The 56,088-nt window shown below is 65.5% G+C and carries 53 protein-coding genes and 1 tRNA gene (1 of these 54 only partly in view); 36 read left to right on the top strand and 18 right to left on the bottom strand.

The features are described 5' to 3' along the window. Nucleotides 1–190, top strand: partial view of a DUF1684 domain-containing protein gene (locus NG696_RS06305; protein ID WP_252566995.1) — the 3' end only. Its footprint begins 647 nt before the window's first position; only the last 190 of its 837 coding nucleotides appear in the window; its start codon lies beyond the left edge, outside the window; it ends in the stop codon at nucleotides 188–190. A 66-nt stretch (nucleotides 191–256) separates the two neighbouring features. Here NG696_RS06305 and NG696_RS06300 read toward each other — a convergent pair whose 3' ends face one another. Together NG696_RS06300 and NG696_RS06295 are read right to left on the bottom strand one after the other, a co-directional pair. After that, entirely contained in the window at nucleotides 257–1,507 is a 1,251-nt protein-coding gene (locus tag NG696_RS06300) for an acyl-CoA dehydrogenase family protein (RefSeq protein ID WP_252566994.1), read from the bottom strand. Beyond that, the gene (locus NG696_RS06295) at nucleotides 1,504–2,313 is read right to left on the bottom strand and encodes an SDR family NAD(P)-dependent oxidoreductase (protein WP_252566992.1); all 810 of its coding nucleotides are present in this window, start codon (nucleotides 2,311–2,313) and stop codon (nucleotides 1,504–1,506) included. The genes NG696_RS06300 and NG696_RS06295 overlap by 4 nt, the downstream gene beginning before the upstream one ends. Nucleotides 2,314–2,415: 102 nt before the next feature. Between NG696_RS06295 and NG696_RS06290 the strand changes: the two genes are divergently transcribed. The 4 genes from NG696_RS06290 (at nucleotide 2,416) to NG696_RS06275 (ending at nucleotide 7,552) form a co-directional block, all read left to right on the top strand. Continuing rightward, nucleotides 2,416–3,579 carry a glycoside hydrolase family 76 protein gene (locus NG696_RS06290; protein ID WP_252566990.1) on the top strand — a complete coding sequence of 388 codons (1,164 nt, stop codon included), beginning with the start codon at nucleotides 2,416–2,418 and terminating at the stop codon, nucleotides 3,577–3,579. Nucleotides 3,580–3,748: 169 nt separating this feature from the next. After that, the gene (locus tag NG696_RS06285; protein WP_252574807.1) at nucleotides 3,749–4,804 is read left to right on the top strand and encodes an iron ABC transporter substrate-binding protein; all 1,056 of its coding nucleotides are present in this window, start codon (nucleotides 3,749–3,751) and stop codon (nucleotides 4,802–4,804) included. Between the two features lie 4 nt (nucleotides 4,805–4,808). After that, entirely contained in the window at nucleotides 4,809–6,401 is a 1,593-nt protein-coding gene (locus NG696_RS06280) for an ABC transporter permease (RefSeq protein ID WP_252566986.1), read from the top strand. After that, nucleotides 6,398–7,552 carry an ABC transporter ATP-binding protein gene (locus tag NG696_RS06275; protein WP_252566984.1) on the top strand — a complete coding sequence of 385 codons (1,155 nt, stop codon included), beginning with the start codon at nucleotides 6,398–6,400 and terminating at the stop codon, nucleotides 7,550–7,552. Before NG696_RS06280 ends, NG696_RS06275 begins: the two co-directional genes overlap by 4 nt. A 54-nt stretch (nucleotides 7,553–7,606) precedes the next feature. On the opposite strand, the gene NG696_RS06270 is transcribed toward NG696_RS06275, so the two are convergent. Then, nucleotides 7,607–8,224: a YdeI/OmpD-associated family protein gene (locus NG696_RS06270; protein ID WP_252566982.1), complete on the bottom strand. Its 618-nt coding sequence runs from the start codon at nucleotides 8,222–8,224 to the stop codon at nucleotides 7,607–7,609. 77 nt (nucleotides 8,225–8,301) lie between these two features. Between NG696_RS06270 and NG696_RS06265 the strand changes: the two genes are divergently transcribed. The 5 genes from NG696_RS06265 (at nucleotide 8,302) to tgt (ending at nucleotide 13,063) form a co-directional block, all read left to right on the top strand. Then, a complete protein-coding gene (locus NG696_RS06265; protein ID WP_252566981.1) occupies nucleotides 8,302–9,078 on the top strand; it encodes a VOC family protein in 777 nt (258 codons plus the stop codon). A gap of 139 nt (nucleotides 9,079–9,217) precedes the next feature. Beyond that, nucleotides 9,218–9,757 (top strand): NUDIX hydrolase family protein, encoded by a 540-nt coding sequence (locus NG696_RS06260; RefSeq protein ID WP_252566979.1) that lies wholly within the window; start codon nucleotides 9,218–9,220, stop codon nucleotides 9,755–9,757. Nucleotides 9,758–9,843: 86 nt separating this feature from the next. After that, nucleotides 9,844–10,896 (top strand): DUF6707 family protein, encoded by a 1,053-nt coding sequence (locus NG696_RS06255; protein WP_252574805.1) that lies wholly within the window; start codon nucleotides 9,844–9,846, stop codon nucleotides 10,894–10,896. Between the two features lie 61 nt (nucleotides 10,897–10,957). Beyond that, nucleotides 10,958–11,683 (top strand): SRPBCC family protein, encoded by a 726-nt coding sequence (locus NG696_RS06250; protein WP_252566975.1) that lies wholly within the window; start codon nucleotides 10,958–10,960, stop codon nucleotides 11,681–11,683. 33 nt (nucleotides 11,684–11,716) lie between these two features. Then, nucleotides 11,717–13,063 carry a tRNA guanosine(34) transglycosylase Tgt gene (gene tgt, locus NG696_RS06245; protein WP_252574802.1) on the top strand — a complete coding sequence of 449 codons (1,347 nt, stop codon included), beginning with the start codon at nucleotides 11,717–11,719 and terminating at the stop codon, nucleotides 13,061–13,063. A 139-nt stretch (nucleotides 13,064–13,202) separates the two neighbouring features. Here tgt and NG696_RS06240 read toward each other — a convergent pair whose 3' ends face one another. Then, nucleotides 13,203–13,919, bottom strand: coding sequence for a queuosine precursor transporter (locus NG696_RS06240; protein WP_252574800.1), 717 nt, complete (start codon nucleotides 13,917–13,919; stop codon nucleotides 13,203–13,205). Nucleotides 13,920–14,057: 138 nt separating this feature from the next. Between NG696_RS06240 and NG696_RS06235 the strand changes: the two genes are divergently transcribed. Then, a complete protein-coding gene (locus tag NG696_RS06235) occupies nucleotides 14,058–14,957 on the top strand; it encodes a hydroxymethylpyrimidine/phosphomethylpyrimidine kinase (protein WP_252574798.1) in 900 nt (299 codons plus the stop codon). Here NG696_RS06235 and NG696_RS06230 read toward each other — a convergent pair. Then, nucleotides 14,954–15,607, bottom strand: a complete 654-nt coding sequence (locus tag NG696_RS06230; protein WP_252574796.1) for a TetR/AcrR family transcriptional regulator — start codon at nucleotides 15,605–15,607, stop codon at nucleotides 14,954–14,956. The genes NG696_RS06235 and NG696_RS06230 overlap by 4 nt on opposite strands. 98 nt (nucleotides 15,608–15,705) lie before the next feature. Between NG696_RS06230 and NG696_RS06225 the strand changes: the two genes are divergently transcribed. Then, nucleotides 15,706–16,020 carry a putative antibiotic biosynthesis monooxygenase gene (locus tag NG696_RS06225; RefSeq protein ID WP_252574794.1) on the top strand — a complete coding sequence of 105 codons (315 nt, stop codon included), beginning with the start codon at nucleotides 15,706–15,708 and terminating at the stop codon, nucleotides 16,018–16,020. 23 nt (nucleotides 16,021–16,043) lie between these two features. Here NG696_RS06225 and NG696_RS06220 read toward each other — a convergent pair whose 3' ends face one another. Both NG696_RS06220 and NG696_RS06215 read right to left on the bottom strand, forming a co-directional pair. Further along, a complete protein-coding gene (locus tag NG696_RS06220) occupies nucleotides 16,044–17,345 on the bottom strand; it encodes a serpin family protein (protein ID WP_374211185.1) in 1,302 nt (433 codons plus the stop codon). A gap of 306 nt (nucleotides 17,346–17,651) precedes the next feature. Next, on the bottom strand, nucleotides 17,652–19,046 hold the full coding sequence (locus tag NG696_RS06215) for an MFS transporter (protein WP_252566962.1): 1,395 nt from the start codon (nucleotides 19,044–19,046) through the stop codon (nucleotides 17,652–17,654). A gap of 254 nt (nucleotides 19,047–19,300) precedes the next feature. On the opposite strand from NG696_RS06215, the gene NG696_RS06210 reads away from it, so the two are divergent. From NG696_RS06210 to NG696_RS06190, 5 genes are all read left to right on the top strand, one after another. Then, entirely contained in the window at nucleotides 19,301–19,969 is a 669-nt protein-coding gene (locus NG696_RS06210; RefSeq protein WP_252566960.1) for a response regulator transcription factor, read from the top strand. Continuing rightward, nucleotides 19,966–21,420: a sensor histidine kinase gene (locus tag NG696_RS06205; RefSeq protein ID WP_252574790.1), complete on the top strand. Its 1,455-nt coding sequence runs from the start codon at nucleotides 19,966–19,968 to the stop codon at nucleotides 21,418–21,420. Before NG696_RS06210 ends, NG696_RS06205 begins: the two co-directional genes overlap by 4 nt. A 97-nt stretch (nucleotides 21,421–21,517) precedes the next feature. Then, complete coding sequence (locus tag NG696_RS06200) at nucleotides 21,518–22,447, top strand: TAXI family TRAP transporter solute-binding subunit (protein WP_252574851.1); 930 nt, start codon at nucleotides 21,518–21,520, stop codon at nucleotides 22,445–22,447. Nucleotides 22,448–22,503: 56 nt separating this feature from the next. After that, nucleotides 22,504–23,049, top strand: coding sequence for a hypothetical protein (locus NG696_RS06195; protein WP_252574788.1), 546 nt, complete (start codon nucleotides 22,504–22,506; stop codon nucleotides 23,047–23,049). After that, entirely contained in the window at nucleotides 23,039–23,596 is a 558-nt protein-coding gene (locus tag NG696_RS06190) for a DUF6036 family nucleotidyltransferase (RefSeq protein WP_252574778.1), read from the top strand. The genes NG696_RS06195 and NG696_RS06190 overlap by 11 nt, the downstream gene beginning before the upstream one ends. A gap of 125 nt (nucleotides 23,597–23,721) precedes the next feature. Here the strand turns inward: NG696_RS06190 and NG696_RS06185 are convergent, their stop codons facing one another. Further along, the gene (locus NG696_RS06185) at nucleotides 23,722–25,236 is read right to left on the bottom strand and encodes an XRE family transcriptional regulator (RefSeq protein WP_252574776.1); all 1,515 of its coding nucleotides are present in this window, start codon (nucleotides 25,234–25,236) and stop codon (nucleotides 23,722–23,724) included. A gap of 154 nt (nucleotides 25,237–25,390) precedes the next feature. On the opposite strand from NG696_RS06185, the gene aceA reads away from it, so the two are divergent. Both aceA and aceB read left to right on the top strand, forming a co-directional pair. Next, on the top strand, nucleotides 25,391–26,707 hold the full coding sequence (gene aceA, locus NG696_RS06180) for an isocitrate lyase (protein ID WP_252574775.1): 1,317 nt from the start codon (nucleotides 25,391–25,393) through the stop codon (nucleotides 26,705–26,707). A gap of 92 nt (nucleotides 26,708–26,799) precedes the next feature. Next, complete coding sequence (gene aceB, locus NG696_RS06175) at nucleotides 26,800–28,452, top strand: malate synthase A (RefSeq protein ID WP_252566952.1); 1,653 nt, start codon at nucleotides 26,800–26,802, stop codon at nucleotides 28,450–28,452. A 233-nt stretch (nucleotides 28,453–28,685) separates the two neighbouring features. Here aceB and NG696_RS06170 read toward each other — a convergent pair whose 3' ends face one another. After that, on the bottom strand, nucleotides 28,686–29,882 hold the full coding sequence (locus NG696_RS06170; protein ID WP_252574774.1) for an MFS transporter: 1,197 nt from the start codon (nucleotides 29,880–29,882) through the stop codon (nucleotides 28,686–28,688). Nucleotides 29,883–30,051: 169 nt separating this feature from the next. Between NG696_RS06170 and NG696_RS06165 the strand changes: the two genes are divergently transcribed. After that, on the top strand, nucleotides 30,052–31,014 hold the full coding sequence (locus NG696_RS06165; RefSeq protein ID WP_252574773.1) for a D-2-hydroxyacid dehydrogenase family protein: 963 nt from the start codon (nucleotides 30,052–30,054) through the stop codon (nucleotides 31,012–31,014). 18 nt (nucleotides 31,015–31,032) lie between these two features. On the opposite strand, the gene NG696_RS06160 is transcribed toward NG696_RS06165, so the two are convergent. After that, nucleotides 31,033–32,244 (bottom strand): ROK family transcriptional regulator, encoded by a 1,212-nt coding sequence (locus tag NG696_RS06160; RefSeq protein ID WP_252566946.1) that lies wholly within the window; start codon nucleotides 32,242–32,244, stop codon nucleotides 31,033–31,035. Between the two features lie 181 nt (nucleotides 32,245–32,425). On the opposite strand from NG696_RS06160, the gene NG696_RS06155 reads away from it, so the two are divergent. From NG696_RS06155 to NG696_RS06110, 10 genes are all read left to right on the top strand, one after another. Continuing rightward, complete coding sequence (locus NG696_RS06155; protein WP_252574772.1) at nucleotides 32,426–33,508, top strand: Gfo/Idh/MocA family protein; 1,083 nt, start codon at nucleotides 32,426–32,428, stop codon at nucleotides 33,506–33,508. Next, entirely contained in the window at nucleotides 33,505–34,314 is an 810-nt protein-coding gene (locus NG696_RS06150; protein ID WP_252574771.1) for a hypothetical protein, read from the top strand. The genes NG696_RS06155 and NG696_RS06150 overlap by 4 nt, the downstream gene beginning before the upstream one ends. A 99-nt stretch (nucleotides 34,315–34,413) precedes the next feature. Then, nucleotides 34,414–35,739: an ABC transporter substrate-binding protein gene (locus tag NG696_RS06145; protein WP_252574770.1), complete on the top strand. Its 1,326-nt coding sequence runs from the start codon at nucleotides 34,414–34,416 to the stop codon at nucleotides 35,737–35,739. A 12-nt stretch (nucleotides 35,740–35,751) separates the two neighbouring features. Beyond that, nucleotides 35,752–36,711 (top strand): carbohydrate ABC transporter permease, encoded by a 960-nt coding sequence (locus NG696_RS06140; RefSeq protein ID WP_252574769.1) that lies wholly within the window; start codon nucleotides 35,752–35,754, stop codon nucleotides 36,709–36,711. Further along, a complete protein-coding gene (locus tag NG696_RS06135) occupies nucleotides 36,711–37,604 on the top strand; it encodes a carbohydrate ABC transporter permease (protein ID WP_252566937.1) in 894 nt (297 codons plus the stop codon). The genes NG696_RS06140 and NG696_RS06135 overlap by 1 nt, the downstream gene beginning before the upstream one ends. Nucleotides 37,605–37,656: 52 nt before the next feature. Next, entirely contained in the window at nucleotides 37,657–38,415 is a 759-nt protein-coding gene (locus tag NG696_RS06130) for a sugar phosphate isomerase/epimerase family protein (RefSeq protein ID WP_252566935.1), read from the top strand. Next, on the top strand, nucleotides 38,412–39,533 hold the full coding sequence (locus NG696_RS06125) for a Gfo/Idh/MocA family protein (RefSeq protein ID WP_252566933.1): 1,122 nt from the start codon (nucleotides 38,412–38,414) through the stop codon (nucleotides 39,531–39,533). Before NG696_RS06130 ends, NG696_RS06125 begins: the two co-directional genes overlap by 4 nt. 10 nt (nucleotides 39,534–39,543) lie before the next feature. Further along, entirely contained in the window at nucleotides 39,544–40,761 is a 1,218-nt protein-coding gene (locus NG696_RS06120) for a Gfo/Idh/MocA family protein (RefSeq protein ID WP_252574768.1), read from the top strand. Between the two features lies 1 nt (nucleotide 40,762). Continuing rightward, nucleotides 40,763–41,710 (top strand): sugar phosphate isomerase/epimerase family protein, encoded by a 948-nt coding sequence (locus NG696_RS06115; RefSeq protein WP_252574765.1) that lies wholly within the window; start codon nucleotides 40,763–40,765, stop codon nucleotides 41,708–41,710. A gap of 22 nt (nucleotides 41,711–41,732) precedes the next feature. Beyond that, entirely contained in the window at nucleotides 41,733–42,266 is a 534-nt protein-coding gene (locus NG696_RS06110) for a GNAT family N-acetyltransferase (protein WP_252566927.1), read from the top strand. A gap of 22 nt (nucleotides 42,267–42,288) precedes the next feature. Here NG696_RS06110 and NG696_RS06105 read toward each other — a convergent pair whose 3' ends face one another. Both NG696_RS06105 and NG696_RS06100 read right to left on the bottom strand, forming a co-directional pair. Then, nucleotides 42,289–44,436 (bottom strand): amylo-alpha-1,6-glucosidase, encoded by a 2,148-nt coding sequence (locus NG696_RS06105; RefSeq protein ID WP_252574763.1) that lies wholly within the window; start codon nucleotides 44,434–44,436, stop codon nucleotides 42,289–42,291. 15 nt (nucleotides 44,437–44,451) lie between these two features. Then, nucleotides 44,452–45,570 carry a glycosyltransferase family 4 protein gene (locus NG696_RS06100; protein ID WP_252574761.1) on the bottom strand — a complete coding sequence of 373 codons (1,119 nt, stop codon included), beginning with the start codon at nucleotides 45,568–45,570 and terminating at the stop codon, nucleotides 44,452–44,454. A 180-nt stretch (nucleotides 45,571–45,750) separates the two neighbouring features. Between NG696_RS06100 and NG696_RS06095 the strand changes: the two genes are divergently transcribed. Beyond that, nucleotides 45,751–46,458 (top strand): DsbA family oxidoreductase, encoded by a 708-nt coding sequence (locus NG696_RS06095; protein ID WP_252574759.1) that lies wholly within the window; start codon nucleotides 45,751–45,753, stop codon nucleotides 46,456–46,458. Nucleotides 46,459–46,522: 64 nt separating this feature from the next. Beyond that, a complete protein-coding gene (locus NG696_RS06090) occupies nucleotides 46,523–47,164 on the top strand; it encodes a TetR/AcrR family transcriptional regulator (protein ID WP_252574757.1) in 642 nt (213 codons plus the stop codon). Nucleotides 47,165–47,242: 78 nt separating this feature from the next. Here NG696_RS06090 and NG696_RS06085 read toward each other — a convergent pair whose 3' ends face one another. Further along, nucleotides 47,243–47,908 carry a LytR C-terminal domain-containing protein gene (locus tag NG696_RS06085; RefSeq protein WP_252566918.1) on the bottom strand — a complete coding sequence of 222 codons (666 nt, stop codon included), beginning with the start codon at nucleotides 47,906–47,908 and terminating at the stop codon, nucleotides 47,243–47,245. Then, a complete protein-coding gene (locus NG696_RS06080) occupies nucleotides 47,901–48,200 on the bottom strand; it encodes a type II toxin-antitoxin system VapB family antitoxin (protein WP_058930154.1) in 300 nt (99 codons plus the stop codon). Before NG696_RS06080 ends, NG696_RS06085 begins: the two co-directional genes overlap by 8 nt. A 150-nt stretch (nucleotides 48,201–48,350) precedes the next feature. Here NG696_RS06080 and NG696_RS06075 point away from each other — a divergent pair, with 150 nt between their 5' ends. Then, nucleotides 48,351–49,280: a Cof-type HAD-IIB family hydrolase gene (locus tag NG696_RS06075; RefSeq protein WP_252566916.1), complete on the top strand. Its 930-nt coding sequence runs from the start codon at nucleotides 48,351–48,353 to the stop codon at nucleotides 49,278–49,280. A 282-nt stretch (nucleotides 49,281–49,562) separates the two neighbouring features. After that, the gene (locus tag NG696_RS06070) at nucleotides 49,563–50,978 is read left to right on the top strand and encodes a stealth family protein (protein WP_256471992.1); all 1,416 of its coding nucleotides are present in this window, start codon (nucleotides 49,563–49,565) and stop codon (nucleotides 50,976–50,978) included. Between the two features lie 64 nt (nucleotides 50,979–51,042). On the opposite strand, the gene NG696_RS06065 is transcribed toward NG696_RS06070, so the two are convergent. From NG696_RS06065 to NG696_RS06055, 3 genes are all read right to left on the bottom strand, one after another. Further along, complete coding sequence (locus NG696_RS06065) at nucleotides 51,043–51,975, bottom strand: phosphodiesterase (protein WP_252566914.1); 933 nt, start codon at nucleotides 51,973–51,975, stop codon at nucleotides 51,043–51,045. A gap of 121 nt (nucleotides 51,976–52,096) precedes the next feature. Then, nucleotides 52,097–52,651, bottom strand: a complete 555-nt coding sequence (locus NG696_RS06060) for a glutathione peroxidase (RefSeq protein ID WP_252566912.1) — start codon at nucleotides 52,649–52,651, stop codon at nucleotides 52,097–52,099. Between the two features lie 55 nt (nucleotides 52,652–52,706). Next, complete coding sequence (locus tag NG696_RS06055) at nucleotides 52,707–54,083, bottom strand: M23 family metallopeptidase (protein WP_252574755.1); 1,377 nt, start codon at nucleotides 54,081–54,083, stop codon at nucleotides 52,707–52,709. 167 nt (nucleotides 54,084–54,250) lie between these two features. Between NG696_RS06055 and NG696_RS06050 the strand changes: the two genes are divergently transcribed. Then, complete coding sequence (locus NG696_RS06050; RefSeq protein ID WP_252574754.1) at nucleotides 54,251–55,168, top strand: oxygenase MpaB family protein; 918 nt, start codon at nucleotides 54,251–54,253, stop codon at nucleotides 55,166–55,168. A gap of 102 nt (nucleotides 55,169–55,270) precedes the next feature. Here NG696_RS06050 and NG696_RS06045 read toward each other — a convergent pair. Then, nucleotides 55,271–55,358: transfer RNA gene (locus NG696_RS06045), tRNA-Ser, on the bottom strand. 311 nt (nucleotides 55,359–55,669) lie between these two features. On the opposite strand from NG696_RS06045, the gene NG696_RS06040 reads away from it, so the two are divergent. Further along, nucleotides 55,670–55,996, top strand: coding sequence for a YqfO family protein (locus tag NG696_RS06040; RefSeq protein ID WP_252566907.1), 327 nt, complete (start codon nucleotides 55,670–55,672; stop codon nucleotides 55,994–55,996). Nucleotides 55,997–56,088 lie beyond the last annotated feature (92 nt).

Here is a 56,088-nt window from a genome sequence, read left to right as displayed (position 1 = left end):
GCGGAAGGTCTCCACGACTCGGCCACGCATTGACGCGGCCGGGAAGGCCACGGTGGTCCTGGACTTCAACCGCGCCATCAATTACCCCAGCGCCTTCACCCCGTTCGGTACCTGCCCCATGCCCGTGAAGAACAACAGCCTCGACGCGAAGATCGAAGCCGGCGAAAAGCAACCTCTCCTCGCTGATTGAGCGCGAAAGGACACTTAAGCCCCAGCGGAACGGGGCCTCAAGTGTCCTTTCGCGCCAGATGGTGGGTCAGACGATCGCTGAGACGCCGGTGACCGCCCGGCCCACAATGAGCGTGTTGATTTCGAACGAGCCCTCGTAGGTGTAGATGGCCTCGGCGTCGGCGAAGATTTTGGCCATCCGGTAGTCGGTCACGATGCCGTTGCCGCCCAGGATGGACCGGCCCAGCGCCACTGTCTCGCGCATCCGGGCGCTGGTGTAGGACTTGGCGAGGGCCACCTGCGGCATATCCGCCACGCCGTCATCCTGCAGCTGGGCAATACGCACCATCATCGCCATGCTCGCTACGGCGTTGCCCAGCATGGTGACCAGCTGCTGCTGGATGAGCTGGAATTTCGCCAGCGGCCGGCCGAACTGGTGGCGTTCGACGGCGTACTGCCGGGCGACGTCGAACGCCGCCAGCTGCTGCCCCACCGCCTGCCACGCCACCATGATCCGCGAGCCGCGCAGGAGCTGGTTGGTGTCCTCGAAACTGCTGATGCCGGCGAACCGGTCGGCCTCGGCGACCTGGACATCCTTAAGCACAATGTCCGCGTTCTGCACGGTCCGGAGCGCAATCTTGTTCTCGATCCGGCTCCGGCTCACACCCGGCAAGGAAGCATCAACGATGAACCCTCGGACCGCGCCATGCCCGTTGGCAGCCACGGCCTCGTCCCTGGCCCACACGAGCATGTAGTCGCAGAACGTCCCATTCCCGATCCAGCGCTTGGCGCCGTTGAGCACCCACGCGTCGCCGTCGTCGTCGGGCTCTCCCGTGGCACTGGAGATGCGCCGGGCACTCGTTTCCATCCCGCCGGCAACGTCGGAACCGTGGCCGGGTTCGGTGAGGGCGAAGGCGCCCGTGATGCGCAGGCTTGAGGCGTCCGCGAGCAGCCGCTCTTTCTGGCCGGCCGAACCGAAACCGTAGAGCGACTCCACAAACAGATCGTGGTGTACCAGGAAAAATGTGGCGATCGAGGTGTCCACGCGCGTCATCTCGGCGATGACCAGGCCGGCGAAAAGGTTGCTGTAGCCGCGCTGCGCCGGCGTGCTCAGCTCCAGCGCGGCGAGCTTGGGCAGGATGTGCGCCGGGAACTCCGCCTTGTTCCACCAGTCCGACGCGTAGGGGGCGATCTCCGTCGCCAGGAACTCTCGCAGTTCGGCCAGCTTGGCCCGCTCCTTCGAGTTGAGGAGGGACTCAAACGCGAAAAAATCGGCGGTGGGCAGTTCGTCGATCGCCGGTTCGGAGGTGCCCGGCTCGGAGGTGCCCGGCTGGCTCATTTCGGGCCCATTCGGATGGCGCCGTCGAGCCGGATGGTTTCGCCGTTGATCATCGCGTTCTGCACAATGTGGGCCACCAGACTGGCATATTCGGCCGGCTTGCCCAGGCGGGACGGGTGCGGGACCTGCTGGCCCAGCGAATCCTGCGCGTCCTGCGGGAGGGTTGCCATCATGGGTGTTTCGAAGATGCCCGGGGCGATGGTCACCACGCGCACCAGCGATCGGGCCAGTTCCCGGGCCAGCGGCAGCGTCATCGCGGCGACGGCGCCCTTGGAAGCGGCGTAGGCCGGCTGGCCGATCTGCCCGTCGAAGGCAGCCACGGAGGCGGTATTGATGATGACGCCGCGCTCGGGGCCGCCCAACTCAGTGCTGACCGGTTCGGTGGCAACCATGGCCGCTGCTGCCAGTCGCAGCACGTTGAACGTCCCGATGAGGTTGACCTGGATGACGCGGTTGAACGTGTCCAGCGGAAGGACTCCGTCCCGGCCCAGGACCTTGCCCGGGGTGGCGACGCCGGCGCAGTTCACAACAATGCGGAGCGGCCCCAGCGCCACAGCGGTGTTGACTGCGGCCTGCACCTCAGCTTCGTTGGTGACGTCCGCGGGGACAAAGGCCGCTTGTGCCCCTGAACCGCCGGCGGCGTTCAGCGCTGCGGTGTTGAGCTCGGCGGCGTAGGCCGCACCGGCAGAGGACGGCAGGTCGATCAGCACCACCGAGGCGCCGGCGTCGAACAGGCGCTTCGCTGTGGCAGCCCCCAGCCCGGACGCCCCACCCGTAATCAGCGCGACAGTACCCAAGACGTCCATACATCCTCCTTGATGCGGTCCCAACACCGGAGACCAGCGCGGAACATTAGTTAGTGCATGTTAACTGAAAATCCTGCGAGCCGCACCCACTAGGCTGAACGGATGACCATGCCGGATGCCGAACCCGCCGACTGGCAAGACCGGGCCAACGTGGCGGCCGGCTCCGTCACAGAGCTCTTCGGCCGGCGGCTGCTGTTCCTGCCGGGAACCCACCTGGCCGCCGTGCAATGGCCGTCAAAACACCTGAAGAACCTCCTCCACCCCTGGCACTACTGGTGGCAGGCGCACTACCTGGACTGCCTGGTGGACGCCGGGCGCCGCGAACTTGGCAACGGAGCCACCCCCGCGGCAAGGTTCAACGGTCCACACCACCCCAGCGCCGGCAAGCTTGCGTCCAGGCTGGTCACGGGCATCCGGCTGCGCAACGCCTTCACCTTCGTCAACGACTACTACGACGACATGGCATGGCTGGCGCTGGCGTCGCACCGCCTGCAAAGCCTGGCCGAGGAGACGCGTAAACCCGGACGCCGCCGCAGCGCCAGGGTCCGCAAGACCCTCACACTGCAGTTCGATTCTGCCTCCACCGACGACCTGGGCGGCGGGACCTTCTGGAGCAAAAAGCGCGACTTCAAAAACACCCCGGCCACCGCCCCCGTGGCGCTCTACTACGCCCGGACAGGCCAGCAAGCCAAGGCGCAGCGGTTGGTGAACTGGCTCAATGCCGTGCTGTTTGATGAGGCCCGGGGCCTCTATGTTGACGGGGCGCGGCTCAGTCCGGCCGGCGACGTTATGGTGGAGAGCACCATCTACACCTACAACCAAGGCCCCGTACTGGGAGCCTTGCTGGAGCTCGGCGGCGACGCCAACCTCGCCCGGGCCGCGGCACTGGTGAACGCGGTCGCCAACCAGCTCACCGTACCGGGGCAGCGCACCCTCCGCTGCGATGGAACGGGCGACGGCGGACTCTTCACCGGGATTCTCTGCCGGTACCTGGCACTCGCCGCCGTCGATGCCCGGCTCCCGGAGTCCGCCCGCAACACCGCGAAGGAACTCGTGACAGCTACTGCCGCAGCCTTCTGGGCGGGCCGCCGGCCGACCGGCCGCGGAGCGGCATCAGCCACGGCTGGGTGCGTCCTGTTCTCCATCCACGCGGCACAACCGGCGGACACAACCCACCCGCCAGGAGCCGCCGTCGAACTTTCCACCCAGCTGCAGGCCTGGATGGCGTTGGAGGCCGCAGCGGCCATCCACAAAAGCCGTGAATAAATTAGGGCATGCAACAGTTCCGTAATGCATGTGATCCTGCTCACTTAAGGGCAATGCTGCTTGGTGTCTTAGGTATGGCTAACCTACAGTTTCACGAGTGAGCCAACCCTAACTCCGGGCTCGCCAGGACCCACGGTCCGCCAGACTTTTCCCCAGAAAGTAGCACTCAATGAAGATCCGCAACAGCGCTCTGGCCGGCATCGCACTCGCCGCCACCGCAGCCCTCGGACTGACCGCCTGTGGCGGCAGCACGTCCCCGGCAGCCACCGGCACCTCCGCCGCAGACGGCCAGGCTTCCGGCGAGATCACGGTCTACAACGCCCAGCACGAGAGCCTGACGAAGGAATGGATCGACGCTTTCACGGCTGAGACCGGCGTCAAGGTGACCATGCGCCAGGGCTCGGACACCGAACTGTCCAACCAGATCGTCCAAGAAGGTGCAGCGTCCCCGGCTGACGTTTTCCTCACCGAAAACTCCCCCGCGATGGCTCAGGTTGAAAACGCCGGCCTCTTTGCCGACGTCGACAAGGCCACCGCCGAGCAGGTTCCCGCTGAGTTCCGCCCGAGCACCAACAAGTGGACGGGCATCGCCGCCCGCTCCACCGTCCTGGTATACGACAAGAACAAGATCAGCGAAGACAAGCTGCCCAAGTCCATGCTGGACCTGGCCAACCCGGAGTGGAAGGGCAAGTGGGCCGCTTCACCGTCCGGCGCTGACTTCCAGGCCATCGTCGCCGCGCTGCTCGAACTCAAGGGCGAAGCCGCAGCCGAGGAATGGCTCAAGGGGATGAAGGAAAACTTCACGGCCTACAAGGGCAACAGCACCGCCATGAAGGCAGTCAACGCCGGCGAAGTCGACGCCGCCCTGATCTACCACTACTACTACTACGGCGACCAGGCCAAGACCGGCGAGAACTCCAAGAACGTCACCCCGCACTACTTCAAGAACCAGGACCCGGGCGCGTTTGTATCCGTCTCCGGCGGCGGCGTGCTGAAGTCGTCTAAGAACGCTGCTGATGCACAGGCGTTCCTGAAGTTCATCACCGGCAAGAAGGGCCAGGAAGTCCTCAAGAACGGCACCTCCTTCGAATACGCCATCGCTTCCGAGGTACCGGCCAACGACAAGCTGGTTCCCATCAAGGAACTTCAGGCGCCCACAGTGGACCCGGCCAAGCTGAACTCCACGAAGGTCACCGAGCTGATGACCAAGGCAGGACTCCTGTAATTCAGTGACCACTGATCTATCGGCTCCCCCTGTAGCGGAGAGCAAGACGACGGCGGGCCGGGGCACCAGCCCCCGCCCGCCTTTCGGCGTTTCCACGGTGTCCATCCTGGCAGTGCTCATCGCATTGTTTTCGCTCGTTCCGCTGGGATACGTCGTGTACATGACGGCGGCAACCGGGTGGGACACCGCCGTCGAACTGATCTTCCGGCCGCGCGTCGGCGAACTCCTGCTCAACACGGTGCTGCTCATGGTGATCACCGTCCCGCTCAGCATCATCCTCGGCGTCGGAGGTGCCTGGCTGGTGGAACGGACCAAGCTCCGCGGCCATAAAATCTGGGCGGTTTTGCTGGCGGCGCCGCTGGCCATTCCCGCGTTTGTGAACAGCTACGCGTGGGTCTCGGCAGTCCCGTCCCTTGCCGGCTTGGGCTCGGGGGTCCTGATCGCCACGCTGTCCTATTTCCCGCTGGTGTACATCCCCGCAGCCGCCACCCTCGGCCGTCTGGACCCGGCCATCGAACAGTCCGCCGCCGCACTGGGCCTCGGCAACTGGCGGGTCTTCTTCCGCGTTGTGCTCCCCCAGCTCAGGATCGCCATGACCGGCGGCGCCCTTCTGGTGGCCCTGCACCTCTTGGCCGAATACGGTGCGTTCGCGATGATCCGATTCGACACGTTCACCACCGCGATCATGGTCCAGTACCAGTCCACGTTCAACGGGACCGCCGGCAACATGCTCGCCAGCGTTCTCGTGTTTTTCTGCCTGATCCTGCTGGTGGTGGAGGTCCGCGGCCGGGGTACTGCGCGCTACGCCCGCATTGGATCCGGCGCCCAGGCGAGGGCATTGCGCCTGCCCCTGCACGCGTACCAGGTTCCGGCCCAGCTGTCCCTGCTGGCGCTGACGGGACTGGCCTTCGGGCTGCCGGTGTTCTTCGTCCTGCGCTGGATCGTCGCGGGCGGTTCCGCGATCTGGGCGGCCGACGAGTTCGCTCCGGCCCTCCTGACCACGCTCGGCTACGGCCTGGCGGGTGCGGTGGTGACCACCGTCGTCGCATTCCCCATGGCATTCCTTGCAGTGCGGCACCCCAGCTGGTTCAGCAAGTCCTTGGAGCTCTCCAACTACGTCACCAGTTCCCTGCCCGGGATTGTGGTGGGCCTCGCGTTCGTCACCGTCAGCATCCGGCTGGTCCCCGGCGTCTACCAAACGGCCGGAGTCCTCGTGGCCGCCTACGTCCTGCTGTTCCTGCCGCGGGCGCTGGTCACCCTCCGCGCCGGCCTGTCCCAGGCCCCCAAGGAACTCGACGAAGCTGCCCAGTCCCTGGGCAAACCGCCGCTGCTGGCCTTCATCCGGGTCACGCTGCGGCTGACCGCTCCGGCGGCCGCGGGCGGCGCGGCCTTGGTGTTCCTGGCCATTGCCAACGAACTGACCGCCACGCTCCTGCTATCCCCCAACGGGACCCGCACGCTCGCCACCGAGTTCTGGAGCAAGAGCAGCGAGATCGACTACGCCGGCGCCGCCCCCTACGCCCTGCTGATGATCCTGCTCTCGGCACCCATGACCTACCTTCTCTTCCAGCAGTCCAAGAAAGTGGCCGGACAGTGACCGAACAATCCCCCTCCAGGCTTCCGGAACCGCGGATCGCGCCGTCCGTGGCACCCTCCACCAACAGCCACCTGCAGATCACCGACGTCACCAAGAACTTTGCGTCCCAGGCCGTCCTCAGGGGCGTGAACCTGTCCGTCGCCAAGGGCGGCACCACCGCCATCGTGGGGCCCTCCGGCTCCGGCAAGACCACCCTGCTGCGGCTAATCGCGGGCTTTGAACACCCCGCCACCGGTAGCATCTCGCTCAACGGCGCCAAGGTGGCCGGCGACGGCGTCTGGTTGCCTGCGCATAAGCGCCAGGTGGGGTACGTGGCCCAGGACGGGGCTCTTTTCCCGCACCTGACTGTGGGCCAGAACATCGCGTTCGGTCTGGACACGGCCAAGCTGACGGGTGGCCGCCGCGGGGCGGCGGGCCGGATCAGCGAGCTGCTGGACATGGTCTCGCTGGACACCTCCATGGCCAAGCGCCGGCCGCACCAGCTCTCCGGCGGGCAACAGCAGCGCGTGGCACTGGCCCGTGCACTGGCCCGCGAACCCGAACTGATGCTGCTGGACGAGCCCTTTTCAGCCCTCGACGCCGGCCTGCGCGTGGCAACCCGGCGGGCCGTGGCCAAGGTCCTCAACAAAGCCGGCGTCACCACCATCCTGGTCACCCACGACCAGGCCGAGGCTCTGTCCTTCGCGGACCAGGTGGCCGTGATGCGCGGCGGCAAGCTGGCCCAGATCGGCAACCCGTTTGTGGTTTACACCCGCCCTGCCGACCGCGCCACCGCAGAGTTCCTGGGCGACGCCGTCATCCTGGACGCCTGGATGGAAGGCTCGCTGGCCACGTGCTCACTGGGCGGAATTCCCGTGCGCCGCCCGCCTGCCCAGGGCCGGGTGCAGCTGATGCTGCGTCCTGAGCAGATCCGCATTGCCGAGGATGGCCCCATCCGCGGCGTGGTGGTGGATACTGACTACTTCGGCCCGGAGACCACCGTTCGCCTCAAACTCTCTGTGCCACCCGAACTGGCCGGCACCGACCACCGCTACCCCGGCGGCGGCGAAATCATCACCATCCGCCACTGGAACGCCTCCATTGCCCGGCCCGGAATGGAGCTCTGCCTGCGGGTGGTTGGCGAAGCCGTCGCCTTCCCGCTGGACGACTAACCCCAACTGAGTAGCAGTAACTGTCGTTATGAGCCCTCAAAACGACACTTACAGCTACTTAGTTGGGTGGGGCGGCGGGTCGGCAGGCTTCTTCTTCTGCGGGTACGGCGCCTCACCCCGGGCCAGCATCTCCACAAATCCGGAGATTTTCCGTTCCCGCGTGGACGCCTGCTTCACGGAATTCGTCCGGTAAATCAAGGCATACCGGTTCACGGACGTGAGGACGTCGAACATGGCCTGGGCTTCGGGGACGGCGGAAATCGCGGCGGCCAGGTCCGGCGGGACCTCAGCCGTCGCCTGCCCCACATAGGCTGCTTCCCAGCGCCCGTCCGCTTTGGCGGCGTCGACGGCCGCGCGGCCCGCCGCAGTCATCCTGCCGGCAGCCTCGAGCTTCCCGATGCGGTCCACATTCCGCGCCGACCAGACACTCTTCGGTCCGCGGCGGGTCATCCGCTGGAAGGAGCTGTCGTCGTCGCGCCTTTTGCCCTGACCGTCGATCCAGCCAAAGCACAGCGCCTCCTGCAACGCTGCTTCGTAGTCCAGTTCAGTGGTGTTACCGCCCTTCTTATGCAGCACCAGCCACACGCCAGGGCTGGTGGCATGGTGCTGTTCCAGCCACAGCCGCCACTCCGCCGCGTCCGCTACCAGCAGTTCCTTGAGTTCAATGGCCATGGCCCTATTCTGCCCGCCTTCTGCGAGAAGTGGCATGATGGCGGTAGCCGACCTGTCCTGGTTTCGAGGAGGAACCCATGCTGCGTGTCAGACCCGTCCATTTCACCTCCCGGCCAGACAGTTGGGAACAGCTCCTGACTGCCCTGGGCCTGGCCAAGACCGTTGATGACGGCCCATGGCGGGAGTTCGACGCCGGTTCAGGCAGGCTGGCCCTGCATGTGGCCGACGCCGGCGCCACGGACGACGGCACCACTGCCTTGGGCGTGGAGGTGGGCGATCTGGCGGAATTCGCGCGGCGCACCGCCCTGGCCGCGGAGGAATCCGGGAACACGGTCGCCGAGCTCATCGCCGCTGACCACGGCGAGTCCTGCCGCATCACCGGCCGGGACGGCTTCAGCTTCCTGGCGGACAAAGGGGCCCGGGCGCTGAACGCGGCTGACGCTGATCCGGCCCTGACCGTCGTCGGGGTCTGGTTTACGGAGGATCCCGGCGCCGCCGCCGTGACGCTGCAGGACATTGGCGCCAGGTTCCGCCCCGTCCCGGACGCCGACGAAACCGCCGACTTTACCGCCAAGAACGGCGGCGTGCTGATGGTGCGCCCCGCGTCCGGCCCGGCCCGGTCCGGCCTGGGATTTGAGTACGACGGCGATCTGGGCGCCTTGCGGGACCGGCTCACCGCCGCCGGGCTGGACGTCAGCGAAACCGAGGAAGCCTTCGGCCGGACCCTGCACGTGGCCAACCCCGACGCCGCAGGCAGCGCAGGAAGTTCCGGAACCGCCGGTGCTGCCGCAGCCACAACCGCCCCGCATGTCCCGCCCACTCTCTGGATCTCGCAGCGCCTCGCCGCAGAGTGATCCGGCCCGGGCACGGATGCCCTGGGGCGAACCGTGGCGGACCGACCGAGGGGTGAGATTCCGGCGCTTTGGGCGACGCTTTACGCTGATAGCTCGCCCCTCAGCGGTCCGCGGCCGTCCGATGGGGTAGAACTTAACCATGAACGTTCGCACTCCTGACCCCAATCCCGGCTGGCTCTCCGAAGAAGACCTCTTTGAGGCCCGCGGGAGGCTCCCCATGATCTATGTGGAGGCCGTGCCGGTAAGGCTGGATCCGCTGGGTTTTGTGAACGAGGTTGGCACGCTGCTGCAGGCCGACGAGGACGGGAACATGATCCGGTCGCTGGTATCGGGCCGTGTGATCTACCGCGAGACCATCCGCGCCGCACTGCTGCGCCATATGGAAAAGGACTTGGGGCCGCTCGCCTTTCCGCAGCTCCCCATCAGCCCGGTCCCCTTCACGGTGGCCGAATACTTCCCGGCCCCGTCCCAGACCGGCTTCACCGACGACCGCCAACACGCCGTGTCCCTGGCGTACGTCATCCCCGTGACAGGCGAATGCGAACCCCGCCAGGACGCCCTGGAACTGACCTGGATGACTCCGGCGGAAGTGCTCAGCGCCGACGTCCAGCTCGAATTCAGCGGCGGCCGCGGCTCCCTGGTCCGCCAGGCGCTGGCCTTTGCGGGAGTGGGTAACTGACGCCTGCGGGTTCCCCGGCGTCCCCGACTTCCAGGGCCCCGCTTTGTAGACTGTAGGGCGGACCACAAGAGAACTTAAGGACTCCCATGACCGAAAACCCAGCCGCCAGGCACTACAGCGAACAGCAGGCTGGATCTCTGACCACCGGCGATCAGCTCCTCCTCCCCGACGGTCAACGCACCGCCGAAATCCAGCATGTGGAGTTTGAACCGGACGATTTCGGGACCCCTGCGGTAGTCCTGGCAAACCTCACCGGCGGCGGCACGCTCCGCATCGCAGCCGGCTCCACCGTAAAGATCCTGGACACAACAGTCCGGGTCATCACGGTTCCGGACACCACAGTTCAGGACACCCCCGTTCAGGACACAACGCCCGACGCCGTCACGCAGATTCCGGTCGCGGCGCAACCCCCTGCCGAACAACCCCAGCAGACCGGCGAAGCGGGGGTGGCCCCGGCGGCTCCCGCCGTCGTCGTACCTCCCCTGCCGGCCATCCCGCCCGCGATGAGCGGCCCGTCCGCGGAAGAACTGGCGCGGATTCCGTCGCCGCAGGGCACACCCGAAGCGGTGGTGGAGGCTGCCGCCGAAGCCCACCCGGACGCCGTTGGGGTGCTGCTGCTGGCGGACAAGCTGGCCAAGGGCATCAACTTCAAGTCCGGCAGTTGCCTCAAGGACCTCAGCGACCTGGCCCACGAACTGTTCATCACGCTCAAGGATCCGGACGGGGCGCTCACAGTGGCGGACCTGCTCAACGTCCTCCCGTTCGACGGCAACCCGGGCCGGTGGGCGTCCGTGGAGGCGTCGCTGGCGTTGTCCAGCTTCGTCTGCCGCCAGGACCGGCAGGAGGAGCGCGCCGAAGTCTATGAAAAGCTGCTGCGTTTGCCGGAAAACCAGGAAACGGACCCGTTCAAGGCGCGGATGAACGCCAAAGTGCGCCAGCGTTCGCTGAACGAACCCAACCTGTACGACAAAGAGATCTTCCGCTCGATCGACAACTCCAACCATGAGGCCGAGCGGGAGTGGCGGCTGCTGCGTCTCGAATCCCTGCTGTTCCTCCGGGCACACGGCAGGTCTGAGACGATCGGGGTAGGCGAACTCCAGCGCCGGATCAGCAACGAACTCGAGGCCGTCCGGGCCTAAGCCGTCGGGGTGGGGGAATTGCCCCCTACCCGGGGCTGCGCCCGCGTTGTAGATTCGGGCTATGACGAACAATCTGAGCGTGGTGATAAATGCTGATGCGCCGCAGGTCTGGACCATGCTGCGTGAACCGGCCAAAGTTGCCCAGTGGCATGGCTGGGAGGCCGATGAACTGGCTGATGAGATAGACAAGATCTACTTCAGCAGAAACGTCGTTGAAGCCCCGGACCACACCAGCCTGACCACCAACGGCGGCGACGTCTTTGACCTGAAACCGGTGTCCGCCGGCACTTTGGTCAGTGTCACGCGGGCAGCCCTGGACCACAACTCGGAATGGGCGGCCTGGGACGAGGACATCACCCAAGGCTGGCTGACGTTCCTGCAGCAACTCCGCTTCGCGCTGGAACACCACCCGCACGGCAAACGGCACACGATGTTCTTCGAATTTCCCGGCGAGCCGGCTTCCGCCATCGAAAAGCTGGGCTTGTCGGACGTGCCTGCGCCGGGTGAGACATACGGGCTGACGCTGTCCACCGGGGAAGAGATCACCGGGAAGGTCTGGTTCCGCAGCAACCACCAGGTGGGGCTCACCGTCCACAGCTATGCGGAGCACGGCGACGGCCTGCTGATCGTGGCGGACCAGCCCGTCATTGAAGGTGTGAGGCCCCACGGCGGCGCCACGGTGATCGCCTCGACGTTCGATCTGGGTGCCCACAAAATGGAGTCCATCCATTCGCTCTGGGACAGTTGGCGGGCTGAGAACTACCCCACATCGGAAACGGCCCACTGAGGGATCGGCGGCGTTTGCTGGCACACTGGAACCGTGCCAGCCAACCCCGCCCCCGCGCCATCCGTCTCCGTTTCGGCCGTCTCAGCTGATCCCGTCGCAGCGGCGGCCGGCTCCGCCGCTCCAGCCGACCAGTCGCAGTTCTCCTTCACCGTTGGCACCCGTCTTGCTGACAGGTCTGCGCCGTCGTCTGCTCAGGTATCTGCCAACGGCGGCGAATTCCTGGGCCGCACGGGGACCATCACCACCCCGCATGGCGAGATCCGCACCCCAGCGTTCATCGCCGTCGGGACCAAAGCCACAGTCAAATCCGTGCTGCCGGAGTCCATCGCCGAACTCGGCGCGCAGGCAGTGCTGGCCAACGCCTACCACCTGTACCTGCAGCCGGGCGCGGACATCCTGGACGAGGCCGGCGGGCTGGGCTCGTTTATGAACTGGTCCGGGCCGACGTTCACGGACTCCGGCGGGTTCCAGGTGATGAGCCTGGGGTCCGGGTTCAAGAAGGTCATCGACATGAAATCGGTGGACACTTCCGGGCCGGACGATGCCGTGGCTCCGGGCAAGGAACGCCTGGCCCACATCGACGACGACGGTGTCTGGTTCAAATCGCATCTCAACGGCGACCGCCACCGCTTCTCCCCCGAAATTTCCATGCAGGTCCAGCACCAGATCGGTGCGGACATCATGTTCGCCTTCGACGAGCTGACCACGCTGCAGAACTCCCGCGGCTACCAGGAGGAATCGCTGGAGCGCACGCGGCTGTGGGCCCTGCGCTGCCTGGAGGAGCATTTCCGGCTGACCACGTCCCGGGTGGGGAAGCCGTACCAGGCGCTATTCGGCGTGATCCAGGGTGCCCAGTATGAGGACCTCCGCCGGAAGGCCTGCCGGGACCTCGGCGCCATGGACTTCGACGGCTACGGCATCGGCGGGGCACTGGAGAAGGAAAACCTGGGCACAATTGTGCGCTGGTGCAACGAGGAACTGCCGGAGGACAAGCCGCGCCACCTGCTGGGCATCTCCGAGCCGGACGATATCTTCACTGCCATCGAGAACGGTGCGGACACCTTCGACTGCGTCTCCCCCACGCGCGTGGCCCGCAACTCCGCCTTCTACACGCCTGCCGGCCGCTTCAACCTCTCCGGCGCCAAGTACAAGCGCGACTTCGGGCCGCTCCAGGAGGACTGTGACTGCTACGCATGTGCCAACTATTCGCGCGCGTACATCCACCACCTGTTCAAGGCCAAGGAAATGCTCTCCGCCACGCTGATCTCCATCCACAATGAGCGCTTTGTGGTGAAAATGGTGGACGACGCCCGGCTGGCCATCGAAGCCGGGACCTTCTTCGAGTTCAAGGCCGAGACCCTGGCGCAGTACTACTCCTAAGCGCGTGCCCGGCTCGCTGCCCGCCCGCCTTCCCTGCGTCCCGCCGTCGTCCTCCGCGCCGTTTCGATGGTTCCCTGCGCACTCGATGACTGCGAACGTCGTGTGTGCAGGGAACCGTCGAAACGGGGCGTGTGGAGCCTTAGACCCCGTAGCTCGGTTCGCGCTTCTTGATCCAACCGATCACGAGGGACGTCACCGGCACAAACAGGAACTCCACGAGTGTCTTGTAAACAAAGCCCACCACCACGTAGTTCAGGAACGTGTCGAAGTCCGTGATGCCGATGACGGAGGCGGCGATGCTGCAGAAAATCAGGGTGTCCACGAACTCGCCCGCGCCTGAGGAACCCATCAGCCGCGCCCAGAGTGACTTCTCCCCGGAGCGGGCCTTCATCTTCACCAGGATCCACGAGTTAATGGTCTGGCCGGCCAGGAATGCCAACAGCGAGGCGAGCACAATCTGCGGCACCGGACCAAGGGCCCCCTCAAGGGCGGCCTGCTTGGACGTGCCGAACTCGTCATCAAAGCCGGGCAGGGCGATGATCACCCAGTAGCAAACAGAGGCGAAGACGGACAGTGCGAAGGTGGTGAAAATGGCCTTGCGCGCCATCTTGAAACCGTAGACCTCGCTGATGACGTCGCCCAGGATGTAGGCGAGCGGGAACAGGAAAAACCCGCCGTCCGTGATGATCGGACCGATCGCGACGCCCTTGGACGCCCCGATGTTGGACAGGATCAGCACTACGGCCATAAACGCCAGCATGATGCCGAAGTACGGCGAACCGATTGATGCGAATTTCGGCGCCGTCCGGGCGGAGTCGGCGATGGGCTGGGCGTCAGGGCCTGAGGGGGAAGGCATGGGGGATTCCATTCGTAGTGGTTCGCTCGGCGTACGGTTCGCGCAACGAAAGTTGCGCGGGACGCCGGCTGTATTAGCACTCTCACGACATTCTCCCACTGAACAATAGGGCCCGACGCCGGATGGCAGGATAGTGCCATGACTTTAGCTGCAGCTGCCCTCCAGTCCCCCGTGTCCGCTCCCGCCGTCGTCCTGACCATCGCGGGATCCGAAGCCACGGGGGGCGCCGGAGCCCAGGCCGACCTGAAGACGTTCCAGGAGCTGGGCGTGTTTGGCATCGCCAACCTGACCTGCATCGTGTCCTTCGATCCGAGCGACAACTGGAACCACCGCTTTGTGCCGGTGGACCAGCAGGTCATTGCGGACCAGTTGGAAGCCACGACGGCGGCCTACGGCCCGGCGTCGGGCGCCGCCTTCGAGAGGGCGTCGGGAGAGCCGTCAGCTCCAGGCCGTCCGGTCCTGGACACCGTGAAGATCGGCATGCTGGGCAGCCCGGCCACCATAAGCACGGTCGCCGCGGCGCTGGAAACGGGCCGGTTCCGCAACGTCGTGCTGGATCCGGTGCTGATCTGCAAAGGCCAGGAGCCGGGACACGCACTGGACACGGACCAGGCCCTGAAGACGCAGATCCTGCCGCTGGCCACGTTCGTCACGCCCAACCACTTCGAAGCCGAATCGCTGTCCGGCCTGGCGATCACCGACGTCGAATCCCTGAAAGCCGCAGCAGTCCGCATCCACGAGCTCAGCGGCGGCGCCGCGGTCCTGGCCAAGGGCGGGGTGCGGCTGGCAGGCCCGGACGCCGTCGACGTTTACTACGACGGCGAGACCCTCGAAGTCCTCAGCGCTCCCAAGGTGGGCGAGGTGGCCGTGTCCGGCGCCGGCTGTTCCCTCGCCGCGGCGGTGACGGCGGAACTGGCCAAGGGGGCCACGCCGCTGGAGGCTGCCCGGGCCGCCAAGGACTTTGTCACCGCCGGAATCCGCAACCGGGTAGCCTCCGGCGCGCCGTTCGACGCCCTCTGGCAGGGCGGCCCGCGCTAGCTTCTTGAGTCTTCCAGCCGCGCCCTTTCCAGCCGGGCCCCTTCCAGCGGCGCCTTTTCCAGCCGGGCCTCTTCAAGCAAGTCGTCGGCTACCAGCGTGGCCGTCCGCACGATAAAGGCCCGACGGCGGTCCAGGCGGTCCGGAGCGGAACCCGCCAAAAGTGCGTCGATCTGGGGCAGCACCGTCCAGCCGTCGCACAGGGTCACGATGGTGAGGACCAGGTCGGCCGCATCCGTGCGGTCGATTCCGGGCAGAACTGTCAGCATCTGGTCCACTTTTGCGGCGCAATGGTCCGCGCGTGTGGCCCGGTCCACGGTATTTCTCCCGCGCTCCAGGCCTTCCCAGAACAGCAGCCGGGCCAGGGCGCCGCCCCTCGTGTGACGGTCAAAAAGCCTTCCGGCGTATTCTCCGATGGATGCCGCACCATGCCCTTCGATGGGGACCTCCGACATCACCCGCACCAGTTCAGCGGCCAGGACGGCGTCGAACAGCTCATCCTTCTTGCCGAAGTACTGGTAGATGCGTTCCTTGTTCACGCCCGCCGCCGCCGCAATGCGATCCACCCGCGCGCCGGCAAGGCCCTTGTCGCTGAACTCCTCAGTGGCGGCAGTCAGCAGCAGTGCTTTGGTGCGCTCAGTATTCCAGGCCATGTCACGATTCTACCCGTTTCCAACTAAGTAGTTGCACTTTTGTGGAGCCCGTACTAGTCTCGCTTTTATCAAAAGCAACTAACTAGTTGGAGTTCGTCATGAATAGCACCCTCAGCCCCACGGCAACTGCTCCCGCGTCAGCCGCCCCTGGCCCAGTCCCTGTTCACGGACCGGTGCTGCAGGCGCCGTCCATCCACGTCCGCGCCGTCATCACGTGGCTGGCCATCTTTCCGCTGGTGGCCGTGGGCATGATCCTAGTGGCACCCCTCACCGAGGGCTGGCACTCTGCGCTCCGCTCCTTGGTCCTGACGCTCGTGGTGGTTCCGGTTGCTGTCTACCTCGTGGTGCCGCGACTCTTTGCCGGGTACGGCGCCCTGCTGCGACGCCGCAATTCCCGCAAGACCAGTAGTTAGGCTCAGCCCGTGGAAGCCACGGGTCAGGAGCGGGGGTCGGCCACTGTTCCCATGAACAGCGGCAGGCCGGTTTCCACATGCACGATCTGGTAGTGGAACGGCCGGTCGAAGCTGATGGACCGCTCGGGCTGCGGCGGAGCGCTGGTGACGGCTCCGTTGATCTGGGTCACCGCGGCGGCAATAGTGCCCTTTTCGGCGACCGTGATGTTGGCAGCCTGCGCGGCCTGGGTGATCACCATCCCGGACTGGATGTTGTTGAAGTCCTCCGTGGTGTCGAGCATCTTCTGGAGGCCCAGGGACCCAAACACCTTCCGCAGGTCAAAACTGGACTTGTGGTCCCAGCGGGGCAGCTGGATCTGCACCGTCTCCAGCGTGGCAGTGTCAAAGGCGTCCGCGATTTCCATGAGCTTTTCCGCACTGAAAACTGCGGAGGCTGGCCGCGACCCGGCCTCGGCTCCGGCCGCCGGCAGGACCAACCGCATAACGAAACCGTCGGCGTAGGGCAGGTCCACGCCCTGCCAGCCAGCACCTTCCGCATACTTCATCTCCAACTCGTTGCGCATTGCGGGCGCATCGATTTCCTCGCTGGCAGCGGTTGTAAAGGGCAGGTCCGAGGTGGCATTCGGGTCAAACGGCGCGCTCCAGGCGGAGGCAAAGTACAGGGAATTGAGCAGGCTGAAGGTGTTCCTGGGGTCGTACTTGGCGGGGGCTTCCTTGATCCGGCCGCCCGTGTTCCTGTTGACCCACGCATCGATGGCGGGCTTCGTGGCACCCTCATCGCTGAAGTCCACGGGATACACACCGGCTCCATAGTGCCGGGCCAGAGTGTCCAGGAAGGACTCGCCGGTGGGCACGCCCTTGTCCACGAACAGCCCGTTGGCGGCGTGCATCACCGGTTTCCGTGGCGGGTTGTCCTCATCGACTGCGCCGGGGTCGCCGTCGAACTTCTCCATCGAGGTGAGGATCGCGTTCATGGCCTCATCGCGATTTTCCGCGGGGAATTGCAGAACGCTGTCCATTTCCGCCGCGCTCTCGCCGGATGCGCCGGCGCGGAGCATCGCGAGGGCAATCAGCAGGCTCCCGGGCGAGGACACGACGTTCCCGCTGGAGCCATCGCCGCCGTCGGCCAGCAGGGCCTCGCCGAGCCCGAAAGCGGATGGCCGGAAGGAGCGCAGTTCAGCGGCATAAGCCGCACGGTCCACCGAAACCCGCTCCACGCCGTGGGCCGTGAGCAATTCCGGCGGCGCCGGGGCCGGGGCCGGGGCCGAACATGCTGCCAGTCCCAGCACCGCACCCAAGGCCACCGCCCGCTGAAAACGTAACACCACTGTCGCCTCCCCCGGCACACAAGGGCGGGAATCCGCCTGCTCCCAGTGAACCAGCGACGGCGGCGCGAGACGATGCCTGAACGGTCACGCTTTGCACTCATTTTGGTCTCATCCAAACGCTCTCTCACTTAACGCAAGAAAACCCGGGACGCTCTCTCACTTTCCACAAGAAAGTGAGAGAGCGTCCCGGGTTTTGCCGCATTATCTGAGAGAGCGTCCGGGGTGCGGGGGCGGCGCGGGTGGTGGGCGTACGACGGCGGGTGGCCACCCGCCGTCGTACGCCCACGGGAGCTGCCCAGAGCGCTAGGCGTTGATGAGGTCCTTGTCCTTGTCGTCGTCCTTGGCCGGGCGGTTCCAGGCGTCGCCCTGTTCGCGGTCCAAGTGGGTGGTCTTCTTGTTCTTCAGGGCGAAGATGTAGACCACCAGCGAGATGGCGATGGCCACGGTGACGTAGGTGAAGAACAGGTCCACGCGCTCGGCCTTCTGGAACGCCGCACCAAGCAGCGGGACGGTGCCGCCGAAGAGCGAGTTGGCGATCGCGTATCCCAGGCCAACGCCGAGGGCGCGGATGGAGGCGGGGAACAGCTCAGCCTTCACCAGGGCGTTGATGGAGGTGTAGCCGCCAACGATCAGCAGGCCACCCATCATGAGCAGGAACGCGGTGAACGGGTCCTTGGTGTTGGACAGTGTGGAGAGCAGCGGCCAGGTGAACAACACACCGGTGATGCCGAACCACAGCAGCAGCGGCCGGCGCCCGACCTTGTCCGAGATGATCCCGTAGACCGGCTGGAGCAGCATGAAGATGAACAGCGCCCAGAAGTTGATCACGGAGGTGTCGGTCTTGGCGATCCCGGAGGTATCGTTCATGAACTTCAGAATGAAGTTGGTGTATGTGTAGAACGCCACGGTGCCGCCGAGGGTGACGCCGATGCAGATCAGCAGCGGCTTCCAGTGCTGGGTGAACAGCAACTTCATGGTGCCGGGTTGGGCAACGCCGGCCACGGCCGGAACCTTGGCGGCCTCGACCTGCTCGGCGGACACGGTTTCTTCCATCGAGCGCCGCAGCCACAGGACCACGAGCGCGGCGACGCCGCCGATCGCGAAGGGGATGCGCCAGCCCCACTCAGTCAGGGCGCCCTTGTCCATGGTGTTCTGCAGGATGACGAGCACCAGCAGGGCCAGCATCTGGCCGCCGATCAGCGTGACGTACTGGAAGCTGGAGAAGAAGCCACGGCGTTTGGACGTGGCGGCCTCGGACATGTAGGTGGCGCTGGTGCCGTATTCGCCGCCCACGGAGAAGCCCTGGACCAGCCGCACAAGGATCAGCAGAATCAGCGCCCAGACGCCTATCTGCTGGGTCGTCGGCAGGATGGCGATGGCGAAGGAACCGGCGGACATGATCGTCACGCTGAGCGTCAGGGCCGCCTTGCGGCCCTTGCGGTCGGCATAGCGGCCGAAGAACCAGGCGCCCACCGGGCGCATCAGGAACGACGTCGAGAAGACTGCCATCGCCTCGAGCCCGGCCTGCAGGTCGTCCGTGGAGTTGAAGAAGTGGGACTGGAAGTAGGCGGCAAAGACGGTATAGACGTAGAGGTCGTACCACTCCACGAGGTTGCCCGCTGAACCCTTAAGGATGTTGCTCACGGCACGGCGGGTCTGTGCTGCTTCACTTTGGACTTCGGCCTGCTGGGTGCTCATCGTTGAACCTCCCCGGGCTGCGGCGATTCCTGGCTTGCTTTCATGCTGTCCATGGCTACGTTGCCCATGGTTCCTCCTCGACGTTGACGGTCCCCCTCAAACGCCGAGGGCCTCATCCAAGTTATGCGTGATCCAAGGCACATCCAACGGGGGAGGGCATTTCCTAACACTTCCTTAGGTTTCGCCGGGAGAAGGGGTAATCTCCAAAGCGGGCAGATTGACGTTGCCCGCTCAGCGAATAAGGGAACCAGGCCATGGAGTTGCTCATCGTCGAGGACGACGACGCCATGGCGTCCGCCCTCGCCGCCGCCGTCGCGACCGCGGGGCACAACCCCACCCGGGTTGCCCGCGGAGCCGACGCCCTGCTGGTCCACCGGAAGTTCGAAGTGATCCTGCTGGATCTGGGCCTTCCGGATATGGATGGACTGGAGGTGCTGCGGAAACTGCGCCAGGTCACGCCGGTGCCCATCCTGATTCTCACCGCGCGCGACGACGAACGCAGTGTGGTGCTCGGCCTGCGGTCCGGAGCGGACGACTACCTCGTTAAGCCTGTGAAGCTCGTGGAACTTCTTGCCCGCATCGAAGCCGTCACGCGGCGTGCCGGCCGCCATAGCGGCACGCGGCAGCGGAGTGTGGTGCTGGGTGATCTTGAGATCGACCTCGAGCGGCGCGTGGCGGCCCTCCGTTCCGAGGTGCTCCCGCTGACGGCCACCGAGTTTGACCTGCTGGCCCTGCTGGCCAGCCACGCCGGTTCGGTGGTCACCCGCGAACAGATCCTGGACGCGCTGTGGGGCGACGCCTTCGTGGCCTCTTCCCGGTCCCTTGACGTGCACCTGACGGGACTGCGGGCGAAGCTCCAGTTGCCGGGCTTCATCATCAACGTCCGCGGCGTCGGCTACCGGGTCGAGGCGGACCCGGCGTGAAACTGCGCGTCCTGGGCATCCTGAGTGTGCTGGCCGTGCTTATCGTCATCATCGCCTCCAACGCCATCCTGACGTCCGCCGGCCGGGAACTGACCCAGGAACTCCAGATCAACCGTGCCGCGTCGCTCAACCGCCTGGCACAAGTGGCGTTCGACGCCGCCTCTGCCGGCGAAACCGCTCAACTGCAGACGGAGATGGACCGGTATTCCGAACTCTACGGGGAAGGAGTCCTGATCCGCCTCCAGCAGGGCACCCTGCGCTCCGGCGGCCTCAGCGAGGACCGGCCTGACATCCGGGACGCGGTGGCCAGGGCGAACCTGAACCTCAGCGACACCACACTCACTCCGCTGCAGCCGTTCGGGCCTTCCTCCGAGGTGATCTCCCGCTCCTTCGGCAGCGCGAGCCAGGTCCTGGGCGAGGCCGTCCTCGAAGTCAACCTGGACGCGGCCCGGCAGAAACTGCGGGAGAGGTGGCTCATCGTCGCATTGGCGGCGGCGGCCCTGGCTGCGGTCCTTCTGCTGGGTGCGGCGCGCGTAACTGAGTGGGTGCTGCGCCCCGTACATCGGCTGAATGCCGCCGTCACGGAGCTTGAGGCAACAGGCCGGACCGGTCAGCTTCCCGAGGCCGGGCCGCCCGAACTTCGGGAACTGAGCCGTTCATTCACCACCATGGCGCAGACCGTCAGCCACAGCCTCGATTCCCAGCGGCAACTGATAGCGGACACGTCGCACGAATTGCGCAATCCGGTGGGGGCGCTGCGGCTCAGGATCGATTTGCTGCAGCTGGAACTGAAGACTGCCCGCGAACACGACGCCGCGGCAGGGGTGCTGGCCGAGCTCGAACACGTGGAGGAGATCCTGGACGGAGTGCTGAAGCTAGCCGCGGCCGAGCACAGGGCCTCTGAAGACTCCGCCCGGGGCCCGCTGGGAACCACGTCGCCCGCGGCACAGGCGCGCCTTGATCCGTATCCGGTCCTAGAGGAAGAAACCGAACGGGCGGGCCCTGCCGCCCAGCGCAGCGGAGCAGCGATCCTGCTCGAAGATCCGGCTGCCCCCGCCGTGCACATCGCCTGCAACGCCGCAGAACTGGCTCAAATGGTCGGCGAACTTCTGAACAACGCCATCAAATACGCTCCCGGCGCCCACATCTCGGTTGCCGCCCGCATTCGCCAAGGCACGGTGGCCATCGAAGTGTCCGACGACGGCCCCGGGCTTTCCGCCGACGAACGGACAGCGGCCACGAGCCGCTTCTGGCGGTCCCCGGCGCACCGGACGATCCGCGGCACCGGGCTGGGCATGACCATCGTGGACAAGCTGGCAGCCGCCAATGGTGGCCGGCTGGTGCTTGCCGAGGCCTCGCCGCATGGCCTGATCGCGCGCCTCGAGTTTCCACTTGCCGCGGACCTGCCGGGCAGTTTTGCCGGGCCGGAGCAGGCGGCTCCGCGTGGCTGACCTGACCGGAGGGCGCCTGACCGGAGCACGGACCCTGCCCCCGCATCCCCCGCGTCCCACGCGGCGGACCGTCCTCAAGGCCGGCCTGGCCGCCGGGATGTCCGGGCTGCTGCTGCCGGCCCTGAGTGCATGCACGCCGACGGACCGCCCGGGCACCTTGACTGTGGCCGGCGGCGAGCCCGGAGGCTTCTACCTCGAGTTCGCCGAGTTGCTGGCGGCGTCCCTCCAGCGTCACGGCGTTGCCGGCCAAGCCACGGCGCTGACTACCGGCGGTAGCCTGGACAACCTCGAACATCTGCTGACCGGCAAAGCCACGTTCGCCGTCGCGCTCGCGGATTCGGCTGCCCAAAGCACAGCGGCGGGTGAGCCGCCCGCCGTCGGACTCTCCGCCGTCGGAAAAGTGTATGAAAACTACGTCCACTGCGTCATCCGGCAAAACAGCGGGATCCGGGACATTGGCGGGCTTACCGGCCGGACCGTGGCTGTCGGCGAGCCCGGCTCGGGGACGTCGCTGACCACTCCGCGGCTGCTCGAGGCTGCCGGGCTGAGCCCCATTGCCGGCACCGCCGGCGGCGTCACAGTGCTGAGCCTCGGCCTGAACGAGGGCCTCGCTGCCCTGCAGGACGGAACGGTGGACGCATTGTTCTGGTCGGGCGGCGTGCCTACGGCGGCCATCGCTGCAGCGAACGACGACGTCGGGCTGGGTTTCCTGGATCTGTCCCCGCTGCTGCCGACACTGCGGGCCAGATACGGCGTCTTCTACGACCGGGTGCTGATCCCGGCAGGCGCGTACGAGGGCATTCCGGCCGTGTGGACCGTCGGCGTGGCGAACCTGCTGCTGTGCCGGAGCGATCTTGACGACCGAACCGTCAAGCGGACCGTTGAACTGCTGGTGGGGCACGCCGAGGAACTGATTCCGCGTTCCAGCCTGGGCGTTCAGTTCCTGAGCCCGGAATCCTTGATCAACACCGCCGGTTTGCCCCTGCACCCCGGCGCCGCTGCGGCGTACCGGGAGCTCCACGGGTAGGTGGGGCGCGTGGCAACCCCTTCCGCCAGCACTCCGTACGGGAGTACCATACGCATGTGACCGGCATCGATCTGGCAGGCATGGTCGAAGAGGCCAGAGTTCTGGGCCAGCAAAGTGAAAGCCTGCGCCAGAAGCAGCTGGCGGCTGCGCGCCATCGCCAGGATGCCATCTGGTCCCTCCATGTTTCAGGCCTGTCCATCCGCGACCTCGCCGGGCGCCTGGGATGCAGCCCTGCTGTTATTCAATCGGCTATCAAGGCGGCCCGCTACCGCCGTCCCCGCATGCCCCGGCGCGAAGAGCGGATTCCGTTTGAATTACATGTGCAGCTGGGACTCAAGCTGCACGAAAACGAACAGTCGATTCGTGAGATCGGACGGGCTGGAATCGAAAGGATGCGCCAACGGCCGCGAAACCCTATCGCCGAAAAGTGGCTGGACCGCTGGACCGAACTGTTGGACCTGCCCTTGGGTGAATTCGAGGCGGCAATGCTTGAAGACAGCCCCATGGCAAAGGAACTGCGGCAGATGAGTCCCTTCGCCGGGGCACTTACGCAGGGCGAGCGGGTCATTGCGATCAAGAAGGCGGCGGCCCTTGCGACGTGAGGAGCTTGAGCATGCCATCCGGGCAGCCACGGAGATCATCCACAGTGACCGGGTCATCGTGATCGGCAGCCAGTCGATTCTCGGCTGGTACACCGAGGACCAGTTACCGGCTGCAGCCACCATGTCGGATGCGGTGGACATCGCGCCGATGTCTGACGACGATGCCGGTACCCTTGCCGACAGCATCGATGCAGCAATCGGCGAGTGGTCCCCCTTCCACAGTGAGTTTGGTTTCTATGTCCAGGGCTTTGGACGGGAAACGGCTGTGCTTCCGCGCGACTGGGAATATCGGCTGGTCGGTGTGCGCAATGAAGACACGAAAAACAGCACGGGCCTTTGCCTGGATCCGTACGACTTGTGCGCGGCCAAGTTGATCGCGGCCCGGGCGAAGGATCATGCTTTCGTACTCGCACTCATCAGATCGGGCCTGATTGACACGGCAGTTCTGGCGGAACGGATCATGTTGATTGATCCCGGAGAAACACGCCGCGACAGCGCCCTGGCGTGGACACAGTCAGTCGCAGCTAAGAAAGCACCCACTGATTAGGAGGACGCCGGAGTCGCCGGAACGCACCGACGTCGTGCGGAGCGCTCCGGCGTCCGGGCACCTTTCCGGCGACTTCGGCGGCGCGTGCCGAACAGCGCGGGCCGAGCGACGCTGGACGCCGTCGCTCAGCTCCCCGAGTGCGCCGCCAGGAACGAGTAGACCTCGGTTTCGTCCACGCCGGGAAACGCGCCGGGCGGCATCGCGGCCAGCAGGTGCGTGTTGGCCCGAGCCGCCGGCCAGGCGTTTCCGGCCCACTCGGAGGCCAGTGCTGCCGGGGGCCGCTTGCAGCAGTTCGGGTCGGGGCACGTGGACTTTTCGCGCGCCGTGGTTTCCCGGCCGCGGAACCACTTCACGTGCTGGTACGGCACCCCGATGCTCAGGGAGAACTCGCCGCTGGCCGATCGCTCCGTCCGGGCCGTGCACCAATACGTGCCGGACGGAGTATCCGTGTACTGGCTGTACGCGCTGAACTTGTCCGGCACATCAAACACCGCCCGCGAGGTCCAGGCCTTGCACGACGGCTGGCCCTCGATGGCGCCGGTGTGGTCCATCGGGAACGTCACGCCGTCGTTCTCGTAGGCCTTGTAGATGATCCCGCTCTTGTGGGTCTTCTGGAAGTGGGTGGTGACGCCCAGGTGCTTCGTGGCCAGGTTGGTGAAGCGGTGCGCGGCGGTCTCGTAGGAGACGGCAAAGGCGTCACGGATGTCCTCAACCGCGATTTCCTTGGCAGCCTTGGCCTTCTGCAGGAAGTCCACGGTGGCCTGCTCGGGCAGCAAGAGCGCGGCCGCGAAGTAGTTGGTGGCCACCCGCTGGCCAAGGAAGTCGCCGTAGTTTTTCGGCGTCTCGTGCCCCAGGACGTAGTGCCCCAGCGCCTGCAGCAGCACCGAGCGGGGGTCGTGGTCCTGCCGCTGGCTCTGCGTCAGGTAAATTCTGTGATTCTTCAAATCCGTCACTGAACGGGTGGAATGCGGCAGGTCGCTCACGTGATGGAGGGTGAATCCGAGCTTCTCGGCGATGTCGGCGATGACGTGCTGGCTCAGCGGCCCGGCCGTGTAACCCACCAGCCCGAGCACCTTCTGCGCCTCGGCCTCGTACTCCGGGAAGTAGTTGCCGCGCTCGCGCATCATGGCACGCAACTCACCGTTCGCGCGGCGGGCTTCTTCCGGCGTCGCCACCTGTTCGTTGAGCCTGCGTTCGAGCTCGTGCAGCAGCCCCACCTGCGCCTCCAGCACATCGAGCGGGAGCCGCGAGCTGATGCGGATTTTTGGCAGGTTCAGGGACTCGTACAGGGGCCCGCGCTGGTAGCGTTCCAGCTCAATTTCCAGGGCCGCCCGGCGGCTCGGCGGTTCGGAGCCAAGCAACTGGTCGATGCTCACGTTTAGCGCGGCGGCCAGCCCCTGCAGCAGGGAAAGTTTGGGCTCCCGTTTGCCGTTTTCGATCAGGCTCAACTGGCTGGGGGCGGTCCCGACGGCGGCGCTCAGGTCATCGAGCGTAAGCCCGGCCTGCTTGCGCAGATGCCGCACCCGGCGGCCCAGGCTGATGACGTCCAGTTCCAGGGAGGCGGCGGACGACGGTGGCAGTACGACTTCGCGGTTCCAGCTTCCAGGCGTCATTTCTTGAGCATACGCGAAGAAGTGCATTTCTTTCCACTGTTTTCCCCTAGAGAAGTGTTGCGAAGTGCTGAAAAGTAGTAATCACGGAAAGAAACACCGCACCGGGGTAGCCGGCCGGAGTTGCAAGGAAGCAGCTCCGGCCGGCGGATTAAGCACCCGGAGCTCAATCAAGGAGACAACGATGACTGCAGCATTTGAGCCCACCCAGCAGACGCCCGAACAGCAGGCCGCCGCCCTGGAGCTCGAGTGGGCCGCCAACCCCCGCTGGGAAGGTGTGACCCGTGACTACAAGGCAACGGACGTCGTCAAGCTCCGCGGCCGTGTCTCCGAAGAGCACACGCTGGCCCGCCGCGGATCCGAGAAGCTGTGGAAGCAGCTCACCGAAGAGCACAAGACCGGCGGGTACACCAACGCTCTGGGCGCCCTGACCGGCAACCAGGCCGTGCAGCAGGTCAAGGCCGGCCTGCGTGCCATCTACCTTTCGGGCTGGCAGGTTGCCGCCGACGCCAACAACTCCGGCCACACCTACCCGGACCAGTCGCTCTACCCGGCCAACTCGGTTCCGACCGTGGTGCGCCGCATCAACAACGCCCTCCTCCGCGCCGACCAGATCGAATTCTCCGAAGGCATCCAGACCGTTGAGGACTGGATGGTGCCGATCGTTGCCGACGCCGAGGCCGGCTTCGGTGGCCCGCTGAACGCCTACGAGCTCATGAAATCCATGATCCAGGCCGGCGCGTCAGGTGTGCACTGGGAAGACCAGCTCGCCTCGGAGAAGAAGTGCGGCCACCTCGGCGGCAAGGTCCTCATCCCCACCCAGCAGCACGTCCGCACACTGAACGCCGCCCGCCTGGCGGCCGACGTCGCCGGCACCCCCTCGGTGGTCATCGCCCGCACCGACGCCGAGGCAGCCACGCTGATCACCTCCGACGTCGATCCCCGCGACCAGGAATTCGTCACCGGCGAGCGCACCCCGGAAGGCTTCTACAAGGTCCGCAACGGCATCGAACCCTGCATCGCCCGCGCCAAGGCCTATGCCCCGTACTCTGACCTCATCTGGATGGAGACGGGCACCCCGGACCTGGAACTGGCCCGCAAGTTCGCCGAGGCCGTCAAGGCCGACTTCCCGGACCAGATGCTCTCCTACAACTGCTCGCCGTCGTTCAACTGGCGCAAGCACCTGGACGACGCCACCATCGCCAAGTTCCAGCGTGAACTCGGCGCCATGGGCTTCACGTTCCAGTTCATCACCCTGGCCGGCTTCCACGCCCTGAACTACTCGATGTTCGATCTCGCCCACGGTTACGCCCGTGAAGGCATGAGCGCCTACGTCGAGCTGCAGGAGAAGGAATTCGCTTCCGAATCCCGCGGCTACACCGCGACCAAGCACCAGCGCGAAGTCGGCACCGGCTACTTCGACGACATTGCAACTGCGCTCAACCCGAACGCATCAACCCTGGCACTGGTGGGATCCACCGAAGAAGGCCAGTTCCACTAAATTTTCCCCAAGTAAGTAGCAGTAAGTGTCGTTTTGGAGGCTCAAAACGACACTTACTGCTACCCAGCTGGGCCCTGCACCAGGAGACAGAAATGAACACCTTCACAGACAGCTTCACCATCAACGGGATCACTTTGACCGCGCAGCCTATTTGCCGGCAGGACGAGGTTCTTACTCCGGATGCTCTGGAGTTTGTCGCCAAGCTGCACCGGGCTACGGCTGAGCGCCGGCAGGAACTGCTGCAGGCACGCCGGACCCGCCGGGCGGACATCGCCGCCGGCCAGGATCCGAGGTTCCTCCGCGAAACCGAGGACATCCGCAATGACCCGTCGTGGCGCGTCGCTCCCCCGGCACCTGGCCTGGAGGACCGCAGGGTGGAGATCACCGGACCGGTGGACAAGAAAATGACCATCAACGCGCTGAACTCCGGGGCGAAGGTCTGGCTCGCGGACATGGAGGACTCCTCTACCCCCACGTGGCGGAACGTCATCAAGGGCCAGCTGAACCTCACCGATGCGCTGGAACGCCGGATCGATTTCACGTCCCCCGAGGGCAAGGAATACAAGCTCCGCCCGGCCGGTGAGCTGCCCACCATCGTGGTCCGCCCCCGGGGCTGGCACCTTCCTGAAAAGCACATGATCATCGACGGCGCTCCCGTGGCCGGCGGCATCGTGGACTTCGGCCTGTACTTCTTCCACAACGCCCGGCGCCTCCTGGCCCAGGGCAAGGGCCCGTACTTCTACCTGCCCAAGATCGAGAACCACCTCGAGGCACGCCTCTGGAACGACATCTTCATCCTCGCCCAGGACCTGCTGGGCATCCCGCAGGGCACCATCCGCGCCACCGTGTTGATCGAGACCATCACCGCGGCATTCGAAATGGAGGAAATCCTCTACGAACTGCGTGATCACGCGTCAGGCCTGAACGCCGGCCGCTGGGACTACATCTTCTCCCTGATCAAGAACTTCCGCACCCGCGGCCCCCGGTTCGTCCTGCCGGACCGCGCCCAGGTGACCATGACCCAGCCGTTCATGCGCGCCTACACCGAACAGCTGGTCCGTGCCTGCCACAAGCGCGGCGCCATGGCCATCGGTGGAATGGCCGCCGCCGTCCCCAACCGCAAGGACGAGGCTGCCAACACCAACGCGTTCGAGAAGGTCCGCGCCGACAAGACCCGCGAGGCCAACGACGGCTTCGATGGTTCCTGGGTGGCCCACCCGGACCTCGTGCCAGTATGCCGCGAAGTGTTCGACGCCACCCTCGGCGAACGCCCCAACCAGCTGGACCGCACCCGCGAGGACGTCATCCCCGACGACCGCGCACTCATCAACGTGGCCGCCACCGAAGGCACCATCACCGAGCAGGGAATCCGGAACAACATCGAGGTAGGCATCCGCTACATCGAGTCCTGGCTCCGCGGGAACGGCGCCGTCGCCATCCACAACCTCATGGAAGACGCCGCCACCGCGGAAATCTCCCGCTCCCAGATCTGGCAGTGGATGTTCGCGTCCGCCATCACCGACCGCGGCGAAATCATCACCCACCAGTGGATCGAGGAACTGCTCGACGAAGAGTTCGCACGCCTGGAACGCTTCGACGGCGACCGCTTCGAAGACTCCCGCGACATCTTCGAAGAAGTCACCCTCAGCCAGGACTTCCCGTCCTTCCTGACCCTCCCCGCCTACGCCCGATACCTCACCGAGGCCCGCGAAAAGGCAACCAAAGAGGAGCTCGCCGCGGCCTAGCGCTGCAGCAGGCAACTGAATAGATTTCCGTCCGCCGGGCAGGCACGCCCTTCGCAACAGGCACCCCCGAGATCCGGGACGCCGGCCCGGCGACGGAACACCCCGTGTGAACCGCGGACGCTCTCTCACTATCCACAAGATAGTGAGAGAGCGTCAGTCGTTAAGCTGCGTTAAGTGAGAGAGCGTTGGTAAATCATGCAGGGGGACAAGGGAATGTACGACGGCGGGACGCGTCAGCGTCCTTTCGGCACCAGCCGCACGGCCAGGGTTGTGCAGACGAAGAACATCAACACCGAGCCCAGGATCACCAGCAGCGCCGGGGTCCAGGAACCCGAGGCGTCGTGCACGAAGCCCACCAGCGGCGGGGCCACCGCCCCGAAGCAGTAACCGAGCCCCTGGACCGTGGCGGACATCCGGCCCGCGGACACCTGGTCCCGGGCCAGTTTGATGATCGCGATGAAGATCAGCGTGATCCCGCCGCCCTGCGCGATGCCGCCGAAGGTGGACCACAGCCACCACAGCTGCGGCGCCAGCAGCAGCCCGGCCGGCACGGCCGTCCACAACAACCCCACGGTGACTGCCGTCGTCGTCGTACTGAAATATTTGGCCGCGAACGGCACTCCCAAGCCGCCAACGATGGCGAAGATCTGGAACAGCGATGAGCCTGCCCCGGCGGCTGAGGCGGACATCCCAAGTTCGTCGTTGAGGTAGCTCGGCAGCCACGCGGTCACCGCGTAGTAGGAAAACGCCTGCCCGGCGAAGCCTGCGGTGAGCCCGGCGGTAATCCAGCCGGAACCCTTGACGGCCGGGTGTTCCTGCCCGCCGGCCACCACGGTGCGGGAGGGCACAAACGCCGTGCGGGCGCCCACGGCCAGGGTCCAGAAAACGATGGCAACCACGGCCAGGATGCCCACGGAGGCCAGAGCCACTCGCCAGCCGGCCAGCTCGGCCAGGGGCGCCGTGACCATCGATGTCAGGAACGATCCGACGTTCAGGGCCGCGGTGTACACACCCATGGCGGTCCCTTGGCGCAACGGGGAGAAGTCGCGGCGGATAATTAACGGCACCGCGATGTTGCCCACTGTGATGGCCAGGCCGATCATCACTGTGCCCACCACCACCGGTCCCGGGCCGCCCGCCGAGCGCACAATCACGCCTGCCAGGACGCCAAGGATGGTCAGGGAGACAGCGAACTCCGCGCCGAGTTTCCTGGTGGTCAGTGACGCCAGCGACGCCGCGAGCGCGAAGCACAGCACCGGGATGCTGGTCAACAGGCCCAGCATCACGGGGGTGAATCCGAGGTCGGCCTGCATCAGGTCAACCACCGGGGCAACGGCAACGAAGGGCCCGCGCAGGTTCAGCGCCAGCAGTCCGATGCAAGCGAGCAGGATCCAGCCCTTGGGAACTTTGGCCAAGAACTGTCCGCTCATGAGGTTTCCGCGGTGGCTAAATAGGATTTCATCACTTCCATTGCTATCACGGCGCATTGCCCCGGACGCCACAGGCAACGTCATGGCGCCCTGGCATACGATGAAGCTCACACCGGCGGGCCCCAACGTGCGGGTACAAAAGCCGCTCACCTCGGACGAAGGAACAGACATGCAACAACGGCTTGCCATCCTCGACGACTACCAGGACGTGGCGCACGGTTTCGCCGACTGGTCCTCCCTGGAACAGGCCGGCGTCGCAACGTCCGTCTTCCGCGAGCCCTTCCAGTCCGAGGACGCCCTGGCAGCGGCGCTCGCCAACTACCAGATCGTCATTGCGATGCGTGAGCGAACCCCGTTCCCCCGCACCGTGCTGGAACGTCTCCCGGGGCTGAAGCTGCTCGTGACCACCGGCATGGCCAACGCCGCCATCGACGTGGCCGCAGCGGCGGAACTCGGCATTACCGTGTGCGGCACGCCCGGGTCCCCCACCGCTGCGCCCGAACTGACCTGGGCGTTGCTGCTCGCGATCGCCCGCAACCTTCCGGCCGAGGAGAACTCGCTGCGCGCGGGCACGTGGCAGACCTCGGTGGGGATGGAGCTGTCCGGCAAGACCCTAGGCATTGTGGGCCTGGGCAAGATCGGGCGGCGGATCGCGGCGTACGGGCAGGCGTTCGGCATGGACGTGCTCGCCTGGAGCCAGAACCTGACCGATGAGGCCGCCGCGGATGCCGGTGTCCAGAAGGTCAGCAAGGAGGACCTCTTCAGGAATTCCGACGTCGTCTCCCTCCACCTGCGGCTGTCTCCCCGTTCAGAGGACATCGTGGGTGAGCAGGAACTGCGGCTCCTGGGGCCGGAAGGCATCCTGGTTAACACCTCGCGGGGTCCGCTGGTGAACCAGGATTCCCTGGTGCGGGCTTTGAATGAGGGCTGGATTCGGGGCGCGGCCCTGGACGTTTTTGACCAGGAACCACTTCCCGCGGGCCACCCGCTGCTCAGCGCCCCCAACACTGTGCTGTCCCCGCACCTCGGCTACGTGACAGCGGAGAGCTACCGGCAGTTCTATGGTGGCGCGTTCGAGGACGTCAGGGCCTGGCTTGTGGGTTCGCCGGTGCGCGTGCTTACAGCAGGGTGATGACTGCCGAAAAGCCGCCTAACCGGCCGCCTGAAGCGTTGCCTCAATTGCTGCAGGCGACAAGACGTATTGCGTGACCATCTGGCTGGCACCGAGAATCGCGGCCTGGTCCCCAGCCACGGAAAGAGCGATCCGCAGGTGGCTGGTTGCCAGCGGCAAGGACCGCCGGTAGACCACTTCGCGGACGCCAGCCATCAGGTGTTCCCCTGCCTGGCCAAGGCTTCCGCCGATGACAATGACTGACGGGTTGAGCAGGTTCACCACGGTGGCCAGCACGTCGCCCACATCCCGGCCCGCCTGGCGCAGCGCCTGGATCGCCTGCAAGTTGCCTTCGCCCACCAGGCGCAGCACGTCGCTGCCCTTGGCTGCAGGCACACCCTGCCTGCTAAGGTCCGCAGCCACGGCCGGCCCCGACGCCAGCGCCTCGAGGCAGCCGTAGTTTCCGCACCGGCACAACACTTCGTCGCCGCGCGGGACGCGCACGTGGCCTAGGTCGCCGGCTGTTCCGTTGGCGCCGCGCTGCAGTTGGCCGTTGCTGATAATGCCGGAGCCGATGCCGGTGGCCACCTTGATCAGCAGGAAGTTGTCTTCATCCGGCCAGTAGGCGGTCCGTTCGCCCAGTGCCATAATGTTCACGTCGTTGTCCACCAGGACGGGCACCGGCATGGAGCGCTGCACGTAGCGGACCACGTCGAACCCGTCCCAGCCGGGCATGATGGGCGGTTTGACCGGCCGTCCGGTGGCATGTTCCACCGGGCCTGGGAGTCCGATCCCCACTCCCGAGAGGTCGTTTGCACTCCTGCCGGCCTTGCCGAGCAGGGAACGGCCTTCTTCCACCACGCGGTGCAGGACAGCTTCGGGGCCGTCGGCAACATCCTGGACGAGCCGCTGCTCGGCCAGGACGTTGCCGCCCAGGTCAGTGACGGCAACAATCACGTGGGTGGCGCCGACGTCGACGGCCAGCACCGCGCGCGCCGCCGGGTTGAAGGCAAAGCGCGACGGCGGCCTGCCGCCACTGGAGTTCGCCTCCCCCGCCGGGCCCACGAGTCCTGAATGGATCAGTGCGTCGATCCGCGACGCCACGGTGGAACGGGCAAGCCCCGTACTCAACGCAAGTTCCGCGCGGGTCCGTGCCTTGCCGTCCCGAAGCAACTGGAAGAGATCGCCGGCGCGGGAGAGACTGCCGCCATTGTCAGGGGCGACGGCGTCAGTAACGGGCGTTGAGCTCATGAGTCAGTGATAGCACATGGAGCTTCTGCATGTCACACCACAAAAGAATGTCATCAACTTAGCAACTTTTGCTTGACGTTCGACAAAAGTCCCTCTAGCTTGAGTGTGAGCCGGCTCACCCCACCGTGGGTTTCCAGGACTGGCCCGGTTTCTCTATTCGCGACTACAAAGAGGTAAGAGCTTGTCGAGCCAATCCCAGGCAGCACCCGCCGTCCTCGGCGTCGGAATACTCGGCGCCGGCCCGGTAACGCAGGCTATCCACCTGCCATCCCTTGCCCGGCTGCAGGACATCCTCGAAGTCCGTCACATCATGGACGTTGACCCCGCAGTTGCGGAGTCCGTGGCGAACCGGGTGGGAGCAGCCTTCAGCACCAGCATGGGGGAACTGCTCGCGGACCCTTCGGTGGACGTGGTGGCCATCTGCAGCCCGCACCAGTTCCATGCCGCCCAGGTCATCGCGGCCTGCCGTGCAGGCAAAAAGGCAGTGCTGTGCGAGAAGCCGTTTGCCATGAGCGGCGACGAGGCCGCCAGCATCTCGGCCGTCTCTGCTGAAACCAGGATCCCCATCATCGTCGGAGCAATGCACACCTTCGATCCGGGCTGGCTCGCGGCTGAGGCCGCGTGGGGCGACCTCCCGGAACAGGTTCACACCATCAGGTCCTCCATCGTCCTGCCGCCCAATCCCCGGTTCGAGGACTTCGCCACCGAGATCGTGGGGCGCACCCCCATGCCGGCACGTGACAGCACCGATCCGGAGGTCATCAAGGCGATGCTCACCGGCGGAGTGATGGGCCTGGCTATCCATGACCTGCCCCTGGTGCGGCGGTTCACCCCCGATTTCGCGGCCGTGGAAGTGCTCTACGCCGAGATCGTCAAGCCCTTCGGCTACGTGATCTCCCTCCGGGCAGGCCACGTCACCATCGAACTGCGGGCGGCCATGAACGCCACGTGGGAGCCGGCCTGGGAGTTCGAAGCCATCGGTGACGACGCCGCCCTCAAGATCAACTTCACCCCCTCCTACGTGCACGCCGGCTCGGCAACGGCCCAGCTGCGCCAAGCAGGGAAAACCACTGTCCTTGGCCCGTTCGGCCACAACGGCTACGAAGGTGAATGGCGCGCCCTGGCAGACCTGGCCAGGGGTAACGGCCAGGCCCCTTCCGGTGAGACCCTCCTCCACGACCTCGAGTTCGCCCTGGCCATAGCCGAGGCGGCTGCCGCCCGGGTGGACGTCCAAGCAGCAACCCGCCCGGGGGCCACAGTATGACCGCCCAGCTGTCAGTCCAGGCAGACGCCGACGCCGAAGCGGCAGGCGCCGTCGCCGCCGTCGTCTCTTCCCTCCCCGTTTCCCTCAAGCCCGCCGATGCTGCTGCCGACCTCGTCGCCATTGCGGGCTCAGCAGGCTGGACCGGACGTGCGGACGCCGCTATCCGCCACGGCGCCAAGGGGGTCGTAGTAGTCAACCCGCAGGCTGAGGATCCTGCTGCGCTGGCCGCCGTCGCAAAGGAGCACGGCGCGGCAGTGATCCTTGACCAGCAGTGGGCAGGAAATCCGGTGCTGACAGAGACGCAAGAAGACGTCCGGGTCCTCTTGGCGAAGAATCTGGCCGACGCCGTCCTGATGGACTCCGTTGCACATGCCGCGGCTGGAAGCGATGCCGCAGCGCTGTTGACCGAGCACCTGGCCGCGATCCTCGCCTGCGGGGTTGAGGTGTCCGGATGGACGCCGGTGCAACGCACCCCGCACGGCTACGTGGTGGCCGGCAGGCTTTCCAACGGTGCGCCCCTGGTATTGCACGGCGTCCTGACGTCCGCAGCGCCGGCCACCGCAAGAGTGTCCATCCTGACAGCCTCCGGGCGTGCCGACGTCGTACTTCCCGATCCATCCGCCGCCTGGCCCGCGGAAGTACGCACCGTCACCGCAGGCGGCGCCACGACCCTTCCCTCGCTTTACGAAACCACCCATCGGCACAGCTGGACGCGGCTCCGCGACCAGCTGCTGTCCGGCGCACCGGGCAGCGATCTTGAGCAGTTCGCCGCTTTGACCTCCACAGTCCGCCAGCTCACCGACTGACCGCAGTACCAGCACCTCCTCCTAATGCAGTAGCTCCTTCAACACTCAGTGACGAGAAGGACCGGCCAGCTCAACGGACCGGCTCCCGAAAGGAAAACCATGTTCAACAATTCCTCCGCAGCATCTTCCGCACTCTCCCGCCGAGGCTTCCTCGGCCTGACCGCCGCAGCCGCGTCGGTTCCGCTCCTGGCAGCCTGTGGCGGCGGCTCCGCATCGCAGGGCGGCGGGGCCAGCGGCGTCATCAAGTTCTGGGACATGCCCTGGGCCACGCCCGCCTATAACGACGCCGCCAAGAAGATCGCGGAAGGCTATGCCCCCGCGTCGGGCAATCTCAAAGCAAGCTACCAGACCATCCAGTGGAACAACTTCTACCAGACGTTCTCCTCGGCCATCGCCTCCAAGACCGGACCAGCGGTGTCCACCGGCGGCGGTTTCCAGGCCTTCCAGTTCGAGAAGCAGGGCCAGATCGCGTACGCAGACAAGGTGATCGAAGAGCTCAAGAAAAACGGCCAGTTCGATGATTTCCTGCCGGGCGTCCTCGAACCGTTCAAGTCGGACAAGGGCTACGTGGCGGTCCCGTGGCAGCTGGACATGCGCGTCTTCTGGTACCGCAAGTCCCTATTCGAGCAAGCCGGTGTCGACGTGCCGAAGGACTGGGCTTCCCTCCTCGAGGCAGGCAAGAAGCTCAAGACCATCGGCGCCTTCGGCTTCGCAACCGGCTCCGGCGCCGGCAACAACATCGGCAACCACTCCATGATCATGATGATGGTCAACAACGGCGGCGGAGTGTTCAGCAAGGACGGCGAACTGGACGTCATGAACGACCGCAACGTCGAAGCCATCGAGTTCCTCCTCGAACTGGTGTCCAACGGAATCATCGACCCGGCGTCGGTGAGCTACACGACCGAAAACCTCAACGCCATGTGGAAGGACAAGAAGGCAGCCTTCGGCCCCTACGTTCTGGGCGTGCCCCAGCGGGTGGGCGACACCTCCGGAGACATTGTGGTGGCCAGCCCCATCGCCGGACCGCACGGCGACAAGGGCGGACTTGTGTTCCCGAACAACATCATGATGTACACGAACACTCCGTCGCAGGAATCCTCCGAAGCCTTCCTGGTCCACTACATGAGCCAGCTGAAGGAACTGTGGAAGCAGAAGCTCATGAACGCCCTGCCGGTCTTCAAATCCATCACCGAACTCCCCGAGTTCTCGAGCGATCCGAACAACGTAAAGATCGTCAAGGAATGGCAGCCCATCGCCAAGACCTTCGCATCCCAGGGAACCGTACTCAACGACAACCTCGCAGTACTCGACGGCGGCCAGGCCCTGAACCAGTTCACCCAGACCGTCCTCACCGGCAAGACCGACGCGAAGTCCGCACTGCAGGCGTTCGAGTCCGGCCTTAAATCCGTCATCAAGAAATAAGCGGCCCTTTCCATGGCACTGACAACAGCAAAATCCGGCCTCAGCCGGGCCCGCCGGGGAATTGCTCCCGGCGGGCCCGGGGGCACCGCAAACCGCAAAAGCAAACTCAGCGCGCAGACCAGCCGGACGTTCTTCTGGCTCCTGCTGCCTTCGGTCATCCTGCTCGTGCTCATCCACGGCTACCCCTTGGTTGAGGCAGGCGTGCAGGCCACCCATGACGGCTCGCTGATCGAGACGGGCAACTTCGTCGGCGGCGAGAACTTCGCCAACGTCCTCAGCTCCGACGCCTTCTGGCGTGCAGCCCGATTCACCCTGCTGTTCACCATCGTCGGAGTCTTCGGCTCCTGGCTCGTGGGCCTGGGGCTCGCACTCCTGCTCCGCACGAAGATTCCCGCGGGCAGCACCTTCAAGGTCCTGCTGCTCCTGCCCTGGGTGGTCCCGATCGTGGTGTCCTCCACTGCCTGGAACTGGCTCGTCGCAACGCCCGGCAGCCTGGTTCCCTCCCTGTTCCGGAACCTCGGCCTCGGCACCCCGCTCTTCCTCGCCGACCCCACCCTCGCCGCCGTCACCGTCATGGTGTTCAAAGTATGGATCAGCTTCCCCTTCATGATGATGATGATTTCGGCGGCCTTGGCCTCCGTGGACAGCACCGTCTACGAGGCGGCAAGCATGGACGGCGCCACCCCCTGGCAGCAGTTCAGCCAGATCACTCTGCCACTGATCGCCCGGTCCACATACATCAGCTGGATCCTGATGACCATCTTCTGCGTCAACGATTTCCCCACCATCTATCTGCTCACCGGCGGCGGCCCGGTGGACGCCACCACGTCCCTCGTTGTCCTGGCCTACCGCAGCGTCTTCCAGGACTTCCAGACCGGACCCGGCGTCGCCATCGCTTTCCTCATGACCATGACCCTGGTGGTCGTCTCCGTACTCCTGTACCGCCAGATCCGAAAGTCGAGCGTCGAATAATGAGCGCAGTAGTCCACGCCCATCCCGAGTCCGGCCCTCTCCTCGGCGTCGCCGGCCCAACCAATAACCGCCGCGTCCTCTCTGAGGCCGGCCACACCGGTCAGTGGTGGCGGTTCGTCCTGATCCTGGCCATCACCGTGATTGTCCTCGTGCCCATCATGGTCACGGTGGTGCTCGCCTTCACGCCCGGCCCCACCAGCACCTCCACCGGCTTCACGCTGGAGAACTTTGGCTCGGTCTTCTCAGAAACGCTGGCCTCCACCTGGCTGCAGAACAGCCTCATCACCACCCTCAGCACGGTGGCCGTGTCCGTGGCTGTCGCAGCGCCCGCCGGGTACGTCCTTTCCCGCGGCCGCAGCAAGGCCGTCTCCGGCTACTCGCTGCTGCTGTTTGTTATGCAGTCCCTGCCTATCATCACCTCGGTGGTGCCACTGTTCATCCTGTTCGCAGGGATGGGCCTCGTGGACAACCTGATGGGCCTGACCATCATCTACGTCGGCTCCACCATGACAGTGGCCACCTGGATGATGGCCGCCTACTTCGACTCCATCCCGATGAGCCTGGAAGAAGCCGCCTGGATCGACGGCTGCTCCGTTTTCGGCTCCTTCACCAAGGTAGTGTTGCGGAACTCGCTGCCGGGCATCCTCTCGACGGCGATCTTCGCCTTCCTGCTGGCCTGGAACGACTACCTCGTTGCCATCGTGTTCCTGCGCTCCACCGAGATCTTCACACTGCCCATGGGCGTGCAGTCCTTCTTCCAGCAGAACCAGACGGACTGGACCTCAGTCATGGCCCTCGCCGTGGTCATGATGCTCCCGCCGGTCATCGTCTTCGCCGCGCTGAACAAGTACTTCAGCGTGGGCGGTATCGGCGGATCCCTCGCCGGCCGCTAGCCTCAAAACCAACTTGTCTTCCAGAACCGACAACTCCCGTAAAGGAAACACGATGTCCTACTCGATCCAGCTTTACACCCTGCGCAACGCCATCCAGGAGGATCTGCCCGGCACCATCCGCAAGGTCGCGGAGATCGGCTTCACCCAGGTTGAGCCCTACAACTTCGTGGCCACGGCCAAGGAACTCGGCGCCGCGCTGAAGGAAAACGGCCTCACCGCCCCGTCCGGACACGCACCCCTCCTCAGCCAGGACCAGGACGAAATCTTCGCGGCAGCCAAAGAACTGGGCATCACCACCGTGATCGACCCCTACCTTCCAGCCGAGCACTGGCAGTCCGCCGAGGACATCCAGGCCACCGCAGCCAAACTCAATGCAGCGGCCAAGAAGGGTGCCGAGCACGGCATCCGCGTGGGTTACCACAACCACGCGTGGGAACTTGAATCAACCATCGAGGGCCGCACGGCGCTGGAGTACTTCGCGGACCTCCTGGACCCCGAACTGGTCCTCGAAGTGGACACCTACTGGGTTGCCGTGGGCGGCCAGGACCCGGTGGACATCCTCACCAAGCTGGGCAGCCGGGTCAAGCTGATCCACATCAAGGACGGCCCGCTGAACACGGACACCAAGGCCCAGCAGCCCGCGGGCAAGGGCAACGTCCCGGTTCTGGACGTCATCGCCGCAGCAAAATCCCTGGAAGTGGGCGTGGTGGAGTTCGACGACTACGCAGGCGACATCTTCGAAGGCATCGCGGAGAGCCTCGCCTACCTTAATGCCGCACAGGGCACCGGCACAGCCGGAGCACGCGCATGAGCCACGCAGCATCGACCCGCCGCGGCCCGGTGGGAGTTGCCGTCATCGGCGCCGGGAACATCAGCAAGCAGTACCTGGACAACCTCACCGTCTTCCCGGACCTCAAAGTCCATGTGATCGCGGACCTCTTTGAGGAAGCCGCCGAAGCCCGCGCCAAGGAATACGGCATCGCGGAGTGGGGCGGCGTGGACGCGGCACTGAACCACCCCGACGTCGAAATCATCGTCAACCTCACCATCCCCGCAGCGCACGTGGAGGTGGCCACCGCCGCCGTCAATGCCGGCAAACATGTCTGGACGGAGAAGCCCTTCTCCCTGGACCGCGCCTCAGGGCTCGGCCTGCTCAAAACCGCGGACGCCGCCGGCATCCGCCTCGGCTGCGCCCCGGACACGTTCCTGGGCGCCGGGCTGCAGACCGCTTTGCGGCTCATCGAACGCGGCGACATCGGCACGCCATTGACCGCCATGACCACGTTCCAGACTCCCGGTCCGGAATCCTGGCACCCCAACCCGGCTTTCCTTTTCCAGCACGGCGCGGGCCCGCTCTTCGACATGGGCCCGTACTACCTCACCACCTTGATCCAGGCGTTCGGCTCCATCCGCAAGGTGGCCGCCGTCGGCTCCAAGGCCAAGGAAGTCCGGGTCATTGGTTCAGGGCCCAAGGCCGGCGAGGAGTTCACCGTCGAGGTGCCCACGCATGTGTCGGCCATGGCGCAGTTCGAGAGCGGCGCGTCCTCGCACAGCGTCTTCTCCTTCGAATCCCCCCGTGTGCGGATGGGCTTCGTGGAAATCACTGGCACGGAAGCCACGCTGTCCCTGCCGGACCCCAACTATTTCGACGGCGACATCCGCCTGTGGCGTGCCGGTGACGAGGACTGGACCACCGTCCCGGCCACGGGACCCGCCAACGGCCGTGGCATGGGCGTCCTGGACATGGCGCGCTCCATCCGCGCCGGGGTGCCACACCGCGCCACGGGCGACCTGGCCTACCACGTCCTGGACTCCATGGTCTCAATCACCGAATCCATGGAATCCGGAACTTTCGTGGACGTCGAAAGCTCTGCTCCGGCATCCCCAGCCCTCCCTGAGGACTGGGCGCCGGAAACCGCTACCCTCTAGGAGACCCACCATGACCTCACACGAACCAGCGAACAATCCGCGCCCGGAGCTCAAAAAACTGGGTGTGGCGATGATCGGTTATGCGTTCATGGGCAAAGCCCACTCGAACGCGTGGCGGAACGTCGCCAGCTACTTCGATGTCCCGGCGTTTGAGCAGAAGGTCCTGGTGGGCCGGGACGCCGCCGGGGTTGCCGAGGCCGCCGGGAAGTACGGCTGGGCTGAAACGTCCACCGACTGGCGGACGGTCATCGAACGCGATGACATCGACATCGTTGACATTTGCGCCCCGGGCTGGCTGCACGCCGAGATCGCAATCGCCGCCCTCGAGGCGGGCAAGCACGTGCTTCTGGAGAAGCCGCTGGCCAACACCCTGGCTGAGGCCGAGGCCATGACGGCAGCGGCGCAGACTGCCCGGGCAGCAGGAGTGCAGTCCATGGTGGGGTTCAACTACCGGCGCGTCCCGGCCCTGGCCCTCGCGAAGGAGCTGATTGCGGAGGGCAGGCTGGGGACCGTCCGGCACGTCCGTGCCGCCTACTTCCAGGACTGGCTCGCTGATGACAGTGCACCCATGACGTGGCGGCTCAAAAAGGAGACCGCGGGCTCAGGGGCGCTCGGGGACATCGCCTCCCACGCGATCGACCAGGTGCTGTTCCTGCTCGGGGACCAGGTCACCGACGTGTCCGGCCGGACCCACACGTTCACCACGCAGCGTCCCGGAGCTGCCGGACTGGAGGACGTGACGGTCGACGACGCCGCTTGGGCAACACTGTCCCTCTCCTCCGGAGCAATCGCCTCCGTGGAGGTCTCCCGGGTAGCCACCGGCCGGAAGAACTCGCTGAAACTGGAGATCTACGGGGAAAAAGGCGCCATTCTTTTCGATCTGGAGAACCTGAACGAACTGGGATTCCTGGACGCCACCGGGCCCGCCCGCGAGCAGGGCTTCCGCCGGATCCTGGTCAATGAACCAGAGCATCCGTACCTTGCAGCATGGTGGCCGCAGGGCCACATCATCGGCTGGGAGCACACGTTCACGCACGAGGTCCGCGATTTCCTGTTGGCGGTCGACGCTGGGACCGAACCCTCGCCGTCGTTCGAGGACGGCCTCACCGTCCAGCGGATCCTGAACGCCATTGAAGAATCCGCCGCCGCGAAAAGTTCCATCATCCAACTGGCCGGCGCCCCGGCCGGCACGCCGACAGCCCTGACCGCTACTTCTGAAGGAGCCTGACATGCCCCGCCCCTATACCCTGTTCACCGGCCAGTGGGCCGACCTCCCCTTCGAGGAAGTCGCCCGCCTGGCCTCCGGCTGGGGCTATGACGGCCTCGAAATCGCCGTCTCCGGGGACCACCTGGACGCCTGGCGCTGGGACGAACCCGGCTACGTCGAATCCAAACTCGCCGTCCTAGACAAGTACAACCTCAAGGTCTGGGCCATCTCCAACCACCTCAAGGGCCAGGCCGTGTGCGATGACCCCATCGACTTCCGCCACGAAGCGATCGTGGGCGCGAAAGTCTGGGGCGACGGCGACCCCGAGGGCGTCCGCCAACGCGCCGCCGAGGAAATGAAACACACCGCCCGGCTGGCCAAGGCACTCGGCGTGGACACCGTCGTCGGATTTACCGGCTCCTCGATCTGGCAGTACGTGGCCATGTTCCCGCCCGTCCCCGCCGCCGTGATCGAGGCCGGCTACCAGGACTTCGCCGACCGCTGGAACCCCATCCTGGACGTCTTCGACGAATGCGGCGTCCGCNGCACCCTCGAAGCGATCGGCCACCGGCCCGCGTTCGGCCTGAACTGGGACCCCTCCCACTTCATGTGGCAGGGCATCGACCCCGTCTCGTTCATCTGGGACTTCAAGGACCGGATCTACCACGTCGACTGCAAGGACACGAAGCTCCGCCCCACCGGCCGGAACACCGTCATGGGCTCCCACCTGCCGTGGGGCGACCCTCGCCGGGGCTGGGACTTCGTCTCCGCTGGCCGCGGCGACGTGCCCTGGGAATCGTCCTTCCGCGCCCTGACCGCCATCGGCTACAACGGCCCCATCAGCATCGAATGGGAAGACGCCGGCATGGACCGGCTCCACGGCGCCCCGGAAGCCCTCGCCGCGCTGAAGAAGTTCGACTTCCCCGCCTCCCAGACCAGCTTCGACGCCGCTTTCAGCACGAAGCCCTAGGAAGCGCACGTAGAATCCCGGCATGACCCACACGATTCGAAAGGCAACAACGGACGACGGCGGCCCGCTCGCCGAACTGGCGGCCGTCACCTTCCCGCTGGCGTGCCCGCCGTCGTCGTCACCGGAGGACATTGCCGCGCACGTGGCCAACACGCTCAGCGAACGGCACTTCGGGGAGTATCTGGCGGATCCTGATGTCACAGTCCTGGTCATCGACGCCGACGGCGGGCTCCGCGGCTACAGCCTGCTCGTCAACCGGCCAGCGAAGGATCCGGATGTCGCGTCGGCGCTGAAGGTCCTGCCCTCCATGGAGCTCAGCAAATGCTACGTCCACCCCGACCACCACGGCCTGGGCGCGGCCGCCGGACTGATGCACGCCAGCCTCCATGCAGCGGCAGAAGCGGGCGCGGCCGGGGTGTGGCTTGGTGTCAACAGCCAGAACGCGCGGGCCATCCGTTTCTACGAAAAGTCCGGCTTCCACAAGGTGGGCAGCAAGTCCTTCCGGCTGGGGACCACCGTGGAGCACGACTTCGTCCTTGAGCGGGCCCTGCCCTAAGCGCTCCCCGAGAAACCTGCCGCTAGTCGCCGGCCCGTCCGCCCAGGCGCTCGTCGAGGGGCGGACGCGGTTCCTTCAGCAGCTTCAGCCGCACTGGGAGGCCGTCGATGCGGCCCTCCCTCCCGCGCGCGCTGATGGCCACACGCGAAGTCCCCAGCAGGACGTTCTCGGCCCTGAAGTCCCCGATTTCGGATGGGAGAATCGGTGCCAGATGCACCACGTTGCGGGTAAAGTCCGGGTCGAATCGCAGCAGGATCCGTGCTAGCTGGATGGGAGCTGCAGCGGCCCAGGCCTGGGGCGAGCATGCCGTGGGATAAGGCACGGGACCATGGAATTCAGACCGGTCGAACCCGCAGAACAGCTCCGGCAGCCGGCCGTCGAAGTGTTCGGCGGCGTCCAGGATCCCGCTGGCGATCTTCATGGCCTCGTCAACGAATCCATAGCGCATCAGCCCTGTAGCCACGAGCGCCGTATCGTGCGGCCACACCGATCCGTTGTGATAGCTGACAGGGTTGTAGGCGCCCATGTCCGAAGCCAGGGTCCGGATCCCCCAGCCGGTGAACAGTTCGGGGGACATCAGGCGCTCCGCCACTGAAGGAGCCTTTTCCTCGTCCACGATGCCCACCCACAGGCAGTGGCCCATATTGGATGTGCATGCGTCAACCGGAGTCTTGTCCTTGTCCAGCGCGATCGCGAAGTAACCCCTGTCCGGCAACCAGAACTTCTCGTTGAAGGCTTCCTTCAGGGCGATTGCCCGCTCGGCCCAGTGGTGCTCTGTCTCAGCATCCCTGGCCCAGCGCGCCAGCAGGGATCGGCCCGCATAGGCGGAGTAGACGTAGCCCTGGACCTCGCAGAGGGCGGTGGGTGGCTCTGCTATCCGCCCGTCGGCAAAGTTGATCCCGTCCCAGGAGTCCTTCCAGCCCTGGTTGACCAAACCATGGGTGTTGGGGCGAAGGTATTCCACAAAGCCGTCGCAGTCACGGTCGCCGTATTTTTCAATCCAGTCGAGGGCCCGGTCGGCGTGGGGAATCAGCGAATCGATGATGTCCTCGGACAGTCCCCAGCGGCTCAGTTCGCCCAGGAGACTGACAAAGAGCGGGGTGGCATCCGCTGTGCCGTAGTACGCGGTTCCGCCCAGCGACAGCCCCGCAGTCACGCCCAGCCGCACCTCGTGCGGGATGCGGCCCGGCTCTTCCTCGGAGTCTGGGTCCACTTTCGAACCCTGGAGGGTTGCCAGCGTCTGGAGGGTTCCGGCCGCCAACGTGGGGTCAACCAGCAAGGACATGTAGGAGGACAGGAGCGAATCCCGGCCAAACAGTGCCATGAACCAGGGCGCCCCCGCAGCCACCGCCGCGCGGTCCGGGTGCTCGGCGTCGAAAATCCGCAAGGAGCCCAAATCGCTTTGGCTCCGGCGCAGGGTTGCCTCGATATTGCCGTTCGCGACGCTGATGCGGGGAATATGTTCTTCCCACGCCAAGTGCCGCTGCACGCCTACGCGGCCGCGCGGTTGCCCTTCTTCCGTGAACGGCGCCGCGGGTCCCACACCGTTGATGAGCGGGACCACTATGACGCTGGTTGACCACTCTCCACGCGCCGGAATGATTGCGTGGAAGCGAAGCATCTCGGTGGAGATTTCGGCGCCGGCTGCGCGGATGGCGGAGCCGCGCCTCTGACCGTTACGGAGGGCCTCGATCAGCAGCCCGCCGTCGCTGACAGTTCGGCTCACCCGCGCGCCCTGCGGAGTCCGCCCGCCCTTGACGTCGAAAAGGTCGGCCTGATCGGCGTCAACCAACAGTTCGATATCGCAGTTCACGGCTTCCGCTGAGTAGTTTTCCAGTGTGATGTCGTCCTGCAGCCCGGGTCCGATATGACGGACCTGGCGGACTACCAGTGGACTGTCGAACCTGCCGCCGGGCCACTGGGCGCGGCCCACGAACGTGGCCTCGTAGGTGTTCGGCCGTTGCGCCACCAGCGGCTCACGGATCGCGCCGTTGACCCGCAGGATCCACCGGGACACAATCCGGGTGTCCTGGTAGAACGCGCCATTCGTTTCACCGTCGGCACTGATGTCGCCGCTCCGGGAAGAGATACAGAAGGAAGACCCTTCCACCACCGTTATGGCCTCAGCACCGCCAACATCAGCCTCAGTGTCGGCATTCCATGCAGTCATGGATGCGCTCCTCCCTCATGAACGCCTGCTAGAGACCGGGCCCGGTTCCGACGCCCCGATATCTGCTCTCCCTACTTGATTCTGGCCCACATGGGAAGCATCCGGAACCCCGGGAAACCGACTCGTTTCCAACAGTTTTGTATAGAGGTCCAGGTGGTTGCCCACCATCCTTTCGGTGCTGAACAGCTTGAGGGCCCGGTCCCGGCAATGCGCCCTGTCCAGCTGTGCCGCAAGGGGCAGGAAGGTGTGCAGGCTGTCCGTGGGCCCAAGGTAGCCCGTCTTTCCATGGTCCACAATCTCCGGTGCGGATCCGATCGGAGTTCCCACCACCGGAGTGCCGGTTGAAAGGGATTCAATCATCACCAGCCCAAACGGCTCGGACCATTGGATGGGGTTCAGGAACGCCATCGCCTCACCCATGAGCTGAAACTTGTCGGTGTCCCCCAGCTCGCCCAGGAAATCCTCATTGGAGCCCAGGAGCGGCTCAATGACGGAGCGGAAGTACGCGATCTCGTCCGGCTCGCGCATCTTGGCCGCGATCCGCAGCCGAATGCCGGCCCTGCGCGCGATGTGGATGGCTTCGAGAACGCCTTTATCCGGGCAAATCCTGCCGACAAAGCAGACGTACCCGCCTGCGCCGGAACCGACCGGGACGGCAGAGACGTCCATTCCGTGATGGATCACGCGGGTGATCGGAACATCCGGCACACGGGAAGCCTGGTCACGTGAGATTCCGATGATGGCTGTGTCGGCAGCCATCGCGCGGTACAAATCGGCCGACGCCGGGGTGAGGGGGCCGTGAATGGTGGTCACCACGGGGGCGCGGGACCTTCGCCGGGCCACCAGCGGCCCAGCCAGCGTGTGGTCGTGGATTATGTCCACGTCCCCCAGGCCTTCATAAGCCCTGATGACATGGCTGAGCTCTGAAAGTGTGAACCCCAATGCAGCCGGCTCGGATGGCCGCATCCCCGGCACCAGCGGCGCCGGACACGTGCTGTCCGACGCTGCAGCCAACAACACCTCGTGCCCTGCGGCGATGAGTCCCCGGGCCAGGGAGTCAACAACCCGTTCGACGCCCCCATACCCGGCCGGGGGAACCGGAATCCATGGTGCCGCGACAAGTCCTATCCGCATACTGTGCCTCCGGGAGGATCGCAGTCCGAGTCCCCCGACCGACTGATGTGTTCAGAATGGCCTCTGCTTAACCGTTGCTTCGACTATCGCCCCGCGCGGGGAGCCATTTCAAGGCCCAATGTGACAAATCCGACACGGCCCGCGGGGAATGGGTGTCTGACCTGCACAGTTGTGGCAAGCATGAAGATTGAGATCTGGTCAGACGTCGCGTGTCCGTGGTGCTACATCGGCAAGCGCCGCTTCGAGGCCGCCCTGGCCGAGTTCCCGCACCGCGACGCTGTGGAGGTGAAGTGGCGCAGCTACCAGCTGGACCCCACCCTCCCGGAGCACTACCACGGCACGGAGCTGGAGTACCTGAGCACGCGCAAGGGCATGGCCCCGGCGCAGGTCTCGCAGATGTTTGACCACGTCACCGCACAAGCCAAGGGCGAGGGCTTGGACTACCGGTTCGACCAAGTGGTGGTGGCCAACAGCTTCACCGCCCACCGCCTGATCCACCTCGCGGCCGAGCACGGTCAGCAGGATGCCGCCAAGGAACGCCTGCTGAGCGACCACTTCGAGCACGGCAAGGACATCGGCAGCGCCGAATACCTCACGGCTCTGGGCCAGGAGCTGGGCCTCAACCCCGATGCAGTCGCCGAACTCTTCACCACGGACAAATACGCCGACGACGTCCGCTTCGATTTCGAGGAAGCCCGCGCCCTGGGCATCACGGGTGTCCCATTCTTCGTGATTGACCGAAAGTTCGGCCTCTCTGGTGCCCAGCCTGCCGCAACGTTCACGGCGGCGCTCAACCAGGCTTGGCAGGAGACGAACCCGCTGGTTCTGGTTAACGCCGCGGACGGCAACGACGGCGAGGCCTGCGGCCCGGACGGCTGCGCGGTCTGAACGATCCGGGGCAACACACGGACCCAACTCCGGGTTTACTGACACATCGCGATAAAGTGTCTGCATGCCCAGGATTTCGGCGGCCAACAACGCCGCGCAACGCGCCGAGACGCAACGCCGGGTCCTGACAGCGTTCGGGGAACTCCTGTTCACCCACGGCCTGCCCGGACTGACCATGACAGACGTCGCCCGGCATGCCGGGGTGGGGCGCACCGCGGTCTACAACTACTACGCGGATATCGAAGAACTGCTGATCTCTTACGCCCTGGACGAGACCGAGCGATTCCTCGCCGAACTCCGCGAGTCACTGAGCACGCTCGAGAACCCCGTCGAACGGCTGGCCCTCTACGTGCGCACCCAGGTGGAGGACCTCAGCCGCCGCCACCTCCCGCCCGGACCGGCGATGGCGGCGGTGCTGTCGCCGTCGTCCTTTGCGAAACTGGCCGACCACGTGGGTGAACTCAGCGTCCTGCTGCAGGGCATCCTCCGGGACGGCATGGCGCAGGGGTACCTGCCGCGGGCGGACATTGGCCAGCAGGCGCAGCTCATCCACGGCACACTCTCCTCCAGCGCGGCGCGCGGCAGCAACGAGCCCGCGGAACTTGAGGCCCGGGTCGCCCGCACCGTGCGGTTCATCCAACTGGGCGCCGGAGCAAGGTTCGACGACGACGGCGCACCCCTGCGGGTCAGCCTCCCCTTGCCGTAAACCCCTGCGTTGCTCTATCACTTCCGGTCGTCATCCGGCTGCTTTAACGACCAGACGTGATAGAGCAACGGCAAATGGTCAGGGGCCGGCCGTCGGAATAACCGGCCACTTGGCATCGTCAGCGATCCGGCGGCTTTCACGCGGGCAGCTGAGCTTCCCTGGCGTCTGGTCCACACGGTCCGCGGCGGCCAGCTCTTTGTAATCGCTGGAAAGGATCACGTCTACGCTGGCGTCCGTCCGGCCATCCTGGAAGTAGTCGGAGCCCGGCAGGTTCCGCTGGACGCTGAAGGCCGCAGACTGACCGGCAGCCCCGGAAACCACTGCGGCCACGCCGCGGAAGCCGGCCTCCGTGTTGGCCACGGCCCCCACCACAAACTTCCGGACCAGCAACTCATCCGCCACGGAGCGAGCCAGCCCGGGACGGCTGGTGGAGTTGTAGACGTTGAGGTTGATTTTGTCGTTGGGCGTGTAGTCAAAGGTGGCCCCGGGACAGGTGGCCCGGGGCTCATCGCTGCCCGGCGTCGTCGGAAGCTTCAGGTGCCCGCTCATGATGGCCAGCGCAACGATGATGGCGCCGGCAATGAGGCCCAGCAGCAAAACCAGGACCACGCCATGCACCACGCGCCGGCGCAACCGCACCGGATTGTCGGGGTCGCCGGCAGCCTCAAACGTGGCCCGCAGTTCAGGGCCGGTGACAACGTGGTGGCCGTGCAGGACGCTGGCGTCCCTGGGTTTCCTAGCCATCTATGACCAGCACGCGGGCGTGGATGGCGGTCCGCTGGTGCAGCGCTGTCCGGACGGCGCGGTGCAGGCCGTCCTCCAGGTACAGGGTTCCCTGGTACTGCACCACGTGGGGGAAGAGGTCACCGAAAAAGGTGGAGTCTTCGGCCAGGAGCGCTTCGAGGTCCAGCGTCCGTTTGGTGGTCACCAGTTCGTCCAGGCGGACAGGGCGCGGCGGCAGCGACGCCCACTGTTTGGGCGTGTTGAAACCATGGTCGGGATACGGGCGTCCCTCGCCCACAGCTTTGAAGATCACCATGCCACCCTAGGCAGCTTGGCGGCCCAAGAGAAGTGTCCGGCCCGCAGCAGCCCAAGGTTGTAGCCAAACAGTGACCATGTGTCGCATGCCGCGGACTTTGCCCCGCCCGGCGCAGGATCGGAGTCTCCTGGCTGACACAATGGAGCCATGACTGCACCCGAATTCCCTGCCAGCACCACGCCCGGCGTCCGCCTGCCGTCCACCCCGCCGCTCGCCCTCCTGCTCGACGTCGACGGACCCGTGGCCAGCCCCGTGACCCGCGACGTGAAACCGGGCATCATTGCCGATCTTGTGGCGCTGGCCACCGCCGGGATCCCGGTCGTTTTCAATACCGGCCGCTCCGATGCGTTCATCCGGGAGCAGGTCATGGTGCCGATGATCGCCGCCGGTATTCCCGCAGGGACGGTCATCCACGCCATTTGCGAAAAGGGTGCCGTGTGGTTCAGTTACACCGCTGCCGGGCCCGGCCCCATCCACGTTGATCACGAACTTGCTGTACCCAAGGCCTACGGCGATGACGTCCGCAGGCTCGTGGCCGAGGACTACTCCAGGCACATGTTTTTTGACGAGACGAAACGCGCCATGGTGTCCGTTGAGCAGCACATCGAGGTGCCTTCCGCCGATTACCTGGCCGAACAGCAGCTTTTCGACTCCGACGCCATGGACCTGATGGCCCGCCACGGCATGGGCGTGGTCCGATTGGAGCACCACGCACCGAATTCCGACGACGAGGTGGACTACCGCGTCGATCCCACCATCATTTCCACCGATATTGAGTCGGTGCGGCTGGGCAAGGACCTCGGCGCCAGCCGCGCGGTGGAGTTGCTGGCGGCGCAGGGCATCACGCCGCAGGCGTGGCGCACCGTGGGGGATTCCCGCACGGACTACGCCATGGCGGACTGGCTGCACCACAATGACCATCCCGTGAAGCACGTTGATGTCCGCCCGGCGGACGGCGTTCCGGTCAAACCTTATGACGTGTTGACGGCCACCGATCTGGGGCTTGGGGAAGATGTCATTCACGACGACGCCGGCGGAGCTTTCCTGCGCAGCTGGCGGGAGGCAATGGTCAGCTGAGCCCGTCCCCGGCCGGCAGCGCCCGTTTGGGGGCCGCCGTTTTGGGGGCCGCGCTATTATTCAGGTAAGAACGCTTACCACTTACCCGCGACGGAGACAACCATTACAGAAGCACCTGTCCAGGACGAGATCTACTACGGCGGCCAGGCGTCCGTAGAACCGCGCACCCACGCCGAGGTGACATCTCCGGCGGCTGAGGCGCGACTCAAACACCGGCCTGACGTCGTCCGGCACAAGGGCAGGTATGCCCTGATCAACCACAACCGGACGCCGTACCAGGCCATGGTTGAGGACCTGTTGTTCCTGCGTGGTGTCCTCGCGGGCGAAGGCCTGGACTACCTGCTGGTCCGGGGCAACAACGACCGTCCGGTCATCGCCCTGGACTGGAAGGACCGCAAGAAGCTGCGGGCAGCCTTGGTGGAGGCCTGCCGCAACGAGCCCGTCTACTCCATGACCGTGGACGCGAAAAAGAAGTCCTCCGTGCTGGTGGCCGACGGGGATCTCTCCCCCAACCGCCAGGCCCGCATCTTCCGGCTCTACCGTCCACGGGTTGAGCCCGACGGCGGTTTCGAGTTCGGTTCCTCCGCTGGCGTCCAGATTGAGCTCTGGAGCTTTGAGGGCGATCAGCTGATCCTCCCGATCGAAAACTCCCTGACCCGCCGCACCATGCAGTCCCAGGACGCTGTCCGCGGCACGGTTGAACGGTACGGTCACACCTGGCCCACCATCGAGAACATGTTCGCCGACCATGCCAGCGACATCAGCTTCGACATCGATCTGGTCTTCTCCTGGGTGGACGGCAGCTCGCCCGATTACATCGCGGCCCGCCGCGCCCAGCAGAAAGGAGTGGTTCTCGGCGAAGGCGACGACAACGAAGCCCGCTTCCGGCAGATCAACGAACTCAAATACGCCCTGCGCTCGGTGTACATGTTCGCGCCCTGGATCCGCCGCATCTTTATCGCCACGGACTCCCCCGCCCCGGAGTGGCTCGCCGAGCACCCGTCGGTGACCATCGTCCGCAGCGAGGAATTTTTCGCCGATCCCACAGTGCTGCCCACGCACAACTCGCAGGCCGTGGAATGCCAGCTCCACCACATCGAGGGTCTCTCCGAGCACTTCCTTTACTCGAACGACGATATGTTCTTCGGCCGGCCCGTGGGCCCGGACATGTTCTTCACTCCGGGTGGCGTCACCAAGTTCATCGAGGCCGAGACCCGGATCGGGCTGGGCGACAACGATGCCGAGCGCAGTGGCTTCGAGAACGCGGCCCGCGTTAACCGGAAGCTGCTCTGGAACCGTTTCGGGCGGATCACCACGCGGCACCTTGAGCACACCGCCGCCCCGCTGCGGCGCAGCGTTGTGGCCAAGATGGAGCGTGAGTTCCCGGAGGAGTTCCAGAAGACGGCCGGCAGCAGGTTCCGCGGCGCCGACAACATCTCAGTCACCAATTCCTTCTACCACTACTACGCCCTGCTCACAGGCCGTGCAGTCACGCAGACCGCGGCCAAGGTGCGTTACGTGGACACCACCGCCCGCGCGGGGCTGAACTACCTGCCCAAGCTGCTGGCGAAGCGGAACATGGACTTCTTCTGCCTCAACGACGGCAGCTTCCCCGAGGTCCCCGCGGACGAGCGCGCCGAGATCGTGACCGATTTCCTGGAGAAGTACTACCCCATCAAGGCGCCCTGGGAGCTCTGACGTCCACAGCCCCCAACGTTGGAGTAGCCGACGCTGGGGGCTCCGGCCCGCCCGCCGAGCAAGGCTAGATAGCGTAGTACGGAACGGCTACCTTCCTGGTGCCTCCTGCTTTCGCGCTGTCAGGGATGCTGACGCCCGCGGCGGCCAGTCGCTCGGCAGTCATGTCCGACGTGACATGCTCGCCTACTGTGGCCGCGTTCCCCAGCGGAACAACGGAGTGGACAATGGTGTGCTCGTAGACGTGCACCAAGTTGAAGGCCTGCCCGCCGTCCCGGCCGCGGGTACCGCCGACGGCGACGTTGAGGTCCTGGGTGTAGCACGTCGCCGAGGCGACGGAGACAGGAATCCCCGCAAAGGTGGCGGTGGTCGAGTAGTGCAGATGCCCGGCAAGAATGGTTCGGACGTCGGAGTTGCGGACCACGGAGGCCAGGCTTGCCTGGTCCCGCAGTTCCACGAGCACGGCAAGGTCCAGGACCGACGGGACCGGCGGATGGTGCAGCGCCAGGATGGTGCCGTCGGGGGCCGGGGTGTCCAGCTGGCGGGTGAGCCACCCCAACTGTGACGGGCTCAGCTCGCCGTGGTGGTACCCCGGGACCGAGGTGTCCATGGTGATGATGCGCAGGCCATTGATGAAGTAGCTTCGGTCCACTGGTGCATCGCTCGCCGGCTCGTCCAGCAGCCCTGTCCGGAAGTTGGCGCGGTTGTCGTGGTTGCCCATCGCCCAGATGACTTGGGCGCCCATGTCTTCGCAGGCGGGATCAACAATTGCCCGGAGCTTTGCGTAGGCTTGAGGATCACCCTTGTCGGCCAGGTCCCCCGTAAAGATCACGGCCTCGGGCCGGGCGCCGGAAGCCCTGACCTCTTCGAAAAGCTGAATGAGCTTGGCTTCGCTGTCAACTGCGCCGTAAAGGGGATCCGGACCTCCCAACAGGTGGGGGTCGCTCAGGTGGAGAAGGAAGTGGCGTGGCCGGGGGTGTTCGGCCTCGATGTGCTTCATTGCTGCCTCTGTGGTTGGTGGGAAACGGCGTTTCCCTTCTACCCTTCAGTAACTATTATCCAATCAGACAATTGGCAAACTGTGGGTAAATTGTTGCGGCCAAGTTGGAAAAACTAAAGAATTAAGCCCTGGAAAGTTCGGTTGTGGCCGCCGGGCCGTCAAATTCTGCCAGTGCCATTTCTATGGCATCGATGACCTCGGCGGAGTCCGGTTCGACGGTGGGCGCGAAGCGTGCCACCACTTCGCCCTCGCGGCTGACCAGGAACTTCTCAAAGTTCCATTTCACCAGGCCGGGCAGCACACTGGTTTTGAACCTGGTCAGCTCGGCATAGAGCGGATGCTGGTCCTTGCCACGCACGTTGGCCTTGGCTGTCAGCGGGAAAGTGACACCGAAATTCCGCTCGCAGAACTCGGCGATCTCGCTGTCGTTGCCTGGCTCCTGGCCGGCGAATTGGTTGCACGGGACCCCGAGGACGTCGAAGCCGCGGTCCCGGAACTTCTCGTAGAGCGTCTCCAGGCCCGCGTACTGCGGAGTGAACCCGCACTTTGACGCCACGTTCACCACCATCACCACGTTGCCCTTGAACCGGCCAAAATCGGTTTCGGTGCCGTCGTTGAGAGTGAGGGGAATGGTGTACAGGTCTGTCACAGCGCCGTCCTTTGAAAGGTTGGTCATGCAGGTGATTCGTTGCCAACCATCAAGGGTACGCGTGCAGTCTGGGAGTTTCCCGTCAGGGTCCCGCCGGCTCGGACCATGCTGCGGTGTCGGTAGGTGTGGCGGTGGTTGTAGCTGTCGCAGTAGACGAGGGCGAGGCTGTTTCGGCTGAGGACCCGCTACTCGTTGTTGCTGTTGGCTCCACCGCTGGCGCCGGCGTCGGCGTCAGGCGCGAGGTAGGACTGAACGGCCACGACCTGGAGACAGTGGGCGTCGGAGACGGCGACGCGCTCGTCGTCGGCGCAGGCGAAGTGCCCGTGGGGGTAGGTGAGGTTCCCGTGGGGGTGGGTGACGTCGTCGTCGGCGTGACGCTTGAGGTTCCCGTCGGCGTCGGCGTCCGCGTTGCCCGGGGCGTGGAAGGTGTTGGGGAGGGCGATGCCGTCGAAGTGGCTGTTTCCGTCGTGGTTTCTGTCGCAGTTTCCGTTGCAGTGGGGTCCGGCGACGCGGATTCAGACGACGTAGCGTCCGACGAGGGCTCTTCCGTGGGGGCCTCGTCCTGCGGTTCCGACGTGGTCACCGGCCGTTCCACTGGCGGCGCCTCGGACAGTTCCTCTACGCCGCCCAGGACCGTGTGGCTGTTGTCCTCGGCGACCGGGATGGCCCAGCGTTGCGCGCCGTCATCTGCGGGCTGGGCGTCATAGCTGACCATGGCTATGTCCTCGAACTCGTCCAACTGACGAATGCGGAGGAGTGTCCAGTTCAGCGGGCTGGTGTGCTTGCCGTGGAGGATGGTTTCGAAATGCAGATGGCAGCCCGTGGACCACCCCGTGGTGCCAACCCGGGCGATGACCTGGCCCACCTGCACGGAATCCCCCGTCCGGACCGCGACAGCCTCCAAGTGGTTGTACGTGGTGATCAGCCCGTTGCCATGGTCTATTTCCACGCGGTTCCCGCCGCCCCAGGGGTGCCAGCCGGCGGCCCGGACCACGCCGGCGTCGGCCGAATATACCCTGGTACCGCAGCCTGCAGCGAAGTCCTGGCCCAAGTGGAAATCGCCGCCCGCACCCGTGATCGGGCTGACCCGGAACCCGAAAGGAGAGCTTGAGGTGAGGAATTCGAGGGGCGCCATGAGGGAGCCCTCCGGCGGGCGCGTGAGCCCGGCCGCGGCCACATTCAGCGGTGCACTCCCGCCCTTGGCGATGGTCCTGACCAGCGTGCGGTTGAACGGAACCAAGGCCCGGCTGTCCGTCAGGAAAGCACCGGCCAGCCCAGGCAGGCCAACATGTCCGGCACCGCCCGTCGCTCCCGGGCCGGGCTCAACGGTGGTTGTTCCAGGGAGGCCGACGGCGAAGAGTGACGCGGCAACAACGGCACTGGCGGCCAGCACGCGCACAGCCACGGCGCAGCCGCCCGCAGGCTCCTTTGCCCGGCCGGATCCCCAATGATTGCCCACTCGCTACTCCCGGATTGGCCCGCCAGACCCCGGATCCAGGCGGACGTACCATTTCATAGGACCACAAAGGTCCGGGCCTGTGAACCCCCGCGCCGGTACGACTGCGGACAATATGTGGATCCGACGTCAAAAACGAAACCCGCCGGGCTCTGGGCGAGAATGGTGACATGCGAAATTTCCTCAGGGAATGGCAGGGCGAAGTCAAACGGGTATTCACGGGCACCGCGGACGGCCCGCCCGCTTGGGTTCCGCGGCTGGCCGAGGGGGACGACGCCGGCTATCACCTGCCCGGCTCGGCCGTCTGGGCGGTGCACGGCTCCATGACCACCATTGTGGCCGGGGTCCGCGCGCTCCTGATGCAGGCCTTGCATCCGGGAGCGCTGGCGGGAATCCACGAGCACTCCGACTTCCGCGCAGATCCGCTCAGCCGGCTGGCCCGGACCATCCGCTGGATTTTCACCGTCACGTATGGCCCGCAGGCCGCCGCAGACGAGGCTTCCGCCCGGGTCCGTCGCCTGCACGAGCCTGTGCACGGGAGCTACGCTGACGGGCACGGCGGCGAACGGAGCTATGCGGCCAACGATCCGGAAATCGCCCGCTGGGTCCACATCGCGTTCGTGGACGCCTTCCTCTCGGCCCACAAAATCTGGGGTGCCGGGATCCCCGGCGGCCCCGACGCCTATGTCCGCGAGTGGGCCCAGGCCGGACGGCTGATGGGCGTGGAGGATCCGCCCCTGAGCGAGGCCGAAATGCGGGAGCAACTGGACCGCTGGTATAACAACGGTGAGCTGGTGGCGGACAGGAGGGTTGCCGAAACCGTTGAGTTCATCCGCAACCCGCCACTGCATCCGCTGCTGCGCCCCGGCTACCGGATCATCTTCGCCGGCGCTGTCTACAGCCTAGAGCCGAAGTACCGCCGGATGCTGGGGCTCCAGGTCCCCCGGCTGGGGCCGTTCCCGCTCCCCGTGAGACTGGCAACGAAGGTGACTCTCGGCGTCGTACATCTTGCCCTTGGACGCGGGCCTGGACCCAGCGAACAAGCGGCCCGGGAGCGCCTCCGCCGCCTGGGCTACGGTGGCAGCTGACCTGGCAGCTGGCCTGGGCGGCTGGGTTCCAGCCATGGGTCAACGCCTGGCTGGAGCACAGCAAAAACCCGGCCCTGACGAGGTCAGAACCGGGTTTTTGGCTGGCGGAGAATGGGGGATTTGAACCCCCGAGGGCGTTAACCCAACACGCGTTCCAGGCGTGCGCCATAGGCCGCTAGGCGAATTCTCCAGCTGCTTTCGAATCAAAAGCAGATACTAGACTACCTGAACTTTCCGGCATCGCCCAATTGGCCCGGCGGACTATTACCGCGGCCGCACAACCCGGACTCCATTTGGCTGGTTAACGTAAAAATGGACGCCCCCAATGCGCCCATTCCTCCGATACGCCGTTGAGCTGCCGGGTCCGGCCCTCCAGCCAGGCCCCGCAGCTCACAACCTTGAGATTGCCCCAATCGGTGTACATATCCATGATCGACCCTACCCGCCGGATAAGCAATGGAAATTGTGCCGATAACCCTTCCTTCTTGGCAGGATGAGGCCATGACACAGCTGCACGCCCTGGTGGTTTACGTTCCGGACACACACACGGAGCCGCTGCTCGCGGCAATCGGGGACGCCGGCGCGGGCAGGATCGGGAACTATTCGCACTGCGCCTTCACCTCCCCCGGCACCGGGCGCTTCACTCCGTTGCCTGGTGCCGAGCCGTTCATCGGGGCCGTGGGTGCGGGCGAGCCCGTGCCGGAAACCCGGGTGGAATGCGTTGTGGAGGAAGAGATGCTCGACGCCGTTGTGCTGGCCCTCCGCGCGGCGCACCCTTACGAGGAGCCCGCCTTTATGACCTGGCCGGTGGATGGCTGGCGACGCTAGGTGCGTGGGTCGGTAATTGTTTGAGGGTTCCTCAGGTTTGAGCCGTAATGGCCCGAGGCCGGTTTCCTTGTCTTGGAAAGGTGCCGGCCTTT

This window comes from Pseudarthrobacter cellobiosi, from assembly GCF_023913755.1.
GTDB lineage: Bacteria > Actinomycetota > Actinomycetes > Actinomycetales > Micrococcaceae > Arthrobacter > Arthrobacter cellobiosi.
This window is presented reverse-complemented; position numbering and strand designations above follow the sequence as displayed.

What these genes read in the sequence shown, in the direction of transcription:
- NG696_RS06300 (WP_252566994.1), bottom strand. Translation starts at nt 1,507, where the DNA reads ATGAGCCAGCCGGGCACCTCCGAGCCGGGCACCTCCGAACCGGCGATC.
- NG696_RS06295 (WP_252566992.1), bottom strand. Translation starts at nt 2,313, where the DNA reads ATGGACGTCTTGGGTACTGTCGCGCTGATTACGGGTGGGGCGTCCGGG.
- NG696_RS06290 (WP_252566990.1), top strand. Translation starts at nt 2,416, where the DNA reads ATGACCATGCCGGATGCCGAACCCGCCGACTGGCAAGACCGGGCCAAC.
- NG696_RS06285 (WP_252574807.1), top strand. Translation starts at nt 3,749, where the DNA reads ATGAAGATCCGCAACAGCGCTCTGGCCGGCATCGCACTCGCCGCCACC.
- NG696_RS06270 (WP_252566982.1), bottom strand. Translation starts at nt 8,224, where the DNA reads ATGGCCATTGAACTCAAGGAACTGCTGGTAGCGGACGCGGCGGAGTGG.
- NG696_RS06265 (WP_252566981.1), top strand. Translation starts at nt 8,302, where the DNA reads ATGCTGCGTGTCAGACCCGTCCATTTCACCTCCCGGCCAGACAGTTGG.
- NG696_RS06260 (WP_252566979.1), top strand. Translation starts at nt 9,218, where the DNA reads ATGAACGTTCGCACTCCTGACCCCAATCCCGGCTGGCTCTCCGAAGAA.
- NG696_RS06255 (WP_252574805.1), top strand. Translation starts at nt 9,844, where the DNA reads ATGACCGAAAACCCAGCCGCCAGGCACTACAGCGAACAGCAGGCTGGA.
- NG696_RS06250 (WP_252566975.1), top strand. Translation starts at nt 10,958, where the DNA reads ATGACGAACAATCTGAGCGTGGTGATAAATGCTGATGCGCCGCAGGTC.
- NG696_RS06240 (WP_252574800.1), bottom strand. Translation starts at nt 13,919, where the DNA reads ATGCCTTCCCCCTCAGGCCCTGACGCCCAGCCCATCGCCGACTCCGCC.
- NG696_RS06235 (WP_252574798.1), top strand. Translation starts at nt 14,058, where the DNA reads ATGACTTTAGCTGCAGCTGCCCTCCAGTCCCCCGTGTCCGCTCCCGCC.
- NG696_RS06230 (WP_252574796.1), bottom strand. Translation starts at nt 15,607, where the DNA reads ATGGCCTGGAATACTGAGCGCACCAAAGCACTGCTGCTGACTGCCGCC.
- NG696_RS06225 (WP_252574794.1), top strand. Translation starts at nt 15,706, where the DNA reads ATGAATAGCACCCTCAGCCCCACGGCAACTGCTCCCGCGTCAGCCGCC.
- NG696_RS06215 (WP_252566962.1), bottom strand. Translation starts at nt 19,046, where the DNA reads ATGAGCACCCAGCAGGCCGAAGTCCAAAGTGAAGCAGCACAGACCCGC.
- NG696_RS06210 (WP_252566960.1), top strand. Translation starts at nt 19,301, where the DNA reads ATGGAGTTGCTCATCGTCGAGGACGACGACGCCATGGCGTCCGCCCTC.
- NG696_RS06200 (WP_252574851.1), top strand. Translation starts at nt 21,518, where the DNA reads ATGTCCGGGCTGCTGCTGCCGGCCCTGAGTGCATGCACGCCGACGGAC.
- NG696_RS06185 (WP_252574776.1), bottom strand. Translation starts at nt 25,236, where the DNA reads ATGCACTTCTTCGCGTATGCTCAAGAAATGACGCCTGGAAGCTGGAAC.
- aceA (WP_252574775.1), top strand. Translation starts at nt 25,391, where the DNA reads ATGACTGCAGCATTTGAGCCCACCCAGCAGACGCCCGAACAGCAGGCC.
- aceB (WP_252566952.1), top strand. Translation starts at nt 26,800, where the DNA reads ATGAACACCTTCACAGACAGCTTCACCATCAACGGGATCACTTTGACC.
- NG696_RS06170 (WP_252574774.1), bottom strand. Translation starts at nt 29,882, where the DNA reads ATGAGCGGACAGTTCTTGGCCAAAGTTCCCAAGGGCTGGATCCTGCTC.
- NG696_RS06165 (WP_252574773.1), top strand. Translation starts at nt 30,052, where the DNA reads ATGCAACAACGGCTTGCCATCCTCGACGACTACCAGGACGTGGCGCAC.
- NG696_RS06160 (WP_252566946.1), bottom strand. Translation starts at nt 32,244, where the DNA reads ATGAGCTCAACGCCCGTTACTGACGCCGTCGCCCCTGACAATGGCGGC.
- NG696_RS06150 (WP_252574771.1), top strand. Translation starts at nt 33,505, where the DNA reads ATGACCGCCCAGCTGTCAGTCCAGGCAGACGCCGACGCCGAAGCGGCA.
- NG696_RS06145 (WP_252574770.1), top strand. Translation starts at nt 34,414, where the DNA reads ATGTTCAACAATTCCTCCGCAGCATCTTCCGCACTCTCCCGCCGAGGC.
- NG696_RS06140 (WP_252574769.1), top strand. Translation starts at nt 35,752, where the DNA reads ATGGCACTGACAACAGCAAAATCCGGCCTCAGCCGGGCCCGCCGGGGA.
- NG696_RS06135 (WP_252566937.1), top strand. Translation starts at nt 36,711, where the DNA reads ATGAGCGCAGTAGTCCACGCCCATCCCGAGTCCGGCCCTCTCCTCGGC.
- NG696_RS06130 (WP_252566935.1), top strand. Translation starts at nt 37,657, where the DNA reads ATGTCCTACTCGATCCAGCTTTACACCCTGCGCAACGCCATCCAGGAG.
- NG696_RS06125 (WP_252566933.1), top strand. Translation starts at nt 38,412, where the DNA reads ATGAGCCACGCAGCATCGACCCGCCGCGGCCCGGTGGGAGTTGCCGTC.
- NG696_RS06120 (WP_252574768.1), top strand. Translation starts at nt 39,544, where the DNA reads ATGACCTCACACGAACCAGCGAACAATCCGCGCCCGGAGCTCAAAAAA.
- NG696_RS06110 (WP_252566927.1), top strand. Translation starts at nt 41,733, where the DNA reads ATGACCCACACGATTCGAAAGGCAACAACGGACGACGGCGGCCCGCTC.
- NG696_RS06105 (WP_252574763.1), bottom strand. Translation starts at nt 44,436, where the DNA reads ATGACTGCATGGAATGCCGACACTGAGGCTGATGTTGGCGGTGCTGAG.
- NG696_RS06100 (WP_252574761.1), bottom strand. Translation starts at nt 45,570, where the DNA reads ATGCGGATAGGACTTGTCGCGGCACCATGGATTCCGGTTCCCCCGGCC.
- NG696_RS06095 (WP_252574759.1), top strand. Translation starts at nt 45,751, where the DNA reads ATGAAGATTGAGATCTGGTCAGACGTCGCGTGTCCGTGGTGCTACATC.
- NG696_RS06090 (WP_252574757.1), top strand. Translation starts at nt 46,523, where the DNA reads ATGCCCAGGATTTCGGCGGCCAACAACGCCGCGCAACGCGCCGAGACG.
- NG696_RS06085 (WP_252566918.1), bottom strand. Translation starts at nt 47,908, where the DNA reads ATGGCTAGGAAACCCAGGGACGCCAGCGTCCTGCACGGCCACCACGTT.
- NG696_RS06075 (WP_252566916.1), top strand. Translation starts at nt 48,351, where the DNA reads ATGACTGCACCCGAATTCCCTGCCAGCACCACGCCCGGCGTCCGCCTG.
- NG696_RS06070 (WP_256471992.1), top strand. Translation starts at nt 49,563, where the DNA reads ATGGTTGAGGACCTGTTGTTCCTGCGTGGTGTCCTCGCGGGCGAAGGC.
- NG696_RS06065 (WP_252566914.1), bottom strand. Translation starts at nt 51,975, where the DNA reads ATGAAGCACATCGAGGCCGAACACCCCCGGCCACGCCACTTCCTTCTC.
- NG696_RS06060 (WP_252566912.1), bottom strand. Translation starts at nt 52,651, where the DNA reads ATGACCAACCTTTCAAAGGACGGCGCTGTGACAGACCTGTACACCATT.
- NG696_RS06050 (WP_252574754.1), top strand. Translation starts at nt 54,251, where the DNA reads ATGCGAAATTTCCTCAGGGAATGGCAGGGCGAAGTCAAACGGGTATTC.
- NG696_RS06040 (WP_252566907.1), top strand. Translation starts at nt 55,670, where the DNA reads ATGACACAGCTGCACGCCCTGGTGGTTTACGTTCCGGACACACACACG.